This window comes from Variovorax sp. GW821-FHT09D07, from assembly GCF_059416345.1.
The window spans coordinates 332533-387098 of the sequence record NZ_JBWKOY010000003.1 but is presented as its reverse complement, the minus strand read 5'-3'; the positions used below and the strand labels follow the sequence as shown (position 1 = coordinate 387098).

Sequence of the window (54566 nt, the reverse complement as noted above, 5' to 3'; positions counted from 1 at the left end):
TGCCTGCACCTGCGCTCCAAGGCGCTGCTGCTGGACATGCGCGCGGTCGTGGCCACGAACGAAGGCCGACCGTGGCGCGAGATCGTCGACGCGGTGATCGATGCGCAGCTCGACGCGCACCGCACGCAGCCCGTGGCCTGGGGCGCGCACTACCTGCTGGAGCGCCACCTCTCCAGCCCCGAGGCCTACCGCAAGATGTACGACCGCTTCGTGGCCGAATGGGTGGGCGTGCTGGACGCGGCGGGCGACGTGAAGGCCGACGCCCCGCAGAAGAAGGAAGCGGCACGCGTGTGCCAGACCATCATCTACGGCCTGGTCGCGCACACCCACATCGGCACGGGCGGGCGGCCCGACCTGCAGACGCTGTCACGCCAGTTGCGCGATGCGCTGCGGGGCTACCTGGCGACGGTGGCCTGAGGCTCTCGCTCAGCGCGACGACTTGTTCGTCGTGCCGCTGACGCCGGCGTCGATGGTGCCGAACACCGTCACGCCGCTGCCCGATGAAGACGTGGAGGAGGACGAAGACGGCGACGGCGCGGTGCCGGCGCAGCCCGAGACCAGCAGACCGGTCGCAAGGACGGCGAGGGCGGCAAGGATCGACTTCACGGCAGGACTCCAGAAAACTAAGGACGTCCCACTATAGGCCGGGGGCTCCGGCCACCCTGTAACAAAGACACCAGCCGCCGCAGGGGCGGCGGTGTTCAGCCTGCCACGCGCGGGTCGGTCGCCAGCAGCATCTCGACCATCGATCGCAGGTCGGCCTGCAGCCGCGTCGCGCCGGCCTCGTCGAGCGCCAGCGTGGCCTCGTCCATGTAGAGCTTGCGGTTGATCTCGACCTGGATGCTGTGCCGGTTCGCCGCCGGGTTGCCGTGTCGGCGCACCAGCTCCACGCCCTTGTACGGGTGGTTGTAGTCCACGCTGTAGCCGCATGCGCGCAGGTGTTCGCACAACTTGTGCGACAGCGCCGGGTCGGCCGTGCTGCCGTCGCGGTCGCCGATCACGAAGTCCGCGTGCACCAGCCCCGGGAAGTCGGTGGCGTGGCTGCCCGCGATGGCCGGCATCGAGTGGCAGTTGATGTGGATGCTGTAGCCGTGCCGCGCATGCGCGTCGTCGATGGCCTGCGCCACCGCCGCGTGGTACGGGCGCCAGCACTGGTCGATGCGCTGGCGCACCTCGGCCACCGTGAGCGGCCGGTCGTAGATCGGCAGGCCCTCGTCGGTGAGCTTCCAGATCAGGCCCTTGCCCAGGCGCACTTTCGACAGCACGCGCGGGTCGGTCGACACCGGCTCGGTCCACGGGCCGTCGAGCATGGTGGTGTCGACCTCGGTCATGTCGCGGTTGGCGTCGAGGTAGCTGCGCGGAAAGTGCGCCTCGATCCAGGCGGCGCCCATGTCGCTCGCGAAGGCGTAGAGCTTCTCGACGTGGGTGTCCTCGGCCCGGCGCAGCGTGGCGAGCTCGCACACGGGCCGGAAGTCCTCGGGGTAGACGGTGCCGCTGTGCGGAGAGTCCAGCACCAGCGGGGTGTGCCCGGCGACGCTGGTCACCTGGGCGCGGGTTTGAATCAGTTTCAGGACTGGATGCATAGGCGGTGTCGGTCAGTCCAATCGGATGCGCGCGAAGGCGGCCACCTTCTTCATCTTCTCGATCTCGCTCGCGATCTGCTTCGTGAACTCGGCCGGCGTGGTGCCCGAGGCGTACAGCCCCTGCAGCGACAGGCGCTCGCGCACCGCGGGGTCCTTCAGCGCCGTGGCCACGGCCTGCTGCATGCGCAGCACCAGCTCGGGCGGCGTGCCGGCGGGCGCGATCATGCCGAACCACGAGGGGTCGTTGCTGGCCGCGTAGCCCAGCTCGCCATACGTCGGCACCTCGGGCAGCACGTCGAGGCGGCCGCTCCAGGACACGGCCAGCGCCTTCAGCTTGCCGGCCTTCACGTGCGGCAGCGACGAGGCCACCTGGTCGAAGTACACCGGTACCTGGCCTGCGAGCACGTCGTTGATGGCCGGGCCCGCACCGCGGTAGGGGATGTGCACCATCGAGGTTCCGGTGCTGCTCTTGAACAGCTCGCCCCACATGTGGCCGATGGTGCCGTTGCCCGGCGAGGCGTACGACACCTTGCCCGGGTTGGCCTTCAGGTACTTCACGAGTTCCGCGAAGCTGCCGACCGGCAGCACAGCCGGGTTGATGACGATCACGCCCGGAGCCTTCACCAGCTCGGTCACGGCGGCGAAGCCCTTGATCGGGTCGTAGGGCAGCTTCTGGTACACGGCCGGGTTCACGCCGTGCGTGGACAGCGTGGCCACGCCGAAGCTCAGGCCGTCGGGTGCGGCGCGTGCCAGCTCGGCCATGCCGATCGAGCCGCCCGCGCCGGCGCGGTTGTCGATCACCACGGGCTGCTGGAGGATCTTGGCCAGGGGCTCGGAGAGCACGCGGGCCGTGATGTCGGTGGCGCCGCCGGGCGGGAAGGGCACGACCAGGCGGATCGGCTTGCCTTGGGCAAAGGATATTCCTGGGGCGAAAGAAACGGCAGCCAGGGTGGAGAGGAAATGACGACGTTGCATGAGGGTTCTTCCAATGGAACGATGAGTGAATGTGCAAAGCTGCAGCTCACCTGAAGCAAAGGATATACCCGATATCATTCCAATCTGGAATGACTTGATGGGCTCCCCCATGCCGCTGCGACGCCTCAACCCGCCCCTGAACCTGCTGCGCGCCTTCTCCACCGTGGTGCGCTTCGGCGGCGTGTCGCGCGCGGCCGAGGCGCTGCACCTCACGCAAGGCGCGGTGAGCAAGCAGGTGCAGGAGCTCGAGCGCTGGATCGGTGCGCCGCTGTTCGAGCGCAGCCGCAAGCGCCTGGCGCTCACGCCCGCCGGCGAGCGCTACGAAAAGGCCGTGCGCGCCCTGCTGGCGCAGCTGGAGGCGGCCACGCTGGAGCTCATCACCAGTGGCGACGGCGGCGGTGCGTTGCATTTGTCGACCCTGCCCACCTTCGGCGCCAAGTGGCTGATTCCGCGCCTGCCCGACTTCCAGCAGCGTCACCCGCAGATCACGCTGCATTTCGTGCCCTTCGTGCACGGCTACGACTTCGAGCGGCCCGAGCTCGACTGCGCCATCCTGTTCGGCGACGGCCACTGGCCCGGTGCGCGCTCGCACTACCTCGCGGGGCAGGACGTGGCGCTCATCGCCCCGCGCGCCGCGCAGGCCGAGGCCCCCATCCGCACGCCGCAGGACGTGGCGCGCTGCACCCTGCTGCGCCACGTGAGCGTGCCGCAGTCGTGGCTGCACTGGAGCGAGGCGCACGGCGTGCGCGGGCTCGACCCGCTGGCCGGGCTGCAGTTCGACCAGTTCCAGACCATGATCCGCGCCGTCATGGCCGGCATGGGCGTGGCGCTGGTGCCGCGCTGCCTGGTGCAGGACGAAATCACGTCGGGGCTGGTGGAAGAGCCGCTGCCCCATGGCGGCTACCGGGGCAGCGAGGGCTACTGGTTCTGCTACCCCGAGGGGCGCGGCCAGCTGGCCACGCTGGATCATTTCCGCCACTGGCTGCTGGCCGAGGTCGACCGCAGCGGGGAAGCGACGGCGCTGCCGCCGGTCGCGTTGGCCTGAAAAGTTACTCGGGCTTCGCGCCCGAAGCCTTCACCGCCGCACCCCAGAGCCCGATCTCGCTCGCCACGAAGCGGTCGAACTCGGCGCCGCTCGTGGGCGCCGGCTCGGAGCCCCGGTCGCGGATGAAGCGCGCCATCTGCTCGCTCTTGAGGATGTCGGTCACTTCGTGGTTCAGCCGGGCCACGATCTCGGACGGCGTGCCGCGCGGCGCCATCAGGCCGAGCCAGCCCACGGCCTCGAAGTTCTTCGTGCCGGCCACGCCGCTCTCGCGCACGGTGGGCACCTCGGGCAGTTGCGACGAGCGCGTGGCCGACGTCACCGCCAGCGCAACCGCCTTGCCCGACTTGATGTGCGGCAGCGCGGCCGTCACCGAGTCGACCATCAGCGGCACCTGGTTGCCCAGGAAGTCCGCCTGCGCCGGCCCGCTGCCCCGGTACGGAATGTGCGTGATGAACACATGCGCCGCCGATTTGTACATCTCGCCCGACAGGTGCTGCGTGCCGCCGATGCCGGCGCTCGCGTAGCTGAGCTTGCCGGGCTCGGCCTTGGCGCGCGCCGTGAGCTCGGCCAGCGTGCGGATGCCGCTCTCGGGCGTGGCCAGGAACACCAGCGGCACCTTCGCGATCAGCGAGATGCCGACCAGGTCCTTGCGCGGGTCGAAGCCCGGCTTGGCGTAGAGCGTCTGGTTCACCGCCATCGCGCTGCCGGCCACCACGAGCGTGTAGCCGTCGGGCGGCGCGCGCACCACGAACTCGGTGCCGATGTTGCTGCCCGCGCCCGCCTTGTTGTCGACGATCACGGGCTGGCCCAGCCGCTTGCCGAGCTGTTCGGCGAGCGCGCGGGCAAAGATGTCGGTGGCCTGTCCGGGTGGGAAAGGCACGACCAGCTTGACGGGCTTGTCAGGCCACGCGGCGGCCTGGGCCAGGCCCGCGCCGCCCAGCAGCATCGCTGCGGCCAGCGCGGTGGCGAGGTGTCGGCGCTGCATGCGTCGTCAGGCCGCGTCGGGCGCCGAGAGGTGCTTGCCCACGATGCCCGCGAGTTCGAACATCGTCACCTGGTCCTTGCCGAACACCGGCTTGAGCTTGGCGTCGGCGTTGATCGCGCGCTTGTTGGTCGCATCCTGCAGGTTGTTGGCCTTGATGTAGTCCCACAGCTTCTTGATGACCTCGGTGCGCGCCACCGGTTCGGCGCCGATCACCGCGGCCAGCGAGTCGCTGGGCTTGAGGCCCGCGCCCGGCTTGCGCGGCTTGGCTGCCTTCTTCTCGGCCGGTGCCTTCTTGGCGGCGGGCGTCTTCTTCGCCGCCACCTTCTTGGCCGCCGCGGTCTTGGCGGCCGGCTTGCCGAAGGTTTTGCGCGGCGGGAACTTGCTGCCGCCTTCGCGCGGCGCGAACTCGAAGGTCACCTTGCCTTCGTCGGCGTTCCACGTGAGGAAGGCCTTGAAGGCGCGGCGCGTGCGCATCGACACGAACTTGTCGAGCAGGTCGGTCTTGCCGGTGGCGAGCAGCTTTTCCATCTGGTCGCGCTCGACCGGCTGCTGCAGGATGATCTTGCCGGTCTTGAAGGTGCAGCTGGGGGTCGGCTGCTCGTTCGTCGGCACCGACTTCTCGCAGACGTAGTTGCTGCCGTGATCGAACACCGGTGCGCCGCAGACCGGGCACGGGCCCACGGTGTCCTGCTGGCTGAAGTCGACGATCTCGCCGCTGTCTTCGTTCTTGTCGTCGCCGAAGTCGAACTCGAGCTTCCAGTTCTTGGCTTCTTCCCCGTCGTACTTGAGGATGATCTCGGCCGTGAAGGGCCAGCCCGCCTTGGAGCGGAAGCCCTCGAGCGGGCCGATGTGCTTGTTGGCCAGCAGCTGCTCGGCCTCGGCCACCTCGAAGGTGCGCCCGGCCGGCGACTTGCCGAACGAGAAGCCGCAGGCGTCTTCGCCCGTGCCGCTCTTGCCGGTGCAGCCGTAGCGGCGGTAGTTCTCCTTCACCACGCCGCCGCAGTTGGGGCAGGGCGTGGCGAGCGTGGCGTAGTCGCCCGGCACGGTGTCGCGGTCGTACTCCTTGGCCTTCTTGACGATGTGCTCCGTCATCTCGGCGATCTCGCGCATGAAGGCGTCGCGGCTCAGCGCGCCCTTCTCCATCTGCGCGAGCTTGTACTCCCACTCGCCCGTGAGCTCGGCCTTGGACAGTTCTTCCACGCCCAGGCCGCGCAAGAGCGTCATGAGCTGGAAGGCCTTGGCGGTCGGGATGAGCTCGCGGCCTTCGCGCAGCATGTACTTCTCGGCGATCAGCCCTTCGATGGTGGCCGCGCGCGTGGCTGGCGTGCCCAGGCCTTTTTCCTGCATGGCCTCGCGCAGCTCGTCGTCGTCGATGGTCTTGCCGGCGCCTTCCATGGCGCCCAGCAGCGTGGCTTCCGAATAGCGTGCGGGCGGGCGCGTCTTCAGGCCCTTGAGGTCGGCCGACTCGTTCTGCACGATCTCGCCCGGCTTCACCGGCACGAGGCGCTTGCCGTCCTTGTCGTCTTCCTTCTCGTCGTCCTGGGCTTCCTTGCCGTAGATGGCGAGCCAGCCCGGCTTGACCAGCACCTTGCCGTCGGTGCGGAAGGGGTACTTCTTGCCGCCCTGCTCCACCGTGCTGATGCGCGTGGTCACCTGGTGCTCGGCGCTCGGGAAGAACACCGACAGGAAGCGGCGCACCACGAAGTCGTACAGCTTCTGCTCGGCTTCGCTCAGGCCGCTGGGGGCCTGCAGCGTCGGGATGATGGCGAAGTGATCCGACACCTTGGCGTTGTCGAAGATGCGCTTGTTGGGCTTGACGTAGTTGCCGTCGACCGCCTGCTGGGCGAACGGCGCCAGGTGCTTCATGCCGCTGCCGGCGAGCATCTCCATGGTCTGCTTGACCACCGGCAGATAGTCTTCCGGTAGCGCGCGCGAATCGGTACGCGGGTAGGTCAGCGCCTTGTGGCGTTCGTACAGGCTCTGCGCCAGCGCCAGCGTGGTCTTGGCACTGAAGCCGAAGCGGCCGTTGGCCTCGCGCTGCAGCGAGGTCAGGTCGAACAGCGCGGGCGAGGCCTGCGTGGTGGGCTTGCTCTCTTCGGTGACCGTGGCGGGCTTGCCGCGCGAAGCGTCGGCGATGGCGCGGGCTTCCTGCTCGGACCACACGCGGTCGGCGCGCTGCTCGGCATCGGGTTCGCCGTTGGCCAGCAGCGGCGCGTTGGCTTTCTTCCAGTCGGGGTTGAACCACTTGCCGGGGTACTGGCCGGCCTCGGCCGCGAAGCTGCCGTGGATTTCCCAGTACTCGCGCGAGACGAACTTGCGGATCTGCTCCTCGCGCTCCACGACGACGGACAGCGTCGGCGTCTGCACGCGGCCCACGGTCGTGAGGAAGAAGCCGCCGTCACGCGAATTGAATGCCGTCATGGCGCGCGTGCCGTTGATGCCCACCAGCCAGTCGGCTTCGGAGCGCGAGCGCGCGGCGTCGGCCAGGCCCTGCATCTGCTTTTCGGTGCGCAGCGCGTCGAAGCCGTCGCGGATCGCCTGCGGCGTCATCGACTGCAGCCAGAGGCGCTTCACCGGCTTGCCCAGCGGGCTCTTGCCGCCGGCGTACTGCTCGATGAGGCGGAAGATCAGCTCGCCCTCGCGGCCCGCGTCGCAGGCGTTGATGAGCTGCGTCACGTCCTTGCGCTTGGCCTGCTTGACCACGGCGTTCAGGCGCGTCTTGGTCTTGTCGACCGGCTTGAGGTCGAAGTGCGGCGGGATCACCGGCAGGTTGGCGAAGCTCCACTTGCCGCGCTTGACGTCGAATTCCTCCGGGGCCTGGATCTCGACCAGGTGGCCCACGGCGCTGGTCACGACGTAGGTGTCGTTCTCGAAATGCTCGTCATGTTTGTCGAACTTGCCGGCCACCGGCGTGAGGGCCCGGACGATGTCCTGGGCCACCGACGGCTTTTCTGCGATTACCAAAGTCTTTGTCATCTGAGGGCTCTCTATACTCTGCGGCTTCCGCGTGCGCACGCGCGCACACGCATGTGTGCATATTCAACCTAACAGACTTCGGCGATGCCTTCCAAATCCCCACTTTCCGCCGGCCGCGACAAGGAAGCCGCCCCCGTGACCGAGCCGGAGGCGCGTTCCGGCGCCACGCGCTCCGGTGGCCGGCGCATCCAGATGCGCCGATCGGACGTCCATGGCAACGGCGTGTTCGCCCTGCAGGACCTGGCCGAAGGTGAAACGCTGATCGAATACAAGGGCGAGGTCATCAGCTGGAAAGAGGCGCTGCGCCGCCATCCGCACGACCCGACCCAGCCGAACCACACCTTCTACTTCCACATCGACGACGGCCGCGTGATCGACGGCAATGTGAAGGGCAACGACGCGCGCTGGATCAATCACTCGTGCGAGCCGAACTGCGAGGCCGACGAAGTCGATGGGCGCGTTTATATCAAGGCCCTGAGAAACATCGCCGCCGGCGAGGAACTGAACTACGACTACGGCCTGATCATCGACGAGCCGTACACCGAGAAGCTGTTGTCCGAGTTCCCGTGCTGGTGCGGCTCCGAGATGTGCCGCGGCACGCTGCTGACGCCCAAGGACGAGGACGAGGAAAAAGACAAGAAGAAAAAGAAGAAGGCCAAGAAAAAGGCCGAGAAGAAGAAGGCCGAGGCCAAGGAAGCGAAGAAGGCTGAAAAGAAAGCCGAGAAGAAAAAAGCGGACAAGAAGGCCGACAAGAAAAAGGCCGGCGGCAAGAAGAAGTCCAAGGGCGACGCCCCGGCCGCCGCCGGAGACTGACGATGGCCACGACGCCGGCCAGCGCCTGGTTCGAAGACCGGATCGCCGCGACGGTCGCGCCGCTGCTGCCCGGCTTCGCGGTCGAGGCCGTGGCCGAAATCGATTCCACCAACACCGAGCTGATGCGCCGCGCGCGCGCCGGCCGCACCGACCCCGTGCTCCTCGTGGCCGAGCGCCAGACGGCGGGGCGCGGTCGCCTCGGCCGCCCGTGGCAGAGCGCGCAGCAGCCCGAGGCGCCCGCCTCCCTCACCTTTTCGCTCGGCATGCCGCTGGCGCCGGCCGACTGGTCGGGCCTGTCGCTGGCCGTGGGCGTGAGCGTGGCCGAGAGCCTCGACCCGACGGGCGCGCACCAGGTCGGCCTGAAGTGGCCCAACGACATCTGGGTGAACGACCGCAAGCTGGTCGGCATCCTCATCGAGACGGCGATGCCGCAGACGGCCCGGCCCGATGCCGCGCGCTACCTCGTGGTCGGCATCGGCATCAACATCGGCCCGCGCGAGGGCGACGGCATGCGCACGCCGCCGGCCTGGCTGCGCCAGTGGCAGCCCGACGCGTCCGCGCCCGAGGTGCTGCTGTCGCTGGCCGAGCCGCTGGTGCGCAGCGTGCTTGCCTTCGAGGCGCAGGGCTTCGCGCCCTTTGCCGAACGCTTCGCGGCGCGCGACGTGCTGCGCGGGCGCGAGGTGACGCTCAGCGACGGCACCGCCGGCCTGTGCGAAGGCGTGGCCTGGGGCGGCGAGCTGCAGGTGCGCACCGACGCCGGCCTGCAACTGATCTCGAGCGACGAAGTGAGCGTGCGCCCGCGCGGCATGTCTTTCTGAGCGAGGGCATGAAGCTGCGCCTGGTCCTCATCGCCCTGCTCGCCGCCAACGCGGGCTACTGGCTGTGGACGCGCGGCGACCTGGCCGGCTTCGGGCTTGCGCCCGCGGCGCTCGACGAGCGCGAGCCGCAGCGCATGGCGCGGCAGATCCACCCCGAGTGGGTGCAGATCCGCAAGGAAGCCAAGCCTTCGGGCACGCCCGCGCCCTGAGTTGATCAGGCGGCGGCAGCGCGCGCGAACATGCGCCGCGCCTTGGCCAGCGCGGTTTGCAGTTTCTCTTCGGACGGCGGCTCGTGTGAGCTGGAACTCAGGCCGAACTTCTTGCCCGCGATCTCCTGCACCGCGACCAGGATGCCGCCCAGCACGGCCGGATCGGTCTCGGTGTCGAGCGCCTGGCGCAAGGGCTCGAGCGCCTTGGGCGCAGCGCTGCGGCGGTTGAACACGATCTGCATCAGCGCGCTCGCGGCCCATCGGCGGTTCGTGGCGACGACGTCGTGCGCGAGCAGCGGCACCACCTTGGCGATGTCCGTCGTGCCGCCGAGCCAGCCGATCACCCACAACCCCTTGCAGCGCAGGTCGCCGTGCGGTGACGCGAGCGCGGCGCGCGCGAGGGCCGCGGTCTCTTTCAGCCGGCGGCCCTTGCGGTACTTGAAGCCGCCGAGCAGCTGCAGCACCGTGGCCTGCATGGCCGGGTCGGGCTCGCGGTCGAACTGCGCGAGCAGGTGGTCTTCGGCTTCGTCGCCGCGCTCGCCGAACTTGCGGCACAGCCAGTCGTAGAGCTCGCTGTCCATGCCGGTGTCGTGCAGCAGCGTGTAGTGGAAGGCGAGCGCCTCGGCTGAATCCTGTTCCAGCAGATCGGCGCCGAAGTCGAACATGTCCGACACGTCGGTGTCGAGGCGGATTTCCAGGAAGCGTTGGCGCAGCTTGTCGAGCGGATTCATTCCGACGGGGCCTCCTCGAAGCGCACGGTGAAGAGCGCGCCCGGCGGGTGCTTGCCGGGGTGCGCGTCTTCGAGCTTGACCCGCGCGCGGTGCTGGTTGGCGATCTCGCGCACGATCGGCAGGCCCAGCCCGGAGCCGTCGGCCTCGTTGCCGAGCACGCGGTAGAAGGGCTCGAACACCAGCTCGCGGTCGGCCTCGGCGATGCCGGGGCCGTTGTCTTCCACCTGCACCAGCTGCACGTGGCCGAAGGGGTCGGCCAGCACGCGCGCCGTGACCACGCCGGGGCGCTCGGGCGTCGAGGGCGTGTAGTTGAGCGCGTTGTCGACCAGGTTGCGCACCAGCTCTTTCAGCAGCGTCGGGTTGCCGTCGACCATCACGCCGGGCGCGCCGGCCTGGACGCCGTCGTAGCCCAGGTCGATGCGCTTCTCGATCGCGCGCGGCACGGCCTCGCGCACCACCTCGATGGTCAGCCGCGCGAGGTCGCAGGGCTGGCAGTGCGTCATGGCGCTGGTGCCCTCGGCGCGCGCCAGCGACAGCAGCTGGTTCACGGTGTGGGTGGCGCGCACACTGGCGCGGCCGATCTGCTTGAGCGACTGCTTGAGCTCGTCGGCATTGGCGCCCTCGCGCTGCGCCAGGTCGGCCTGCATGCGCAGGCCCGCGAGCGGGGTCTTCAGCTGGTGGGCGGCATCGGCCAGGAAGCGCTTCTGCGTGAAGATGGAGTCGTTGAGCTTGTCGAGCAGCTCGTTCACCGACGACACCAGCGGCACCACCTCGAGCGGCACCGAGGACTCGTCGAGCGGGCTCAGGTCGCCGGGGCGGCGCTCGCGGATGCGCGCCTCGACCACCGACAGCGGCTTGATGCCGCGCACCAGCGCCAGCCAGATCAGCAGCACCGCCAGCGGCAGGATCGCGAACTGCGGCAGCAGCACGCCCTTGATGATTTCGGTGGCGAGCACCGCCTGCTTCTCGCGCGTCTCGGCCAGCTGCAGCAGCGACGGCGGCACTTCTTCGCTGCCGCTGGGAATCCACAGCGAGGCCACGCGCACCGGCTGGCCGTGCACCGTGCTGTTGTGCAGCAGGACCACGTTGGTGCCGGGCGGGTCGTCCACGTTGGGCTGCGGCAGGTCGCGCTCGCCGTGCAGCAGCGTGCCGTGGCCGTCGAGCAATTGGTAGTAGATGTGGCCGGCGTCGTCGGCACGCAGGATCTCGCGCGCCGATTGCGACAGCACGAAGTGCGTCTGCCCCTGCTTCACCGTGACCAGCTCGGCCAGCACCTTCACGTTGTGCTCCAGCGCGCGGTCGAAGGGTGCGTTGGCGATGCCCTGCGCCACCAGCCACGTCACGCCGATGCTCACCGGCACGAGCAGCAGCAGCGGCGTGAGCATCCAGTCGAGGATCTCGCCGAACAGGGAGCGCTGGGCGCGCTGGAAGAGCTTCAAGGGAGTTCCTGGCAAGACGAAAGAACGCGGGCGAGCGTGAACTAGTACTGCGATTCGCAGGTGTGACGTTTCATTGACAAGGTGTGACTGGTTGTAGCCTTGACGTGCAGTTTCTGCAATTCAAAAACATCAGGGAGAAATCATGAAGCAAAAGACCGTGGGCGGCTGCCCCAAGCCGCTCTGGATGGCCGCGACCGTGTTGGCCGCCAGCGTGGGTGTGACTGCATGCGGCGGTGGAGGTGGCGGAGGCGGCGGTGGCATGCCGATGCTGCCGATCGCACCGGTTCCGGCGCCCGCCCCTGCGCCCTCCCCGGCCCCGGCGCCCGCGCCCGCACCGGCCGAGAACCGCGCCGCCGTGCCGGGCTCCGAGCCGTCGCCCTCGCTGAGCGCGCCGCAGTCCGGCTCCACCGCCGCGGTGGGCAATGACAGCGAAGGCATCTACGCGGGCGTGCGAGGCATTGCCTTCGTCGGCACCAACGGTTCGTTGGCGGGCAGCTTCCTCGGGGGCACGATGTGGGGTTCGCTGAAGGTCACGGGGCTCGACTGGTCGTTCAACCCGGACACCGAGTTGTATGTTCCGCCCAACGCATATCCGGTGACGGGCTCGGGCACCTTCGCGCCGAAGAAGTCGGTGGATGGCACCTACGCCTACGACAACCGCAGGCCGTCCGATGTCGGCCCGCTGGCCTACACGATCGAGAACGCGCTGGCGGTGTCGCAGGCGAGCATGACCGGCACGTGGTCCAACACCGACAGCAGCCCGAGCCTGGGCGTGACGGTGCAGGTCGACGGCCAGGGCGTGTTCACCGGTAGCACGAGCGGCGTGCAGATCGGCCAGTGCACGCTCTCGGGTACTGTCGCCCTGGCGCAGCCCGGCTCGGCCAAGAACATGTACAGCCTCACGCTGAAGGCCGTGAATACCGCCACGGCCAGCACCAACGACTGCAAGCTCACCCCCGCCGCCACCGGCAGCTATGCCGGGCCGGCCATCATCGGGCTGGTGCCGGCGGGCGTGTACGACAGCAACGGCTACTTCCGCAGCCTCATGTTCCTGATCCGTTCGAACACCGGCGCCACGCTGCTCGTCAACCTGCGCAAGCAGCCCTGACGGCATTTCGCGCGGGCGGGGCACGCTCAACCGGGAATCTTCTCGAGGCAGTAGCCTAGCCCGCGCACCGTCGCGATGCGCACCGGTCCCTTCTCGATCTTCTTGCGCAGGCGGTGGATGTAGACCTCGATGGCGTTGATGCTCACCTCTTCGCCCCATTCGCACAGCCGGTCCACCAGCTGGTCCTTGCTGACCAGCCGGCCGGCGCGCTGCAGCAGCACCTCGAGCAGGCCCAGTTCGCGCGCCGACAGCTCGATCATCTTGCCGTCGATGGTCGCCACGCGGCCGGCCTGGTCGTAGACCAGCGGGCCGTGGCGGATCGCGTTGCTGGTGGCGCCCATGCCGCGCCGCGTGAGGGCGCGCACGCGCGCCTCGAGCTCCTGCAGGCTGAAGGGCTTGGCCATGTAGTCGTCGGCGCCGTGGTCCAGGCCCTTGACGCGCTCTTCCACGCTGTCGGCCGCCGTGAGCACCAGCACCGGCAGCTGCGAGCCGCGTGCGCGCAGGCGCTTGAGGATCTCGATGCCGTGCAGGCTGGGTAGCCCGAGGTCGAGGATCAGCAGGTCGAACTCGCTGTGGGTCATGAGCGCGGTGTCGGCCTGCGAGCCGTTGGCCACATGATCGACCGCCGCGCCCGAGGTGCGCAGGCTGCGCAGCAGGGCATCGGCCAGCACCTGGTCGTCTTCGGCAATCAGTATTCGCATGAGCCACCTCCGGCGGATTCAGGCGCCATGCCGGCGCAGTTCACATTTGTCTCAACGCGAGTCTAGCCCGCTGTATAGGCTTCGAGTCCGATGGTTACCACGGTGGCGATCTCGTCGCCCACGCTGGCGCGGAACTCGCGCTCGGTCTGCGTCACGGCGCGGCGGAAGGCGTCGAGCCAGGCCAGCCCGTCGGCCGTGAACAGCACGCGCCGCGCGCGCGCGTCGAGCGGATCGGGCCCGCGCGTGACCAGCCCCCAGGCCTCGCACTGGTCGACCAGCGTGCCCATGGCCTGCTTGGTCATGCCGGCGCGCTCGGCCAGCTCGGTCAGGCGCGAACCCTCGCGCGCCAGGTGCCGCGTGATGTGGATGTGCGCCGCGCTCACCTGCGCGCGCGCCGCGAGGTTGGACAGCGCCAGCGGCACGTCGATGTCGTGCGCCATGAGCGCCAGCACACGCTCGTCGAAGCGGCGCATCGCATGGCCCAGCAGGCGGCCCAGGTGGGTCTGGCGCCAGGCGTCGGGATCGGTGGGAAAGGCGGGGTCGGCCATGGCCTCAGATGGTAAGGCAAACTGACTTTAAAGTGGGTTTGCGAAACGCCATGAGCCCCTACACTACTGTTCAAGCATCCAGCCTGTGGTTAAAAGCAGATGGATGAATCCCGACACAAACCGTTGATATTCAAGGAGATTTCCACATGGACGCAGTCGTCAAGGGCGCAAGCATCTCGGTCGCCAACAGTGAAAAGGCCAAGGCCCTGCAGGCCGCGCTGGCCCAGATCGAAAAGCAGTTCGGCAAGGGCACGATCATGCGCCTGGGCGAAGGCGAGGCGCTGGAAGACATCCAGGTGGTCTCCACCGGCTCGCTGGGCCTGGACATCGCGCTGGGCGTCGGCGGCCTGCCCCGTGGCCGCGTCGTTGAAATCTACGGCCCGGAATCCTCGGGCAAGACCACGCTCACGCTGCAGGTGATCGCCTCCATGCAGAAGCAGGCCGGCACCTGCGCCTTCGTCGACGCCGAGCATGCGCTCGACGTGCAGTACGCCCAGAAGCTCGGCGTGAACCTGTCCGACCTGCTGATCAGCCAGCCCGACACCGGCGAGCAGGCACTCGAAATCGTCGACTCGCTGGTGCGCTCGGGCGCCGTCGACCTGATCGTGGTCGACTCGGTCGCCGCGCTCACGCCCAAGGCCGAAATCGAAGGCGAAATGGGCGACTCGCTGCCCGGCCTGCAGGCCCGCCTGATGAGCCAGGCGCTGCGCAAGCTCACGGCCACGATCAAGAAGACCAACTGCATGGTCATCTTCATCAACCAGATCCGCATGAAGATCGGCGTGATGTTCGGCTCGCCCGAAACCACCACCGGCGGCAATGCGCTGAAGTTCTACGCCTCGGTGCGCCTGGACATCCGCCGCATCGGCACCATCAAGAAGGGCGACGAAGCCATCGGCAACGAAACCAAGGTGAAGGTGGTGAAGAACAAGGTCAGCCCGCCGTTCAAGACGGCCGAGTTCGACATCCTGTTCGGCGAAGGCATCAGCCGCGAGGGCGAGATCATCGACATGGGCGTGAACGCCAAGATCATCGACAAGTCGGGTGCCTGGTACGCCTACAACGGCGAGAAGATCGGCCAGGGCCGTGACAACGCCCGCGAGTTCCTGCGCGAGAACCCCGACCTGTCGCGCGAAATCGAGAACAAGGTGCGCGAGTCGCTGGGCATTCCGCTGCTCGCGGCCGACGCCGGCTCCGAACCCGAGAAGGCCGAGAAGCCCGCCAAGGCATCGAAGGCCGACAAGGCTGCGGAGTAAGTGAGACGGAGCGGCCTTCGCGTGTTGCGTGGGCCGCCTGAGCGACCCACCACCCCCGAATGGCCTTCAGTGCCCCCTCCCTCAAAGGCCGCGCCCTGCGCCTCCTGAGCCAGCGCGAGCATTCGCGCGCGGAGCTGGAGCGCAAGCTGGCCAAGCACGAGGAAGAGCCCGGCACGCTGGCGAAGGCGCTCGACGAGCTGGCCGCCAAGGATTTCATCAGCGAGCCGCGCGTCGTCGCCTCGGTGCTGCACCAGCGCGCCGCCCGTTCGGGCGCGCTGCGCGTGAAGCAGGAACTGCAGGCCAAGGGCATCGCGCCCGAAGCCATCGCGCAGGCGGTGGCTGGCTTGCAGGAGACCGAAGTCGAGCGCGCCACGGCCCTGTGGCGCCGCCGCTTCGACGCGCCGCCCGCCGATGCGAAGGAGCGCGCGAAACAGATGCGATTCCTGATGGCGCGCGGTTTCTCGGGCGCCGTCGTGTCCAAGGTGCTCAGGAGCGACTTCGATGACCCAAGCGACGACCCCAACGGCGAATGAAGGCGACGCGGCCTTGTCCCGCGTCATCACGCAGCGCGTGCAGTGCGAATGGCGCGACGCCTATGCGCTCGCGTCCGATCCGAAGCGGCTGCTCGACTGGGCCAGCGGCCTCGCGAAGAGTGCGCTGGTGCCGCACGGCGACCACTGGATCGTGCGCACGCCCGAAAGCGGCGAGGCCCGCATGCGCTTTGCGGCGCCCAACGACCTGGGCGTGCTCGACCACTGGGTGGCGCCCGAAGGCGTGCCCGAGGTCTACCTGCCGTTTCGCGTGATCGGCGTGGCGCCCGGCGTGTGCGAGCTGCAGTTCACGCTGCTGCGCCAGCCGCACATGGACGATGCGGCCTTTGCGCGCGACGCCGGATGGATCGCGCGCGACCTGCAGGCCCTGCGCCGCCTGCTCGAGGCGGGCTGAGCCCGGCCTGGCTTACTCGGTGGCCGTGACGTCGTCGGCCAGCGGGTTCTCGGCCTTGTACGCGGCGATGTCGCGCACGTTCTTCTGCACCGCCACCGCGCCGAACAGGCTCAGCAGGAAGGCCATGGCGTAGAAGCCCTTCTCGCTCGCGGCCAGCGAGGCGTTGAACAGGCCCACGGCCAGCAGGCCCACCGACAGCAGCAGCGAGACCCAGCACAGGCCGAAGTAGATGCCGGTGACCGAGATGCCCTCGAGCCGGTCGCGCACCGTCTTTTGCAGCGACACGGCCGAGAACAGGCCGTACATGAGGATGGTGAAGTAGTAGCCCTTCTCGTTGAGCTGCATCGCGGCATTCCACAGCCCGAGCAGGTACACGATGGCGCCGATGATCAGCGCGGCCCAGGATGCGGCGACGAATGCGCCGGTCGGTTTCTGAAACTTGACGGTTCCCATGACGATCCTCCTCGTTGTTGTGTCGCGCGATTATGGTGCGGGAAGGCGGTGGCATGATCGCCAGCGACCGGCCTCCCAGGAGGCGGCTTTCCAGAAAAACCGGAGGAACCCTTCATGTCGTCGCCACCCGCCCACCCGCAGTCCCTCGTTCGCACCGGCGCCAAGGCCGGCTTCGCCTTCGCCGGCTCGGCCATCAAGGGCGCGCTGATCGGCCTGTTCCTCGGCGGCGGCGTGTTCTTCTACTACCTGAGCCAGCTGCAGGGTCCGGGCATCCCGGCGGCGCGGGCCGGTGGCGCGGGCGCCATCCTGGCGCTGCTCATGTCGCCGCCGCTGCTGGTGGCCGTGCTGCTGTCGCTGTTCGTCGGCGTGTACTTCCTGCTCGGCGTGCAGCGGGGCCGCGCCCGCGCGATGCAGCACCTGGTCGCGGCGCGCGGCGAGGCCGTGTCGCAGCGGCTGGGCGACGCCATCGCGGGCCGCATCGAAGCCATGCCGCGCACCCACGGCGGCTTGCAGCGCGTGGCCGACTGGCTCTCGCCCGACGCCCTGTGCCAGCAGCTCGCGCCGGTGCTCGGCGAAGGCCGGGCCGTGCGCGCGGTGGTCGGCTTCGTGCTGGGCCGCCTGCCCCTGAGCGACATGCTGGCCGAGTGGCAGCAGGAGCGTGCCGCGCACGGTGCGACGACGCCGGCGACGGGCGAAGACCCCGCCTTGCGCGCCCTGCTCACGCGCCGCATCCACGAGGTGCTGCAGGAGATGTCGACGCCCTCGCGCAAGCTCTTCTACATCGCGCTGGTGGCGCAGGCCGTCCTCTTGGGCATAGGGCTGTGGCTCGTGCGCTGAGCCCGACCGTCTTCGTCGGTCTTGGGGCGGCCCGCCGCCCTCGCGCTGACGCCTCGGCGACAATCAGCGCCCGCGCGGGCCTTGCGGTGTGCGCGGCCTCCATGCCTGCCTGTCTCCCCTGCCCCCCGCTTTCATGATCGTCCGGAAACGCCCGTCCGGGCTCAAGCTGTTTCTGTCCTGGCGGGGCTCCGTCCTGCCGCGCATCGCTGCGGCGCTGACGCTCAACGTGATCGTGGCCATCGTCGTCACGGTGCTGCACGGGCGCTTCGGCTCCATCAAGATTCCGCTGGGCACCGTGCCCTTCGCGCTGCTCGGCCTGCCGCTGGCGATCTTCCTGGGCTTTCGCAACACCGCGGCCTACGACCGCTTCTGGGAGGCGCGCAAGCTCTGGGGCGAGGTGATCCTGCGTTCGCGCAACCTGGCGCGCCAGTGCCAGAGCCTCATCGAGGGCGATGCGCCGGTGAACGCCAGCGCCAGCGCCGACACCGTCCGCCGCCTGGACGACCTGCGCGTGCGCATGACCTTGCGCGCCGCGGCCTTCGCCCATGCGCTGCGCCACCAGCTGCGCGGCACCGACGCCGCCAGCGACACCAAGCCCTTCCTGCGCGAGGCGGAGTGGCAGGGCCTGACGCAGGTCGCCAACCGGCCGCATGCGCTGCTGATGCACATGGGCGCCGACCTGCGCGAGGCGCTGCGCGCGCGGCGCATCGACCCGGCCCTGGCGGCGGGTGTCGACGGCACGCTGTCGGCGCTGAGCGCGGCGGCCGCGTCGTGCGAGCGCATCCTCAGCACGCCCATTCCCTTCTCGTACACGCTGCTGCTGCACCGCACGGCGTACCTGTACTGCTACCTGCTGCCCTTCGGGCTGGTGGACTCGGTCGGGTTCATGACGCCGGTGGTGGTGCTGATCGTGGCCTACACCTTCTTCGGCCTGGACGCGCTCGGCGACGAGATCGAGGAGCCCTTCGGCACCGAGTCGAACGACCTGCCGCTCGAGGCCCTGTGCCGCACGCTCGAGATCGACCTGTGCCAGTCGGTGGGCGCCCCGGCGCCGGCGCCGCTGGTGCCGGTCGACTACTTCCTGCGCTGACACCCGCCGCGCGCGCGGTGCCGGCTTCCCCCTTCCCGAAAGAAAGACGCTTTCCCTCCATGTCGCACGAAGACCGCATCCGCCTGCCCGCCCTGCGCAGCAAGATCACCACCGCGGAGGCCGCCGCCGAATGGATTCGCGACGGCATGGTGGTCGGCATGAGCGGGTTCACGCGCGCCGGCGACGCCAAGGCCGTGCCGCTGGCACTCGCAGCCCGCGCACGCCGCGAGCCGATGAAGATCACGCTGATGACCGGCGCCTCGCTCGGCGGCGACGTGGACCGCCAGCTGACCGAGGCCGGCGCCATCAGCCGGCGCATGCCGTTCCAGGTCGACACCGTGCTGCGCCAGGCGATCAACCGCGGCGAGGTGATGTTCATCGACCACCACCTGTCGGAAACGGTCGAGATGCTGCGCACGCGGCAGATTCCGCCGATCGACATCGCGATCATCGAGGCCGTGGCCATCACCGAGACCGGCGCGCTCGTGCCGAGCACCTCGATCGGCAACAGCGCGAGCTTCGCGATCCTGGCCGACAAGGTGATCGTCGAGATCAACACCTCGCAGTCGACCGCGCTCGAAGGGCTGCACGACATCTTCATTCCCAAGCACCGCCCGCAGCGCGAGCCGATGCCGCTGGTGGCGCCGCACGACCGCATCGGCACCAGCGCCATCGAGATCCCGCCCGAGAAGATCCTGGGCATCGTCATCACCGACAAGGCCGACAGCACCTCCACCGTGCTGCCGGCGGACGCCGAGACCGCGGCCATCGCGGCGCACCTGGTGGCCTTCTTCGAGCGCGAGGTGGCGCAGGGCCGGCTCACCGAGCGGCTGCTGCCGCTGCAGGCCGGCATCGGCACGGTCGCCAACGCGGTGATGTCGGGGCTGGGCGCCGGGCCGTTCGAGCACCTCACGATGTACTCGGAGGTGCTGCAGGACTCGACCTTCGACCTGTTCGACGCCGGCAAGCTGGACTTCGCCTCGGGCTCGTCGATCACGCTGTCGCCCGCGAAGGCGCGGCAGGTGTTCGGCGACCTGGAGCGCTACAAGGACCGGCTGGTGCTGCGGCCGCAGGAGGTGAGCAACCACCCGGAGATCATCCGGCGCCTGGGCATCATTGCGCTGAACACGGCGCTGGAGGCCGACATCTACGGCAACGTCAATTCGACCCACGTGCTGGGCACGCACATGATGAACGGCATCGGCGGCTCGGGCGACTTCGCGCGCAACGCCTACCTGTCGATCTTCGCGACCAAGTCGGTCGCCAAGCAGGGCGCGGTGTCGAGCATCGTGCCGATGGTGTCGCACGTGGACCATGCGCCGCAGGACGTCGACATCCTGGTCACCGAGGTGGGCCTGGCCGACCTGCGCGGGCTGGCGCCGCGCGAACGGGCGGCGGCGATCATCGCGAACTGCGCGGCCGAGCCGTACCGCGCGATGCTGCAGGACTACCACGCGCGCGCCGTCGCGACCTGCGGCGGCCACACGCCGCACCGGCTGGAAGAGGCTTTCTCGTGGCACGTGCGCTACCGCGACACGGGCACGATGCGGGCCGACTGAAAGCAAAAAAGGCCGGTCCTTGCGGGCCGGCCTTTCTCTTATCAGTGCTTGACGTGGCTCAGAGCGCCAGCATCAGCTTGAGGTTCTGCACCGCGGCGCCGCTGGCGCCCTTGCCCAGGTTGTCCAGGCGCGCGATCACCACGGCGTGGCGGTGGTCCTCGTTCGGGAACACGCGGATTTCCAGCTGGTTGGTGTCGTTGAGCGCCAGCGCGTCGAGCTTGCCGTTCTCGGTCGGCGGCAGCACCTTCACGAACTGCTCGGGCGTGTTGCTCCGGGCGTAGTGCGCGGCCAGGGCGTCCTGCAGGTCGCCGGCCTTGGGCTTGCCGGGCAGCAGGTCGAGGTGCAGCGGCAGCTGGACCAGCATGCCCTGCTTGAAGTTGCCCACCGACGGAATGAAGACCGGGCGGCGCGTGAGGCCGGTGTAGGTCATGATTTCGGGGATGTGCTTGTGCTTCAGGCCCAGCGCGTAGGTCTCGAACAGCGGCGCCTTGCCGGCCTCGTAGTCCTCGATCATCGTGCGGCCGCCGCCGGAGTAGCCGCTCACCGAAGGCAGCGACACGGGGAAGTCGGCCGGCAGCAGGCCCGCGTCGACCAGCGGGCGCACCATGGCGATGGCGCCGGTGGCGTAGCAGCCGGGGTTGCCGACGCGGTCGGCCTGGGCCACGGCCTGCCAGTGGCCTTCGACGAGCTCGGGGAAGCCGAAGACCCAGCCCGGCGCGATGCGGTGGGCGGTCGAGGCGTCGATGATCTTGGGCTTCTTGCCCGGGAGCTGGTCGATCAGCGCGACCGACTCGCGTGCCGCGTCGTCGTGCAGGCACAGCACCACGAGGTCGACGCCGGCCATGAGCTCGCGCTTGGCGGCCACGTCCTTGCGCAACTCGGGCGCGATGCTCACGAGCTCGATCTGCGGCATCGTTTGCAGCCGCTCGCGAATTTGCAGGCCGGTGGTGCCGGCTTCGCCGTCGATGAAAACCTTGGCCATATCGGAGTATGCGTAGGGTGGCTAGAAGAAAGTACGTATTGACCGCAACCGCGCATCAAGTATTGGTGCGGCGCACCATGATACAGTCCGCGGTTGTTCGCCGCCCCCAGCCGTCAGGCTGCCGTCGCCCGCGAACAACAGAGCAGAAACAACAGTCTCACTCCCGATCTCCCGTTCTCAACCTCCTCCTTCCGAGAGACATCCCTCATGAAGATTCACGAGTACCAAGGCAAGGAAATCCTTGCCAAGTTCGGCGTGCCGGTGCCGCGCGGCATCCCGGCCTATACGGTTCAGGAGGCGGTCGAGGCCGCCCAGAAGCTTGGAGGCCCGGTCTGGGTCGTCAAGGCCCAGATCCACGCGGGTGGCCGCGGCAAGGGCGGCGGCGTCAAGGTCGCCAAGTCGATCGAAGACGTCAAGAAGCTGGCTGGCGAGATCCTCGGCATGCAGCTCAAGACCCACCAGACCGGCCCTGAAGGCCAGAAGGTGCGTCGCCTCTACATCGAAGACGGCGCCGACATCAACAAGGAATACTACATTTCGGCCGTGACCGACCGCGCCACCCAGAAGGTGGCGTTCATCGCTTCGAGCGAAGGCGGCATGGACATCGAGGAAGTGGCCCATTCCACCCCCGAGAAGATCATCACGGTCTACGCCGACCCCAAGGACGGCCTGACCGACGCACAAGCCAAGGAAATCGCCGACGGCATCGGCATGCCGGCCGATTCGACCGCCCAGACGGTCGACATCCTGAAGAAGCTCTACACCTGCTACATGGAGACGGACGCCTCGCTGGTCGAGATCAACCCGCTCAACCGTGACAGCAAGGGCAACGTCGTCGCCCTGGACGCCAAGTTCAACTTCGACAGCAACGCGCTGTTCCGCCACCCCGAAATCGTGGCCCTGCGCGACCTGGACGAAGAAGACGCGGCCGAAGTCGAAGCCTCGAAGTTCGACCTCGCCTACATCTCGCTGGACGGCAACATCGGCTGCCTGGTGAACGGCGCCGGCCTGGCCATGGCCACCATGGACACCATCAAGCTGTTCGGCGGCGAGCCGGCCAACTTCCTGGACGTGGGCGGCGGTGCCACCCCCGAGAAGGTCACGGAAGCCTTCAAGATCATGCTGAAGAACAAGAACGTGGAAGCCATCCTCGTGAACATCTTCGGCGGCATCATGAAGTGCGACACCATCGCCACCGGCGTGATCGCAGCCTGCAAGGCCGTGAACCTGCAAGTGCCGCTGGTCGTGCGCATGAAGGGCACCAACGAAGTCGAAGGCAAGAAGCTGCTGGCCGAGTCGGGCCTGCCGATCATCAGCGCCGACACCATGGCGGACGCGGCCCAGAAGGTCGTGGCAGCAGTCAAGAAGGCCTAAGGAACAAGTCATGTCGATCTACATCAACAAAGACACCAAAGTCATCACGCAAGGCATCACCGGCAAGACCGGTCAGTTCCACACCGAGAAGTGCCAGGAATACGCGAACGGCAAGAACGCCTTCGTGGCCGGCGTGAACCCGAAGAAGGCCGGCGAGTCGATCTTCAACATCCCGATCTTCGGTTCGGTGAAGGAAGCCGCCACGCAGACCGGCGCCACCGTGTCGGTGATCTACGTGCCGCCGGCAGGCGCCGCGGCCGCCATCTGGGAAGCTGTCGAAGCCGACCTGGACATGGCGATCTGCATCACCGAAGGCATTCCGGTTCGCGACATGCTCGAAGTGCGCAACAAGATGAAGGCCAAGGAAGCGGCCGGCGGCAAGAAGACCTTGCTGCTGGGCCCGAACTGCCCCGGCCTGATCACGCCCGACGAAATCAAGATCGGCATCATGCCCGGCCACATCCACCGCAAGGGCCGCATCGGCGTGGTCTCGCGCTCGGGCACGCTGACGTACGAAGCCGTGGCTCAACTGACGGAAATCGGCCTGGGCCAATCGTCGGCAGTCGGCATTGGCGGCGACCCGATCAACGGCCTGAAGCACATCGACGTGATGAAGGCCTTCAATGACGATCCGGACACCGACGCCGTCATCATGATCGGCGAAATCGGCGGCCCCGACGAGGCTGACGCAGCCCGCTGGTGCAAGGACAACATGAAGAAGCCGGTCGTCGGCTTCATCGCCGGTGTCACCGCCCCTCCCGGCAAGCGCATGGGCCACGCCGGCGCGCTGATCTCGGGCGGTGCCGACACGGCCGAAGCCAAGCTCGCCATCATGGAAGAGTGCGGCTTCACCGTGACGCGCAACTTCTCGGAGCTGGCCAAGCTGCTCAAGGGCAAGCTGTAAAAAGCACACCCACCGCTGGCGGCATTCCCGCCGCTCGCATTACCACGCAGAAATGAAAAAGCGCCCGCATTGAGTTGCGGGCGCTTTTTTAACTACAACACAGTGGAATCAGAGACATGGAACTTCTTCAAAGCACGGACTTCTGGATCGGTCTGATCAAGATCGTCTGGATCAACATCATCCTCTCGGGCGACAACGCCGTCGTCATCGCCATGGCGGCGCGATCGCTGCCGCCCGCGCAACAGAAAAAAGCCGTGCTGTTCGGCTCGGGCGCGGCCGTCGTGCTGCGCATCGTGCTGACGGTGGTGGCGGCCAAGCTGTTGGCGCTGCCCTACCTGCAGATCATCGGCGGCGCCCTGCTGTTGTGGATCGGCCTGCAGCTGCTCAGCGAGGAAGACGAAGGCGACGGCGATTCCAAGGAATACGGCAGCATGTTCGCGGCCGTGCGGACCATCCTGCTGGCCGACCTGGTGATGAGCCTGGACAACGTGATCGCCGTGGCGGCCGCCGCGCAAGGCAGCATGGTGCTGCTGGTGTTGGGCCTGGCCATCAGCATCCCCTTGGTGATTTTCGGCAGCACGCTCATGATCAAGCTCATGGAACGCTTCCCGATCATCGTCATGCTGGGCGCCGCGCTGATCGGCTGGGTCGGCGGCGAGACCATCGTGAGCGACGTGTCGCTGCACGAGGCGCTGGCGGCCAACCCCTGGATGCACTACGTGGGCGCGATCGCCGGCGCGGTGCTTGTCGTGGCCCTGGGCCGCTTCCTGCAACGGCGCGCACGCGCTGCTGCGCACTGATCCCTTAAAAAGCGAGCGCTGACAAACGATGGCAGGTGTTGGCGTTTCCCTTTTCTCCAGTCGACCGGCGCTGAGCTGGGAGTTTGCGGCGCTGACCGATGTCGGGCGCCTGCGCGCCCACAACGAAGACGCGGTGCATGTCGACCCGGCCCTCGGCCTGGCGCTGTTGGCCGACGGCATGGGCGGCTACAAGGGCGGCGAGGTGGCCAGTGCCATGGCCATTTCGCTGATGCATGCGAGCTTCGGCCGCTGGTTCGCCCAGGCCGGCATGCAGGCGCCCGCCCGCGTGGTCCGGCGTGCGCTGCAGGCGGCCACCGACGAGGCCAACGGCGCCATCCTCCAGGCGGGCATCACCCACGAAGAACTGCGGGGCATGGGCACGACCCTCGTGTTGGCGGCGTTCCGCCCCCAGCGCGTGGTGGTCGGCCACATCGGCGATTCGCGCTGCTACCGCCTGCGCAACAACAAGCTGGAGCAGCTCACGCGCGACCATTCGCTGCGCCAGCAGCAGCTCGACGCGGGCGCCATCACGCCCGAAGAGGCCCTGAACTCCCCCACCCGCAACCTCGTGACGCGGGCCGTGGGCGTGGAAGCCCAGGTGTTGCTGGAGATGCACGAGCACAGCGCCAGGCCGGGCGACCTGTACATGCTGTGCTCCGACGGGCTCAGCGAGATGGTGCCGGATGCGCAGCTTTTCACGCTTTTGAGCCGTGATCTGGGGCTGAAGGAGATGGCCTCACTTTTGGTTGCAATTTCAAACGACAATGGCGGACGGGATAACATTTCAGTTGTTCTGGCCAAGGCGGGCGTCAGCGAAGCGACCCGCGGGGCCATGTAGCAGCCAACCCAGGCGGCGGACCGTTTGCGCCGCCTGACGGTGCTGGATCTTTGCAAACGGGGAGTAATCGGCCATGCCGAAGATGATCATTTCGGTCGATGGCGTCGTCATCGGCCAAGTGGCGCTCGCCAAGAACCGCACGACGTTGGGCCGGCGCGCCTACAACGACATCGTGATCGACAATCTCGCCGTCAGCGGCGAGCATGCCGTGCTGCACATGAGCGGCGGCGAAGTCGAAATTGAAGATCTCAACAGCACCAACGGCACCTACGTCAATGCGCTGGCCGTCCAGAAGCAGGCGCTCCAGGACAACGATGTCATCGAGGTCGGCGGCTGCCGCATCCATTTCCGCTCGCACAGCAACCTCATGGCCGGCCCCGGCTCCGTGCGGGCCTCGCTCTCCGAGTATTCGGCGCCGATGCCGCTCTCGTCGGCACCCACCGAATCGGGCGCGCTGGTCGAGCTGGGCGTGCCCGTGCTGCGCGTGCTCTCGGGCGCCAACGAAGGCCAGGACGTCCCGCTGCAGAAGGTGGTCACCACCATCGGCAAGCCCGGCGTCGCCGTGGCCGTCGTCACCCGCCGCCGCCAGGGCTACGTGGCGGCCACCGTCGTCGGCTGCGTCACGCTCAACGGCGCCCCGCTGGGCGCCGAAGCCGTCGCGCTGCAGGAAGGCGATGTGCTCGAACTCGGCGGCGCCTCGCGCATGCAGTTCGTCCGGATCTGAGCCGGCCCGGACGCCCTGCTCCGCTCCCCGTTTTCTCGCCGGCAGGCATTTGTTGTCCAAGGCTGACCAGCCATGAGCGCATTGCGGCGGCACTGGCCGCGCATCGCCATCACGCTGCTGCCGGTGCTGCTGGCGCTGCTCCATGCCACCGGCGCCTGGCGGCTGGGCGTGATCGAGCACCTGGACCACCTGATCTACGACGCCCGCCTGCGCGCCACCATGCCGGGCACGCCCGACACGCGGGTCGTGATCGTCGATGTCGACGACGCCAGCCTGGCGCGCGAAGGCCAGTGGCCCTGGCCGCGCGACAAGATCGCCAGCCTCACGACAGAACTGCTGGCCCGCCAGCACGTGGCCGTGCTCGGTTTCGACGTGATGTTTCTCGAGCCCGATCGCAGCTCCGGCCTCGGGCGCTTGAAGGAGATCGCAGCCGGGCCATTGAGCGGCGTGCCGGGCCTCGCTGCCGAAATCGACCAGCTTGCGCCGACCCTCGACCACGACGCCACACTGGCCCAGGCCCTGCGCGGCCAGCCCGTGGCGCTCGGCTACTACTTCACCCGCACCGAACAGCCCAGCGCCAAGGGGCTGCTGCCGGCGACGCCCGTGCTGCCGTCCGACGCCTTTCCGCCCCACGCCTCCTTCGTCACGCTCTGGAACGGCTTCGGCGCCAGTCTGCCGGTGCTGGGGCGCGCGGCGCCGGTCGCGGGGTTCCTGAACACGCTTGTCGGTGACGGCAGCGACGACGGCGTGATCCGCAGCGTGCCGCTCATCGCCCGCTACGAAGGCGAGCATGCGTCGCCCGGGCACTACGAGTCGCTGGCGCTGGCGGTGTACCGGCTGGCGAACGGCTCGCCGCCTGTGCGGCCGGCGCTCGTGGCCGGCGACGGCAACTTTCCGCGCCTGCAGGCGCTGGTGCTGGGGTCGCTGCGCATCCCGGTCGACCAGAGTGCCAGCTTGCAGGTGCCGTTTCGCGGCCCCGGCGGGCCGCGCGCAGGATCGTTCCGCTACGTGGCCGCTGCCGACGTCCTCGAGGGCCGACTGGCGCCGGGCGAACTCAAGGACAAGATCGTGCTGCTCGGCGCCACCGCGCCCGGCCTGCAGGACCTGCGCGCCACCCCGGTCGGCGCCGCGTTCCCGGGCGTCGAAGTGCACGCCAACATCGTCTCGGGCTTGCTCGACCGGCGCCTGCTGGCCGTGCCCGACTACGCGCCGGGTTATGAAGTGCTGACCGTGCTGGCGGCGGGGTTGCTGCTCGCGTTCGGGCTGTCGCTGCTGTCCGCATCGCGCGCCGTGCTGCTCGGCGCGGGCGTGGTCGCCGCGCTGGTCGGCCTCAACACCTGGCTCTACGTCGGCCACAGCCTCGTGCTTCCGCTGGCGTCGGCGCTCGTCATGGTGGCGCTGGCCTTCGCGCTCAACATGAGCTGGGGCTACTTCGTCGAATCGCGCGCGCGGCGCGGGCTGGTGCGGCTCTTCGGCACCTACGTGCCGCCGCAGCTGGTCGACGAAATGCTCGTGCGCCCCGGCCGCTACAGCATGCGCGCCGAGAGCAAGGAAATGACCGTGATGTTCTGCGACATGCGCGACTTCACCCGGCTGTCCGAGCAGATGGCGCCGGCCGAGCTGCAGGCCTTCCTGAACACCGTCTTCAGCCGGCTCACCGAGGTGATCAGCGCACACCGCGGCACCGTCGACAAATACATGGGCGACTGCGTCATGGCCTTCTGGGGCGCACCCATCGACACGCCCGGCCATGCCGCGCTCGCCGTTCAGGCGGCGATCGACATGGCGGCCGCCGTGCATGACATCAACCGCCAGCACCGCGCCAACGGCCGCCCCGAAATCAGCGCGGGCATCGGCCTGAACAGCGGCCTCATGAGCGTCGGCGACATGGGCTCGACCGCGCGCCGCAGCTATACCGTGGTCGGCGACGCGGTCAATCTCGCGTCCCGGCTGGAGGGCCTGAGCGGACACTACGGGGTCGAGATCGTGGCCAGCGGCACCACCCGCGAGGCGGCGCCCGGCTTCGTCTGGCAGGAACTCGACAGCGTGCGCGTCAAGGGCAAGGCCCAGGCCGTCGCCATCTACACCCCGCTCGTGCCGGAAGCTGCGGCCGAGGCGCAGGACACACGGCAGCAACTCGACCGCTGGAGCCAGGTGCTCGCCGCCTACCGCCGCCAGGATTGGGCGCTGGGCCGGAACTTGCTGGCTCCCCTGCTCGCCGCGGATGCGAAAAAAGTCCTTTACCAGCTCTACGCCCAGCGTTTAGCCTCGATGGCGCTTCGCCCGCAGGACCCGGACTGGGACGGCGCCACCCGGTTCGACACCAAATGACGACAGACGCATACAAGGGGTCTTCCACAATGCAGGTTCGCGTGCTGGGTTGCTCGGGCGCCATCGCCAAGGACTGCCGCACCACCTCGTTCCTGGTCGATGCGGACCTGCTCGTGGACGCCGGCACGGGCGTCGGCGACCTCACCCTCGACGAGATGGCCGCCATCGACGACGTGGTGCTCACCCACTCGCACCTCGACCACATCGCCGCCCTGCCCCTGATGCTCGACGCCGTCGGCAGCCGCCGCACCCGGCCCTTGCGCGTGCATGCCCTGGCGGCCACCATCGACGCACTGCGGGCGCATGTGTTCAACAACGTCATCTGGCCGAATTTCGAACGCATTCCCAGCCCCGAATCGCCCTTCGTGAGCTTCCACGAGATCACGGTCGGGCAACGCCTCGAACTGGGCAGCGACGCTCCCAAGCTGATCGAGGTGCTGCCGGCGGTCCACACCGTGCCGGCCTGCGGCTTCGCCATCCGCCGGGCGGAAGGCGGCGCCCACTGGGTCTTCAGCGGCGACACCGAACGCAACCCGCCGTTCTGGGAGCGCATCAACGCGATCGACGTGGCGATGCTGGTCATCGAAACGGCCTTCAGCTCCCGCGAGGAGGCTTTGGCCGAACGCAGCCTGCACCTGTCGCCGGTGGCCCTGGCGCACGAGCTGGCGCAGATCGATCCGGGCAAGCAGTACCCGATCTACATCACCCACACCAAGCCGGCGGAGACCGAAGAAATCATGAGCCAGATCGAGATGCTGGCGGGGCGGGAGGTGGCGGGCTTGGCGCAGCGGGACATCCGCTGGCTCAAGGCGGATGGGGTGCTGACCTTCTGACCGGAAACGGTCGGGCATGACAAATTTGTCGACACAATTGGCATCTGAGTGCGAGTTGTGTCACATCATGTAACCATCTTGTGACCAAAGACGGCCCGATCGAGGGTTGCAGAGTGGGGAAACCGGGTGGCACGGATGCTGCGGAAGGTTCCTCGCTCCGGGCTGGTTCCCGGGCTCTACAAACCAACCTGGAGTTAATGAATGAACCGTCGTTCTATCGCACGCAATGTGCAAAAGGGTTTCACCCTGATCGAACTGATGATCGTTGTGGCGATCATTGGTATCTTGGCTGCCATTGCCATTCCGCAGTACCAGACGTACGTTGCCAAATCGCAAGTTGCGCGCGTCATGTCTGAAGTCGCCTCGCTGCGCACTGCGGCAGAGGCTTGCATTCTTGATGGCAAGCTCACGCCTGTTCTCTCGACCGCAACACCTACCAATGTCCAGTGCAATCTAGGCTCGACCGCGAGCAATCTGCTGGGCGCCGCAGTCACGATTAGCACGGGCCTTACCGCCGACCTTGGCACTGCCACGAACAACGGTGCACTCGTGGCCACTTTTGGCGGCAATGCAGCTGCGGCAATCACCGGGAAGACGCTGACCTGGACGCGCCTCTCTGCTTCGGGCACGTGGTCTTGCTCGACCACCGTTGAGTCGAAGTACCGCCCCGCTGGCTGCTCGTCCAGCACGGCTGCTACCAGCGGCGGCGGCACCGGTGGCGGCAGCGGCACTACTCCGTAACACTACCTCGCTTTCGATCTAGCAAATGAAAGAGCGCCCTTTAGGGCGCTCTTTTCACGTCATGCGTAAAAAGACTCGCATCTGTCTTTACGTCGTGCTCATCAGTGCGATCTTTCTCCCCTGGTTCGCATGGGAGACAGATCGCAACATGGTCAGACGCTGGGCTTATCCAATCACAGGGCATTTGTCCGCACTTTCGACTCGATGCGATGCCCATACTCCCAGTTGGCTTCAAGAGTTGGCCCGCCAGTTGCCCACCCGGCTTGACTCTCCGGCAAATCAACTCGTGTTCGTGGACAAGGCTGGTAGTCGATCAGGATGTGTCAACGGTTGGGAGCGCTATCCCCTTATCAGCCAACGCGTGGCAACTGGCTCCAGCTTTCGCTTGGCCAGCTTGTCAAAGATCGTCACCTTCTTTGGCGTGGTCCATGGTCAAGCAGATTGGCTGAACCAGCCGCTGGCAGCCGTGCTGGACCTGGGTCCTCCTTTTCGAGACCCGCACATTGCGCAGATACAGGTCCGCCATCTCCTGAATCATTCCGCCGGCTTCGACCGCATGCGCGCCGAGGACCCGATGGTCATCAACGACAAGAAGCCTTGGTGTCCCGGCCAGGTGCAAGAGCTGGCACAGGCGCAGCTTCAATTCACGCCGGGCTCTCGCCATGCCTATTCGAACTTGGGCTACTGTTTGGCTGCAGTCGCTTATGAACGGCACGCGGGCCGCAGCTTATGGAGCGCGCTCGAGCAGGACATGCGCTTGTCGCAATACGGCATCGGCTACATGGACCAAGCGGACTCGCCGCTCGCATACAACTTCATGCACAACGAGTTGCACGGGCCAGAGTTTGTCGAGCATTTCGACTGGCAAGCGCTTCGTGCTCCGATGGGCATGACAGGCAGTGCAGAAGGACTGGCGCGCTTCATTGCTGACAATCGCCCACTGCTGGACCGTTCGCGCGGCATGCATGACTCCAGCATCCCCTGCAACGAAACCGTGCCCGAGAGTTGCCAAGATGGATTTCTTGAGCGGCGCCGTGTCGGTGACCATCAGGTCTGGCTACAGCGAGGCTATCTGTACGGCATGTCGGCTCTTTTCTTGTCCGATGACGCCGGGAACTTCATTGTGTGGCTGGGCGCTGGTGACGTCGGGCAGCCATTGCGTGCTTCCGAATTTATCGAACGGGCTTTTCTCAAAGGCTTCCATTGAGGATGCAACGACGCCCATTTTTCATCGTGAAGGCAGTCGGCTTGATGCAACTGCTTGCACTGCTCCTGCCTATGCTGCCAGGCGTGGTGGCTGCGCAATGGCTCCAGCTCTACAGGCCGTGGTTCTGGGCGGAATTTCTGGTGCTGGTCGCGTTGACTCGTGGCCGGCCTTGGCTTTTCGCACTTGGATTAGCGCTGCTTTGGTCGGCAGATTTCCTGTTCATATTCGCCCAAATCAATCTATCGTCCAGCTATGCCGATGTGTTGGATTTGCTGAGCTACATCCCGCACACGAACGTGACCTGGATCATGGCCGGCATTGCGGGACTGTTTGTCCTGTTGCTATGGGGGGGACTGTGCGTGCAGGTCCACCAGCGAGCGTCCCCGGGCCATGGGATGCTGCTTTGGGTGATCGCGTTGCTCGGCCTTGCACTGCTATGGCCGACGCGCAATGGCTTTGAGCACAGCGAAGGCAAGATCTATGGGGTCCGCACGACCAAGCTGGCAGGTTCGTGGGTGCTGGACAGCCAATTCCTCCGTGACACCTTTTCTTTCTACGAGGAAGGATATGCGGACGACCTGGGCAAGTTCGTCAAGCTGGGCGCTGACAGGTCGGCCGTCAAGAAGGTGCTGGGCAATGACGTACCTCCAGACAAGCTGCTTGTGATTGTTGTGGAGTCCTGGGGGCTTGCCCACGACAAGGCAGAAAACCAGTTCTGGCAGGACCTATGGAACTCCCCCGCGTGGGCACACGAAGGTGGAAGGCTGGAGTTCATGGGGGCAACCCTGCAAGGCGAGTTCCGGGAATTGTGTGGGCTGTTCCCGCATACGCTTCGGATTGACGTGGTTCCTCAAGCCAACGACTGCCTTCCTCGTCAACTACAAAGCCAAGGCTGGCAAACGCAAGCGTTTCATGGCGCTTCATCGAAGATGTATCGCCGCGATCAGTGGTATCCAGAAATTGGCTTTGAGCACAGCTACTTCATGCAGCAGTTGATGCTCGGGAGTTCGATGTGCGCCAACATTCCTGGGGTTTGTGATTACAGCATCGCTCCGCGCGTAGTAGACAGCCTGCGACGCAACGGCAAGCAGTTCACCTACTGGATGACCCTCAATTCCCATACACCCTATCGCGAGTCGGATCTTAGCAATCCGAAAGTGAAAGATCAGGTGTGCCCTTTCCTCAAGCTCGATGGAGCGCGTTGTGCCCATGCTGCACTGCTGTACGACTTCATGCACGTGCTCAAAGCCCAATTGGAGCATGCCCCCATCCCTGGTCTTCAGGTAGTTCTTGTCGGTGATCACTCGCCCAAGTTCTTCGACGCTCAATCGCGAGAGCAGTTCGACGAGACAGCCGTGCCGTACGTCAGCATCAGGGTGCCGCGCCAATTGGCAACAGAACCCAGCGCTGACTAAAGGACTCATTCACCGCTGAGCATGCATGGCTGGAGGCATGACTCCCGGGACCACCCAGCACCAGCGTCACACGTCGAGTCGCGGTTGAGGAGCGCATGGCGCTCAGCGAGATCAACTCCTGGCCGCCGTGTCTTGCTGCAGCCAGCTGGGATTTATCGAGGCCATGCGCGCGACCTCTTGCACCACTCCATCAATCCACGGTCGGCACCTCCCGCCAATTGAGTAGCCGCAACCCCAAAGCTCCAGGCAATTTGATGGGGTTGTTCTGCATGTTCCCCTTCACATCCCCGCTGACAAGCCGCGTGGAACCATCGACGCCAAGGAACCGCACGTCGTTCACCGCCGCACCCGCTGCCGCATATGCAATGAGGTTGCCGTTGGCGTCCACCAACGCCGATCTGCCCGTACCGAAGTCGATTGCATAGACGCGGCTGGTACCCGAGGGGGCGCAGGCATCGCCTGCGGTCTGCAGCGTGGAGAACGCCACCACGCCGCTGTACGAGGTCGACGCATTGACTGCGCGCCAGCCCACTCTGTTGGTCACACCCAGGTCGGTGTACCAGCCGCGGCTGGTCGCCGTCAGCGCAATGCCTTGCGTCAAGTCGGTCACCGCCTGCAGGTTGCTGCGTGCGATGGGGAAGTTGCCAGTGCTGACCGGCGTGAACGCGTTGGCTGTGCCGTCGATGAGGGCGTAGTAGCTCTGCTCTTGAGCGGACTGAATGTCGCTGGCATCGAGCAAGCGGCCGGTGCCCAGCAGCACGTAGCGCTTTTTCGTCAATGGCTGGATCTCGATCAACGGCTGCGTGGTGATCGGCTGCGCTTGTGGTGTCGTCGCGCCATCGGTGAGGTTGGCAATGAGGGTGGGGGCGGGGTAGGAGGTTGTGGCGGTTTTGGCAGCGGTGAGATCAAAGCGCCAGAGCTGTCCGTTGAGATCTCCCGCATACACGGCATCGGCGGTGCCATCCGAAAAGTCCTGCACATAAGCCGACGCCTGTGCCATGCCTTCAGAAGCCGTCGGGGTACTGATCTTCTGGATGAGCTGGCCGTTGGTCGGGTTCACGATGTAGAGGTGGCTGCTCGTTCCGCCGCCGTTGTAGCCGCTGGTGAAGATCACCACCCAGCCGTGCTTTCGCGTCTTGACGACCACGGGTGCGCCGAAGCTGTAGCCCATGTCGGCATCGGTGAATTCCCAGAGCACCTTGGACGCGACGTTGGTCTCGGTGTTCATGCCTGCCGGGTTGGTCACGTCGAGAGCGTAGAAGCCCTTGCCCCCTTTGCCCAGTCCACCGATCAGGATGGTGCGCCAATCAGAAGTGGCCGCGCTCGTCGTGGTGAAAGTGCCGCCGGCGCTATTGAAATCGATGTCGAAAGTGGAAGGCGTGGCATCGACGAAGAAGCGGTGCTGGTAGTACGGGTTGCCCAGTTGCGACAGCAATCCGTCCGCATCGCTGGAGGCGGCCTTCGCAAAGAGGAAGCTCGGCACATAAGCGAATTGTTCCTTGCCGGCATCTGTGCCGGTCAGCGCACCGTTGAAGGCATGGACCATGCCGTCGTTTGCGCCGGCATACACCATCACCGGTCGATTCCTCCAGGTCGTCTTGAAGGCGGCGTAGCCAGGATTGACCGAATCGGAATAGGGAAGCGCCGGAGGGCCCGCCGGTGTTACCTTGGCGTTCACGATATCTCCCAGCAGCAGGTCGCGCTGCCGGTAAGCCTTGCTGGCGTCGGTGGAGGTGCGCTCGTTGGCACGGTCCCCGCGCAGCCAGTTGACGTAGTTCTCCGCGTCGTTGCCGGTGACGTAGCTGGTGTTCAGCAGCGCCTGTTGGTCGGCCGACAGGCTGGCATAGCGGAAGGGCACGCCGGCGGTGGCGCCGCGCGTCACGATGTTGCGGCTGTCGTTCCATCCGGTGCCAGCGAGCTGCGCTTCGAGCTTGGTCTTGCTTTCCCAGACCAAGGTTGCAGAGGGGTTGCCGCTGCTATCGAAAGTGAGCCGGCTGGCGCTGAGAAGACCGGTCCAGTTCTTCGAGTCGTATTGGGCCGCATAGGAGGCTGCGCCAGTGGACGACACCTGCGCGCTCGAGAGCGAGAACGAGGTGGTATAGGCCGAGATCTCGTTCGAGATCCGCTCAAACGCCTGCTTCAGGCCCGCCACCATGGTGTCGGGTTGTCCTGCGGCGAAGTAGTTGTCGGGACGAGGCACTGTCACCGGGGTGTTTCGAGCGTCCGTCAGGGTGTCGCCACTTGTCGACCACCAGTCCAGCGGGATGGTCCCGGCGAAGGTGTAAGGATCGAAATCGGCTGGCAATTTCTTCTGGTTCAGACCACCGAACTTCGCGGCCAGGTAGAACTTGTTATTCCGGGAGAAGGGCTGTTCCAGAACGTCGACCCAATAGGTCTGTACGGTCTGCTTGCCGATCAGATCAGGGCGAATGTCCTTGGTATTGGCCTCGAAGGCCAAGCCGGCCATGTAGTCGGTCGAGTAGCTCGAACCCGTAGCGGCGGTCGCCTTGCCGGTTCCCATACCCTGCAGAAATTTGGCATTGTTCGTCGATTTGACTGCGTCGAACATGGTGTCCGCGCTTACCTCTGTGGGCATGGTTGGCTCATGGTCTGTCAGCGAGTTGCCCGGGACGTTCTTGTCCCGATGGGTGTAGATATCGCCGATGCCCAGAACGAAATTGCGTTGGCAGCTGTACTGGACGGGGTCTGCAGCCCTCCAGTCGGTGATCGCCGGAAAACCATCCAGGTAGGTCGTCTTCGTGGCCTTGCTGGCGCCAGCCATGGAGGTCCACGACGGCACACTCTCCAAGCCACGGAAATACCGCAAGGCGGCGTAATACAGTTCGTTGACGGGGTCGATGCCCTTGTAGTCGCCCGGTATGAGCTGGCCGAACTTGTTGAGGTAGTTCATCACCCCACTGTCGGCAATGGTCACGCGTTCGGTCACTTCAGTCGCGCTGGCAGCGGTTGTGGCCGTGGCGTCCGCAGCATCCGGGTTGCGTACCATTTGGCCTGTGTCGGCCGCCCATTCCTTGTTGGTGTTGTCTCTCGGAGCTTGGCCCGGCTCAGGGTGGGTCGGCCCCACGAATTTCTGGCGCGCGCGCAGCACACCGCCATCGCGGTATTCATTGCTGTCGTTCAGGTAGCCCAGGGCGCTGAAGCGCATCTTGTCTGCGTACTGCTGGATCAAACCCTCCGGCTTCCATCCGTCGCGGTACTGCTTGCAGTTGGCTTCGAGGCCCACGGTAGCATCGCAGACCTTCGCGCGCATGGTGTAGTTCTGCGTCGAGGCTGCGCCCACCGCGGAAGAAAACAGCGAGTAGTTGTTCTGCCCAGGCGGCTGCCAATTGAGGCGAATCACGGCCGAGCCAGTCTGATCAAAATACTTGAGCTCCAGATCGTAGCTCTGGCCGGCGACAAGACTGATAGTCCCTTCGCGATTTTCGGCGCCGTGTGAAGTCCAGTCATCGATCAACAAGGTGCCGTTGACCTTTAGCACTACGCCGTCGTCGGCGTACGTCTGGAACTTATAGGTCCCCGTGGCGGGGGCAATACCCGAGTAGGTGTAGATCGCGGTGAAATTGTCATTCGGTACGCTGTTTCCGGGGCCGGTCTTGCTACCCCAGCTGTTGTCGATCGTGTCGTTGCTGTTTGTCCACCGGAGCGTGTCGGGTGTCGGGGTCTGGCTCACGCCCGCGTAGTACTGCCCGCGCACACCATTGGTCGTGACCAACTGCATGGCGAAGCCCCGGCCGTTGACGATGACCCGCATCGTCTTGGCATTCGCGAAGGGTGTCGCGCCGGCAGCCTCGGTCAACGGCAGCCGACCCTCGGTACGGGCGTCCTGATTGCGCTCCGGGAAATAGCTGCCTTGGCCGGAATGCCAACCCTTTTCGACGATGGTCTCGGTCGGCGTGTCCACGACGCGGCGTCCACCCGTCATCGCCCAGCGGAAGGGATCGATGGCCGTGAGGGTCGCCCAGTTGAGAAAGTTGCCGCTCCACTTTCCATTGCAGATCCGGTTCGTGGTGACGCTCACGGGCTGGAAATAGCTGGAGTCACCCTTGTCGAGGGGAATCACAGTGCCGCCATCGGTCGTCACCTGGGTGGTGTTCTTCTTGTACTCGTAGCACTTCAAAGGATCGAAGTAGCCCAGGAAGTTCCGCGTGCTGGTGTAGTCGGCGACATGCGCAACGCGCGTTGCGGTGGGGTACTCCACCGACAGGCTGAGTGCCAGGTTGCCGGGCACTTCCGACGTGGAAAAGATCGGCTGGTTTGCCAGTGCCGTCGCCGAGATGGCTGGCAGATGGGTGGTGACAAGCGCCAGTGCCAGTACGCTGCACGAGAGGGCGCGCAGCCGGGGGTATCGAGTCAAGGCAATCATGAAGGGGTCCCGGGGCTGGTTATTGTTCAGGCCTGGCGAAAGAGGCTTGCAGGAACACTTGCGTGTCGCGGGGGCCGGTCACGCGCATGCTCAAGCGATAGGTCGTCGAAGGAGGTGGCGGGAGGCGCGTTCCCATTTCCTGGCTGCTGCCGCCGCGAACGTCATTCGCCGCGGGCGGAAAAACGCAACCCCCTGGGCCTTGCGTGCCGGGTGACGAGGCTGCATTGCACAGGCGGTCGATCACGTAGCGGATCTTGACCTTCGCGTCGGTGTTCTCGATGTCGTTGGAGGCCACGCCGACGGTATCGAACACTGAGTCGCTCAGCAGTGCAGTGGGCACACCCCGGTCATTGGTTGCGAGCGTCGTCGCGCTGTAATTCGCCGATTTCAGATTGCTGTTGCGGGTGGCTGCCGCAGTCAATGCGCCACTGCCGCTGAATGTGTTCAACACCGTGGCGATGGCCTGTTCGCCTTGATTGACCAAGTCACGCTTGAAGGCAAGATTGCCCGCGCTGGCGAGCGAGGTGTTCATGGAGCGAATCACAGCCACGCCGCCTGCGAGCAGGATGACCAGCACGACCAGCGCGAAGAGCAAAACCACACCGCGTTGGCGTGAGCGGCGCGGGAACGATCGATTTCTCATCATCATGATGTAGGCAGCAGGAGCATGTTGCGAAGCGGCACGGTGAACTCCACCACGCGGTGGCGGAAATGCAGGCCGTCTCCGGAGATCGCGTACGACTCGTTGAGCGTGTCGGGCAGGTCGTCGAACAGCGTCAAGCTGCTTTTCGACACGACGTCCTTTTCGTAGTTGGTGCTTCTCAGCACCATGGCCACACGGACCGCCAGAATGCGGCGGACCTTGGCGGGCGTACTCATCATCTGTGTGATGTTGTAGGCCGCATCGTCGGGCGCCACCCAGGCATCGTTCGTTAGGTCGAAGTTGCCGTCTTCGTTCTTGTCGATGGCGTAGACGGCACGCAGTGCGACAACGCCATCGGCAATGCCCTGCTGTGCCTGTTCATCGCGTTTGGCTGCGGTGTCGCCTCCCGCGGTTTGCATGAGGTCGTAGCTCACCAGCGTTCGATCGGCGTTAACGCCGAACATCCGCAATTGCAGGTTGTCCGCGGGCAGGTTGCCGATGGGCGTGAAGAAGGCCGTGCCACCTGCGATGAGGGTGGCCAGACTGGTGTCCGCACCGCTCGTGGTGTAGTAAGTGCCGCCCAGCGGCAGGTTGTCGTTGCCGGATGAATCGGCGAACGCCGGATTGGCGTGCACTTGCTGAACAAGGCAGTCGTCGGTGCCGCTGCGGCTGAGCAGGCCGATGTCGCCTTCTCGCAGTCCGATGGTGTTGTCCAGTCGCAGCTTGTTGGACGCACTACCCGCAGAAAGCACCGGGCGTGCAATGTCGCCGGCCGACGAGTTGCCGCTCATGACCATCAGCACGTCGGAGCCCGAAGCGGGGCGGTAGATCAGCACGGGGGCGACGCGCACTGTCTGGGGAAAGCCCGCAAACGGCGCAGGAAATGCCGTGGTACGGGGTAAGACGGCAGTGCTGTCGTCGCGCTTGATATTCAGCCGACAGCCAAAGACGCCCAGGTCCCATGCCTGCGTGAAGCCCGAGCCCGCGCTGCGCAGCGCGCGGTCCAGCACATAGGCGGCGTAGTTGCCTGATTGGTTGGCGTCGTTGACAGAAGTGGTGCTGCGCTTCTGGCTTTCGCCCACGATGACCATGCTGGTTACCGCCAGCGTGACCACCAAACCGATGGCCATGGCGACCAGAAGCTCAATCAGCGTGACGCCGCCGTTGCGCCGGCGACCATCCAAGTTCGCGCCCTTCATGGCAGCACCACCCGTGTCGTGAGTTGGCTCTTGGCACTGGCGCCGGGGGATTGCCACTTGATGGTCACGTCTGCTTGGCGTCCGGTCACCGAATACTCCCCCTCGCCGCCGGGAAGTCCGCTCTGGGTGGTCGCGGCTACCTTGGCCTTCCACGCGGTCACGACGTCTGCAGGCACCGTGGGCGCGCGGCGCAACCACATCTCGTTGACGAGCTCATTGGCCAGCAAGGCCGCGCGGTTGCGGTCTTCGGTGTCCATCGACAGCTGGATGGCACGGGACTGCAAGCCGACGAGGCCCAAGATGCCGACCGAAAAAATGAGAACGGCCATCAACACTTCGATCAGGGCCACGCCCCGTTGATGTTTCGAGTAGCGAGGCATGGTCATGCGGGACACCCGTCAGGATTGGCATCGGACATCGTCTTCTTGGGGTCGCACATGCGCACCTGCCCGCCGAGTGTCACGAGAACGCGCAAGGGGCGGTCGGCGCCTTCGAGCGCGATGTCGTAGGCGGGCGGTGTTGCGATGTCGACGCTGCAGCTCTCCCCGCCCGTCAGGGTCGTGAGCGCGGTGCTGGCGTTGGCCACCATTCGACCGACGGAGTTGAAGCACACGGCCGCAGGGCCGGTGATCGTCACGCCAGCACCAACGTCGGTCAGGACGCCCGAGGAAACGAACGCGCTGCTTTCGCCGGCAATCGAGGGCAGGGCGCGAACCGTCCAATGGTTGCCGTCAGCCTTTGCCGTGAATGCAGGGCTGGCGGAGGTGGATTTGCTGTCGGTCAACGCGAAGACGACTTGGCGGCTGCGTCGAAGCGACTCGCTCTGTGCCTCGCGCAGGCCATTCTGAAGCGCCTCACCGACGGCCCGCACTTTGCTGTTGCGTACCCACTCCATCATCGACGGCGCGGCCAGCATCATGAGAATGGCCAGCAAGGTCACGGTGACTAGGAGTTCGATCAACGTGAAGCCTAAGTTCCCATGCTGATCGGCGCTCCGTCCGCTTGTGTGCATCAGCATTGCCCCTTCCTCAACACCCAGGCGGAGGCACAGGTATTCCAGCCTGAAACGCCCGTGATGGTCGTCGAGCGGCTGTCCGCTTGGTCGATTCTGTAGACGAAGCCGCTGGTGCTGCCGCTGCCAGTGGCCTCGAGCACATAGGTGGTAGCGGTGGGCGTGCCGGTCTTGCAGGCCAGCGTGAAGGTGCCGGCTTTTCGCTTGGATGCATCCACCGCGCAGGGCGCGGTGACAGCGGTGGCGCCGGTGCCGACGGTTTCGTAGGTCCGGTTGTCCTGAAAGTGGCGCTCCATATTGGCGCGCATGGTCGCTAGGCCATTGGTGGCGTCCACGATCTGGCCGCGCAATACGTATTCGCGATAGCTTGGAATGGCAATGGCCGCCAGGATGCCGATGATGGCTATGGTGATCATCACTTCGATGAGAGTGAAACCGGAGGCGCGACGCAGGTGGGAGGATGTCGATTGCAAAGTCGTACCTTTCGGAAAGAGGGCCCCGTTCCGGCGCCTTGCTCGGATGCACGAGCGAATAGATTTGGAAACAATTGGTGAATAATTGTCTTTATTTGTTGGCGATTGAGAATTCCGCCCGTCTTCGACGGCCTGCCGCCTGTCGGGTCCAGCGGTCAGCTATGCGGCGAGCCGAGGTGCGTTTGGCGGTCAAGGACGGGCGCTTCCAATGACCTTCGTCGCGACCTCTGTCCCATCTCCTTCACGCGACCACGCGAGCCGGGTCCTTGGTGCGTGTCTCGTGGCGTTCCCGTTCTTGTGCCCATTCGTCGCAGGTCCCTCTGCCGGCGCTTGGCAACTGTTCGCCTCCGGCCTGTGTGCTGCGCTGTTCTTGTTCTTGTCTCCGGCTTGCGGCTCGATGTCCCGGGGGTTGATGGCTTGGCTGGGCTTGTGCGTCGCCGCCGTCGCGTTGTCGGGCCAAGGCGCCGTGGATGCCAGGCTGCTGGCGTGCGCCGTGCTGGCGGCCATCGGGGTGTCAGCCTTGACGGGCGCTGCTCTGGTTCGAATGCCCCTCGCCCGGGAGGCGCTGGCCTGGGGCGTGCTGGCTGCTGCGGTCATCAACGCCGTTCTCGGCCTGCTTCAGTACTTCGACCTTGCCGAGACGCTCCTGCCGTGGGTTACCTCCCCGACGGTGGGCCGAGCCTGGGGTACCTTGCGCCAGCGCAACCAATTTGCCACGCTGATCAGCCTCGGGCTCGTGGCTGCGCTGTGGCTCCATGCGGCCCGCAAATCGCGGCGCGAGCCAGTGCTGGTCGGCGGCGTCGGCGTGCTCCTTCTGGTGGCGACGGCTGCTTCGGGCTCGCGCACCGGTCTGCTGCAAATCGTGCTGATTGCTGGCGGGGCAAGCCTTGTGGCGTGGCGGCAGCGCCGTACGGAGCGCCAGATTGGACCGTTCAGCTTGCCGCACCCTCTCGCGCTGTTGTCCATGCTCCCGCTCTACTTCGTCGCGAACTGGTTGCTGCCCCGGTTGGCAGCCAGCGGGAGCGCGAACGTCCTTGCTTCAGCTGGCGCCCTGGTCCAGCGCCTGGAACCCGCTGCCCTCGGCGGAGACAGCCGCGTGACGCTGTGGCGTAACGTGCTTTCGCTCATCAGCGAGCGCCCCCTCACCGGCTGGGGCTGGGGCGAACTCAGCTTCGCGCACTTCGCCACGCTGTACAACAGCCCGCGTTTCCCCGTGATCCTCGACAACGCCCACAACCTGCCGCTGCACCTCGCGGTCGAGCTGGGCATTCCGGCGGCGCTGCTCATCTGCGGCGGCTTTCTGTGGATAGTGGGTGCGGCGAAGCCGTGGCGCGAGCGCGACCCCTTGCGGCTGATGGCGTGGGGCCTGCTCGGCGTCATCCTCGTGCACAGCCTGCTCGAGTACCCGCTCTGGTACGGCCCGTTCCAGCTGGTGTTCGGCCTGTGCCTCGGCATCCTGTGGCCGGCATCGCCCAAGCGCCCGAACGCGAACAGCAGAAAGCTCGCCGCGTTCGCAGCCGCCGCGGCCTGGGTCGTCGTCATTGGCTACGCCGCCTGGGACTACACCCGCATCAGCCAGATCTACCTGCCGCGCGACGCCCGCATGCCGGCCTACCGCGACGACACGCTCGCCAAGCTCCAGGGCTCGTGGCTGTTTTCACGCCAGGTGGATTTTGCCGAGGTGACGCTGACAGCCGTCACGCCGGTGAATGCCGCGCACATGCACGACCTGGCCGGGCGCGTGCTGCATTTTTCGCCCGAGCCGCGCGTCATCATGAAGTTGATCGAAAGCGCCGAGCTGCTGGGGCGCGATGCCGAAGCGCAAGCGCTGGCCGAGCGCTTCCGTGTAGCGTTTCCAGCCGCGTTCGCCCGCTGGCTGGACAACCGCCCGGACGACGCGCCCGAGCTGTAGCCGCTGGATTTCAGCCCGCCGTCGCGACGTAGCTGCCCGACTTCCCGCCGTGCTTCTCCAGCACATGCACGTCGGTGATCCGCATCCCCCGGTCCACGGCCTTGCACATGTCGTAGATGGTGAGCAGCGCGACCTGCACGGCGGTCAGGGCTTCCATTTCCACGCCGGTCGGGCCGACGGTCTCGACGGTCGCGGTGCAGGCCACCTGCGGCGCCTGGCCGCCCTCGGCGAGCGCGAAGGCCACGGCCACGCGGGTCAGCGCCAGCGGGTGGCACAGCGGGATCAGGTCGCTGGTCTTCTTGGCGGCCTGGATGCCGGCGATGCGCGCGATGCCCAGCACGTCGCCCTTCTTGGCGGTGCCCGATTCGATCAGCGCCAGCGTCGCGGGCTGCATCTCGATGCGGCCGGTGGCCACGGCCACGCGGTGGGTGGCGGGCTTGGCCGCCACGTCGACCATGTGGGCCTGGCCCTGGGCGTCAAAATGGGTGAGGGTGCTCATCGGTGAACGTTCGTTTTGAAGATGCATCATACGAGCCCGAGCCACAGACGAGGAATGCCGCGCTTGACTCCCTCTCCCCACAAGAAAACCCGCCCGACGCCCCTCCGGCATGCGGTGTGCGCTACCTTTTTGATAGCTTCCCAGGTGCTGCTGCCGGCCCCCGCGCTGGCGCAGGTGCAGCAGATCCTGCCGGGCCTCGGTGACGGCGGCGAGATGACGGCCAGCGCCGAGCGCCGGCTGGGCGACCAGATCGTGCGCGAGCTGTACCGCGACACCGACTACATCGACGACCCGGTGATCGCCGCCTACGTGCAGGACATCTGGCAGCGGCTGCTGGCCGCTGCGCGCGCGCGCGGCGAGCTCACGCCCGAGCTCGACGAGCGCTTCGCCTGGACCATCCTGCTGGGACGCGACCGCAACATCAACGCCTTCGCGCTGCCGGGCGGCTACCTCGGGCTGAACCTGGGGCTGCTGGCCGCGGTCGGCAGCCGCGACGAGCTGGCGACGGTGCTCGGGCACGAGCTGTCGCACGTCACGCAGCGCCACATCTCGCGCATCATGAGCAAGCAGGGCAAGCAGATGCCCCTGATGATCGCCGGCCTGATCTTGGGGATGATCGCGGCCAGCAAGAGCCGCAATTCCGACGCCGGCCAGGCGGTGATCATGGGCAGCCAGGCGCTGTTCATGCAGAACCAGCTGAGCTTCTCGCGCGACATGGAGCGCGAGGCCGACCGCATCGGCTTCGGCGTGATGACGCAGGCGGGCTTTGCGCCGCAGGGCGCCGCGGCGATGTTCGAGAAGCTGCAGTACGCCTCGCGCCTGAATGACAACGGCTCGTACCCCTACCTGCGCAGCCACCCGCTGACGACCGAGCGCATCTCGGACATGCAGGGCCGGTTCCAGTTCCGTGCCGAAGCGGCACCGCCGACGGTGCCGCTGGTGATGGACCACGCCATGGTCGCCTCGCGCGCTCGCGTGCTGACGCGCCCGGGCGTCGACGTGCTGCGGCTGTGGGTCAATGCCGCCTCGAGCGGCGAGTTCGCGGGCAGTTCACCAGCCCAGCAGGCGGGCACGCTCTACGCGGCGGCGATGGCGGCCAAGGAACTGCGCGACTTCAAGGCGGCGCGCGCGCTGGCCGAGCGGCTCGTGGCCCGCACGGCCGACGATGCGGCCGCGAGCAAGCAGGCGCGCTGGCTGCAGGCCGAGATCGAACTCGCGGCCGGTGGCGCTTCTCGCGCGGCGGCATTGCTCGACGTCAAGTCGAAGGAGCGGCCCGAGATGATCCTCGCAGCCGAAGCCGCGATCGCCCAGCGCCAGCCCGCGCCGATGGTGCCCGTGCTGCGCGACTGGGTGGCCGTTCATCCGCGGGACGCCACGGCCTGGCGCACGCTGGCCAATCTGTACGGCGCGCAGAACGACACGCTGCGCGCCATTCGTGCCGACGCCGAGGCCAACGTGGCGATCCTCGACTACCCGGCGGCGCGCGACCGCTTCAAGGCGGCACAGGAGCTGGTCCGCAAGTCGGGCGCGCCCATCGACCACTACGAGGCATCGATCATCGACACGCGCGCGCGCGCCGTCGACGTGCTGGTCAAGCAGCAGGCCGAGGAGCCGCCGCTGAAGTAGTGAAGCGACGAGGGCCGGCGCTCAGCGCCGGGAGGACAGCAGCCCGCCCAGCGCGCTCTCGATGAGCAGCCCGAGCAGCGAGTAGATCAGCGAGCCCAGCAGCGCGGCGAGGAAGCCGTTCACATGGAAGCCGCCGAGCAGGCCCGATGCGGCCCAGAACAGCAGGGCGTTGATCACGAACAGGAACAGCCCGAGCGTGACGATGGTGACCGGCAGCGTCAGGATCACCAGCACGGGCCGCACGACCATGTTGAGCAGGCCGATCACGGCGGCCGCGAGCAGCGCCGAACCGAAACTCTGGACCTGGACGCCGCTGTAGAGGTAGGCGACCGCGAGCAGCGCCACGGCGCTGAGCAGCCATTTGAGGAGGATGCGCATGCGCCGCAGGATACCCCACGGGCCCGCACAAAAGAACAAGCCCCGCTGCGTTGCCGCAGCGGGGCTTGTGTCGGCTCGGGAGGGCGTGCGGCCCTGATCAGGCTTACTCGGCCAGCTCGTTGGCCAGCACCAGCAGCGCGCCCATGCCCATCACGGCGCCGGGAAAGGCCCAGCCCGATTGCTTGGGCGGGGTCTGGTCGGGCGTGACCGGTTCCAGGTCGACGCCGATCTTCGGGCGGCGCGCATCGACCACGTGGGTGGCCGCGTGCTCGCGCTTGAGTTGCTGCGTCAGGTCGGTCAGCGGGCCCTTGGCCAGCACCGCCGTCACCTGGCCGCCGTTGCGTTCGAGCAGCGGCAGCATCTGCGCCTGCACCTTGCTGAACCACTTGGCGCGCCAGTTCTCGCGCGCGCTGTGGCTCACCCACTTGCTGATCCGGTGTGTCATGCGCGGCGCGCAGGCCACGAGCACCCAATGGCGCGCCACGACGTTGTCGGCATCCGGCGCCAGTTCGGCGAACTGCTCGCTGGCATAGACGGCGTCGTCGACGTAAAGAATGATCTTTTCCATGAGTGCTCTCCTTTGATAGTTAGAGTGACAGAGACCGGATTGATGCAAGAAGTTTCAGTGCGGGGCGTTTATCGTTCAACGAACGCTCAGTGGGCCGGGGTGGCGGGGGCCGGCTTGCGCGAAGCCACCCACTTGCCGATCGCCAGCACCAGCAGCGCACCGATGATGCCGGCGGCGTACTTGATGGTGTCGGTCTGCGGCACCTTCGGCACCCAGGTCCAGTTGGCGGGGTTCGCCAGGGCCGGGTCGGACACGGCCATCGTGCCGGCGATCCAGCCCAGCAGCATGCCGCCCAGCGTGATGATCATCGGGAAGCGGTCCATCAGCTTGATGACCAGCTGGCTGCCCCAGACGATGATCGGGATGCTCACGAGCAGGCCGAAGATCACCAGCGGCATCTGGTGGCCGTCGCCCGCGCCTTGTGCGGCACCGGCGATGGCGATCACGTTGTCCACGCTCATGACCAGGTCGGCCACGATCACGGTCTTCACGGCGCCCCAGAGGCGGTCGCTGCCGGCGATGTTGCCGTGCGCGTCGTCATGGTCGGGGGCCAGCAGTTTCACGCCGATCCACAGCAGCAGGATCGCGCCCACCAGCTTCAGGAACGGAATCGCGAGCAGCGTGAGCGCGAAGAAGATCAGGATCACGCGCAGCACGATGGCGCCGGCGGTACCCCACAGGATGCCCTGGGTGCGTTGCGCGGGCGGCAGCTTGCGGCAGGCCAGCGCGATGACGACGGCGTTGTCGCCGCCCAAAAGAATGTCGATCATGATGATCTGACCGACCGCGACCCAGAATTCCGGGGCCATGAACTGTTCCATAGATTCCTCTTTGTCTTGGCGCCACGCCCGCAGCTCCCTGATGGGGACCACGACGGGCAGCGGCATGCCGATGCGTTTCGATTCACCCTGTGCGGGTGCGGTCGAAAGCGGGGGAGCGAAGGCCGGGTGACACCGGGGACTTGCGAACGCTTCGACCAAACCTGCGCAGGTTCAAATCGAAGGTCTCGCTCGACAACAGCAAGCGCGCCGACCTGCGTCCGCGCGTGTGTCGCCCGACAGGCCGGAAGTGTTGTGCTTCGTATTGACGACCTGACGATTCACGCTGCCCGGGGACAGCGATCGGGAGCTACTCCCCTTCGTGGGCGGGATTAGAGCATTGAAGACCGCGCCGAGGCAACCAAAAGTTTTCTTTACATTTGAAGGCAAAGGTCCGGAAGGGCGCATGCAGTGGGCATTTGATGCTCCATTTTTGGGAGCGCCTATGGCCCTAAGAAGGGGCGGGACATTGCGGGACTATGATCGCCGCTCGCTGTTTTTTCACTCTCCATGGCCGCCATCCACATCACCGACATCGAGGCCGCCATCAACCACTGGCGCGAGAAGTCTCCCTCGCCCGACGGCATCACGCTGGCACCCGAATTGCGCGCGCTGGCCGAGGTCTACGCGCTCATGGTCTTCCACCACGAAGACGAGGTCGACGAGGTCGGCTTTCCCGCCAAGGCCTGGGCCGCCTGGCTCGACTGGTACCACAGCACGCCCGACACGCCCTGCATCGCGATCTGCTCGACCAGCCAGGGCGACGACGAGTGCAAGGGCTGCGGACGCACCTTCGACGAGGTGCAGTACTGGCCGGCCATGACGCCGGTCGAGAAGCGCGTCACCTGGCGCCGCATCACCATGGAAGACTCGGCTTGGCGCTTCAACCGCTATGCCGAACGCGCGCGCGAAGCCGAGCCCACCACTGCAGAGCCCGAGTTCGACCCGGACGACGAGAAGAACTGGGCCCCCTGACCATGCGCCGCCTCGCGCAAGCCCCCAACCTCGCGATCGCGACCGTGTGGGCGCACGCCTTGCGCGAGGAGGGCGTGGCCGCGACGGTGCAGCGCGAATTCCTCGGCGCGGTCATGGGCCAGCTGCCGCCCGACCAGTGCCTGCCCGAGATCTGGATCGACGACGAATCGCAGTACGAGCTCGCGAAGCGCCTGCTGCACGAACTGCAGAACCGCCCGCAGCGCAGCTGGCTGTGCGTGTGCGGCGAGCAGGTCGAAGGCGGCTTCGAGCAGTGCTGGCAGTGCGGCGAGATGATGCCGGCGGCCTAGCCGCGCGGACCCCTTACTTCCACTTGAGCAGTTCGACGTCGATGCTGTTCACGCCGTCGCCCAGCGTGAGCGTGCTTTCCTGGATCGTCGCCTGCAGCTGCATGCTGCGCTGCGCCAGCCTGGCGAGCGCCTGCGAGGCCTCGGTCGGCACGCGGTAGACCTTCAGGTTCTGCGGCCGCGTGAGCTTGCTCTCGATGCCGCGCCACCAGATCTCGGCCGCGTGGTTGAAACAGTAGACGATCACCTCGTCGGCCTTGCCGCAGGCCTTGATGATGGGCTTGTCTTCCGGCTGGCCGACCTCGATCCAGATCTTGGTCTGGCCTGTGAAGTCGCGCAGCCACACGTCGGGCTCCTCGACGTTCGACAGGCCCGCGCCGAAGGCCAGCGTGCCGTCGCCGTTGCAGATGTCCTGCAGCTGGTGCGCGTTGAGCGCGAGCGCGACCAGCCGGATCATCATCCGCTCGTCGGTCTCGCTGGGGTGGCGCGCCAGGGTCAGCGCATGGTCGGCGTAGTAGCCGTGGTCGATGTCGGCCACCGCGAGGGTGGCCTTGAAGATGGTGGATTTGAGAGCCATGGGTGCGCGAGTGTATGCGCGCGCCCCTCCGGCCTCAGAACGCCACCGACGCCTGCAGGTACACCGTGCGCGGCTGGCCCACGTACTTGCCGCCGTTGTTGTCGACCGAGCGGTTGTAGTAGCGGCGGTCGAACAGGTTCTTCACGCCCACGGCCAGCTTCAGGTGGCTCAGCGAGGGGCCGAAGTCGTAGGCGGCGCGCAGGTTCACCGTGCCGTAGCCCGGGATGTCGCCCAGCCGCCCGCTCGGGTCTTCCACGGTGATGTACTTCGCGCCGTCGTCCGGCGAGCCCGGCGAACGCTGCTTCGATTGCGCGTAGAGGTCGGCGTTGAGCGTCCACGGCCCGCGCTCGTAGCGCGCGCCGAGCGTCGCGACATGGCGCGAGTAGAAGGGCAGGTCGCGCCCCGCGAACACGCCGGCCTTCGAAGTGGCCTGCGTGTACGTGTAGGTGCCCGACACCGACACCCCCTTGAGCGCGTCGCTCAGGCTGCCCAGGTCGTAGCGCAGCGCCGACTCCAGCCCGCGGTGGCGCGTGGCGCCCAGGTCGGTCCACTGGCCGACGTCGCCGGTGATGGAGCGTGCCAGCTGCAGCTCCTTGTCGAAGTTGATGTTGAACAGCGTCAGCTCGCCGCTCCAGGATTCGCCCTTGTACTTGGTGCCGATCTCGTAGGTCTTGGCTTTTTCGGGGTGCAGGCTGGTGGTCGACTGCGCGAGCTGGGCGTACTGCTGCGGCCCGAACGACACGCCGGCATTGGCGAACAGCGTCCAGCGCTCGCTCATGCGGTAGAGCACCGACAGCGTGGGCAGCACCTCGTTGGAGTCGATCTTCGGGTAGATCGCGTTGGTGATGCGGTTGTTGGCCACCGTGAACACGTCGTTGTGCGAACGGAAGGATTCGTAGCGCACGCCGGGCGTGACCGTCCAGTTGCCGAAGTCGATGCGGTCGTCGATGTAGAACGCGTGCGCGGTCGTGCCGCCCTTGCTGGTCTGGTACGCGGGCTGCGCGAGCGCGTAGGCGTCGAAGCCCGGCGCCGGCCGGTAGTAGCTGCTGCGCGTGGCCGTTTCGGAGGCCTCTTCCTTCAGGTAGCGCGCGCCGATGCTGATTTCCTGCACCACGCTGCCCGAGTCGATCAGGCGCGAGTAGCGGGGCTCGAAGGCGTAGGTCTTGTAGTTGCGCGGCGCGGTGGTCAGGCGGCGGCGGTTGGCGTTGGCGCCCGTGCCTTCCTGCTCGAGGTAGCTGCTGCGGTACGAGTCCGTGTAGTAGGTCAGCATCTCGAACTTGTTCACGCCGTCGTTGTGCGTGTACTTGAGCGAGCCGTCGGTGCGGCGGCCCGTGAACTCGTCGTAGGGGCGGTCCGACTGGAACGGGTTGGCCGCGAACTGCGCCGTCGTCAGGCCACCGGGCATGCGCCCCTTGCCTTCGAAGTGGTGCAGCGAGATCGCGATGTCGTCGGTCTTCGAGAGGCGGTAGGCGCCCTTGAGCATCAGGTCGTCGATGCGGGTCTTGTCGTTGCTCTGGCGAAAGCCGTCCCCGTGCGTACCCGAATAAAGCAGTGCCAGCCCCAGGCCGTTCTCGTTGGTGCCGCCGATGAACAGGCTGGGCGTGGTCTTGGTGCCGCCGCCGTGGCTGGCGCTCTCGACGCCCACGCCGATTTCGCCTGCGAACTGCTTGGGGATCGAGCGCGTCACGAAGTTGATGATGCCGCCCACGTTCTGGGGGCCGTAGCGCACCGAGCCCGCGCCGCGCACCACGTCGACCGCCTCGAGGCTGCCCAGCGACACCGGTGCCAGCGACAGCTGCGGCTGGCCGTAGGGCGCGTAGGCCAGCGGCACGCCGTCCAGCAACACGGTCGAGCGCGGCGACAGCCGCGAGGTCAGGCCGCGCACGCCCACGTTGAGCGAGATGTCGCTGCCGCCGGTGCCGTTGCTTTCCTGGACCTGCACGCCGGGCACCTGGCGCAGCACGTCGCGCACGCTGGCCGAGCCGCTTTCCTGGATCTGCTGGCGCTCGACGATGCTGCGCGCGCCGGCGTGCTCGAGCACCTTGGTCTCGGTGGGCGTGCCGAGCCAGTCGCCGGTGACGGTGATGGCCTCGAGCGACTTCGACGGCTCGGCGTCGGCCGCGAAGCTGTGCAGGCTCAGGGGCAGCAGGGCCAGGGCGATGGCGGTCTTTTTGTGCGGGAACAAGGGGAGTCCTCCTCGATGTATTTGTGATGGATGAAGGGATGGGATGTGTGTCGTTCAGGGCGCCGCGCCGCGCGACAGTGCCTGGCTGCGCGCGGCCGCAGCCACCGCACGCCGGCGCCACCAGAGCCACACGCCGCTCAGGCCGAGGCCGGCCAGCGCCAGGCCCAGCAGCGCGGTGACCGCCTGGTGCACCACGCCGCCGAGCACGCCGGTGTGCAGCGGATAGATCACGACCACCGCGCCGTTGCCGGTGTCCATGTCCTGCCAGCGGCGCACGCCGAGCAACTCGCCCGTGACCGGGTGCACCCACACCGAGCCGATGCCGTTCGGGTGCGGGTCGTCGGCGAGCCGGAAGCGTACGCGCAGCGGCCGGTCCGCGCGGCCGGGCACCTGCACGTAGCCGATGGGCTGGCCGGGGAACACGGCCTGCGCGCGGGCGACGAGGTCGTCGAGCGGCAGGCGAGGGCCGGTGGCGGTGCCCTTGGGCACCCCGGGTGCCTTGGCAGGTGTTTGCCCGAGCGCGGTCGAGATGAAGCTGCCCAGCGGTCGCCAGGCCATGTAGGCGCCGGTGAAGACCGACACCGCGATCAGCAGCCCGAGCACGGCGCCGCCGGTGCGGTGCAGGTCGAACAGCCCGCGCAGCAGGCCGCGGTCCAGCACGATGCGCAGCGAGGGCGGCCAGCGCGCCGGCCACCACAGCACCACGCCGGTGACCAGCAGGAACAGGTAGGCCAGCGCGGCGATGGCGAGGATGCCCTTGCCCGTGTCTTCCAGCAGCAGGCTGCTGTGCAGCTCGAACAGCAGGTTGTAGGCGCCTTCGTGTGTGCCGCGGCGGCCCTGCTCGGCGCCGGTGGCGGGGTCGAGGTAGAGCGTGCCGTCCCACGGGCCGCGCACCAGCACCCAGAGCGTGTCGCCGGGCTGGCGCGGCGGGCGCAGCGTGAGGTTGGTGTCGGGGCCGAACTCGGCGAGCAGGCGCTGGCGCAACGGCTCCAGCGGCGCCGGGGCCGTGCTGCTGTTGCTGCGCGCGACGAAGAGCTCAGGATGCGCCGCGCGGTCGAGCGGCAGCGCCACCACCAGCACGGCGCCCAGGAGCGCCGTGAGGGCGAGCACCGGCCCGAGCGTGAGGCCGATCCATCGGTGGAGCGTGAGCCAGAAGCGTCTCAGTGGGGCGCGCCGCATGAACAACGGGGACGTCGAGGCGTCCCGTCAGGGTTGTCGGCTGGCGTGCCCTGCACAGGGCACGTTGGCTGGGAGGTATCGATGGGCGAACGAGGCGCACCGGCCGTGGGCGGCACGGGCCGGCGGATCGTCGCGGGGGAAGCCTAAATTCTACGGGCCAGCTCGGCCGCCTTGCCGGTGTAGCTGGCGGGCGTCATGGCCAGGAGGCGGGTCTTCTCTTCCTCGGGAATGGCCAGCGAGCGGATCAGCCCGTGCAGCGCCTCGGCCGTCACGGTCTTGCCGCGCGTGACTTCCTTGAGCTGCTCGTAGGCGCCCTGCACGCCGAAGCGGCGCATCACGGTCTGGATCGGCTCGGCCAGCACTTCCCACGAGGCCTCGAGGTCGTCGGCCAGCGCTTCCTGGTTGATTTCGAGCTTGCCCAGGCCGGTGGCCAGGCTCGCGTAAGCCAGCGTGGCGTAGCCGAAGGCCACGCCGATGTTGCGCAGCACCGTGCTGTCGGTCAGGTCGCGCTGCCAGCGGCTGATGGGCAGCTTCTCGCTCAGGTGGCGCAGCACCGCGTTGGCCAGACCCAGGTTGCCCTCGGCGTTCTCGAAGTCGATCGGGTTGACCTTGTGCGGCATGGTCGACGAGCCGATCTCGCCCTTCTTCAGGCGCTGCTTGAAGTAGCCCAGGCTCACGTAGCCCCAGATGTCGCGCGAGAAGTCGACCAGGATCGTGTTGACGCGCGCCACGGCGTCGAACAGCTCGGCCATGTAGTCGTGCGGCTCGATCTGGATGCTGTACGGCTGGAAGCTCAGGCCCAGGCCCAGCGGCGCGGGCGTCTCGACGACCTTGCGGCTGAAGGCTTCCCAGTCGAACTCGGGCCAGGCGGCCAGGTGGGCGTTGTAGTTGCCGACCGCGCCGTTCATCTTGCCCAGCAGCTGCACGGCGGCGATCTGCGCGCGGGCCTTGGTCAGGCGCACCGCCACGTTGGCGATTTCCTTGCCGACGGTGGTCGGGCTGGCGGTCTGGCCGTGCGTGCGCGAGAGCATCGACACGTCGGCGAACTGGTGTGCCATTTCGCGCAGCTTGGCGATCAGGCCGTCGATGGCCGGCAGCACCACGGTGTCGCGCGCGGCCTGGATCTGCAGGGCGTGGCTGGTGTTGTTGATGTCTTCGCTGGTGCAGGCGAAGTGCACGAATTCGGCGGCGGCCAGCAGCTCCGGCCGGGCTTCGAACTTCGACTTGATCCAGTACTCGACGGCCTTCACGTCGTGGTTGGTGGTCTTCTCGATGTCCTTGATGGCCAGCGCGTCGGCCTCGGAAAAGTGCGACACCAGCCCCATCAGGTACTTGCGGGCGCCGCCCGTGAGGGGCTTGAACTCGGCAAAGCCGCAGTCGGACAGCGCAATGAACCAGGCCACCTCCACCTGCACGCGACGGTGCATATAGCCCTGTTCGCTCATCAGCGGGCGCAAGGCCGCGAGTTTGGCCGCATAGCGGCCGTCAAGGGGGGAGAGGGCGGAGACGGTGGAAAAGCTCATGCCCGAATTTTAGGCGGCCGCCGGGTGGCCGCGCCGCGGGGGAATTCGGGCGCTGTCTTTTTCCCTTCACCTAAAATGCCTGCGAACAAACGTTAACAAGCGATGGGGAGAGAGCCTTCATGAAACTGATCGGATCCGCCGCCAGCCCGTATGTGCGCAAGGTGCGCGTGGTGCTGGCCGAAAAGCGGCTCGACTACCAGTTCGTGATCGAAGACGTCTGGTCCGCAGACACCACGATCGCCCATTCGAACCCGCTGGGCAAGGTGCCGTGCCTGATCATGGAAGGCGGCGAGGCGATGTTCGATTCGCGCGTCATCGTCGAATACATCGACACCCTGTCGCCCGTGGGCAAGCTCATTCCGCAGCAAAGCCGCGAGCGCGCCGAGGTCAAGACCTGGGAAGCGCTGGCCGACGGCGTCATGGACGCCGGCGTGCTCTGGCGCCTCGAAGCCACCTGGACCGGCCGCGCCGACGCCGAGCGCAGCGCCGCCTGGATCGAGCGCCAGCGCGCCAAGGTCCAGGCCGGCGTGGCCGCCATGGCCAAGGGCCTGGGCGACAAGCCCTTCTGCAGCGGCATCCACCTGAGCCTGTCCGACATCGCGGTCGGCTGCGCGCTGGGCTGGCTGGGGCTGCGGTTTCCCGAAATCGACTGGCGCGGCGACCACGCCAACCTGGCCAAGTTGTACGACAAGCTCATGCTGCGGCCGAGCTTCATCGACACCCAGCCCTGAAACGACAAAGCGCCCCGCGGGGCGCTTTTTTCTTGGGGCCGTTCGGGCCACCGCGTACAGGAAGGCCGAGAGGGGCGCTGCGTCATCGCGGGCCCCGCTGTCGGCGGGAAGACAAAAATGCTGCGAGGCGCCCCGACACGAAGGAGGGAGGGAGGGAGGAGGAGAAGAATCGCCTCGGGATTTCAACCGGACGGCAGGCGCCCGGAAGACCTCGCAACATGAAAACCTGTGGGCCTTGGCCGCCCACGCTCAAGTATGAGCGCGGTGCCGCCGCACGGTTCCCGTTCGAGTGGTAAACGTTTGTGACTCAAAGTTCACATTGCAGGGCCGGTCAGTCGCCGCTGGGGCCGAGCTGTTTCTCGATGACCTGGATGAAGCCGTTCTCGTCGGGCGCCGTCATGCTCGACCACGCCTGAACCACCTTGCCGTCGCGCCCGATCAGGTACTTGTAGAAGTTCCACTTCGGCGTCGTGCCCGAAGCCTGCGCGAGCTGCTTGAACAGCGGGTTGGCGTCGGTGCCGCGCACCGACGACTTGGCGAACATCGGGAATTTCACGCCGAAGGTGCTTTCGCAGAAATCGGCGATTTCCTTGTTGGAGCCCGATTCCTGGGAGAAATCGTTCGACGGGAAGCCCAGCACCACCAGGCCGCGGGCGCGGTACTTCATGTCCAGCGCCTCCAGCCCCTTGTATTGCGGCGTGAAGCCGCAAAAACTGGCCGTGTTGACCACCAGGACCACTTTTCCGGAGTACTGGCACAGGTTCTGGGGCTTTTCATCCTGCAGCCGCGGGAAGCTGTGCTGCAGGATCGCCGGGCATCCGGCGGCGCCGCCCACCGCGGGCGCGGCAGGGGCGGCGGGGGCCGTCTGGGCACCCGCCGACAGGGCGGCGGACAGGCCCGCCACGAGGGAAAAGGCCGTGGCGCAACGTCGCAGCATCGACAATCGGGCGGGGGTTCGCATGACGGGCTCCTGGATCGAAAAGGGGGGTGTGCATCTATGGCGCGGGCGCGCGCGCAAGCACATCATCGCGCGTCTGTCACGGGCGCGCCAAACGGCCCGACTAAAATCGGCGGCCATTGAAAGACTTTGATGCTCTACCCGGAACTCTTCAGACAACTCGAATCCGTCCGCTGGGACATGGACAAGGACATCCCCTGGCAGTCGTTCGACGCTTCCTTGCTGACTGAAGAGCAGGCGCAGACCATCAAGATGAATGCCATCACCGAGTGGTCGGCGCTGCCGGCCACCGAGATGTTCCTGCGCGACAACCGCCACGATAGCGACTTTTCGGCGTTCATGTCGATCTGGTTCTTCGAAGAGCAGAAGCACTCGCTGGTGCTCATGGAGTACCTGAAGCG

54 protein-coding genes (2 of these 54 only partly in view) are annotated in these 54566 nt (G+C 66.7%); 28 read left to right on the top strand and 26 right to left on the bottom strand.

The genetic code is table 11. From position 1 onward, the window contains the following. Positions 1-417, top strand: the 3' portion of a protein-coding gene (locus AC07OX_RS13245; RefSeq protein WP_095948351.1) for a TetR/AcrR family transcriptional regulator. It extends 216 nt beyond the left edge of the window; 417 of the gene's 633 nt are visible here — the last part of the coding sequence; its start codon lies beyond the left edge, outside the window; its stop codon occupies positions 415-417. A 9-nt stretch (positions 418-426) separates the two neighbouring features. Here the strand turns inward: AC07OX_RS13245 and AC07OX_RS13240 are convergent, their stop codons facing one another. From AC07OX_RS13240 to AC07OX_RS13230, 3 genes are all read right to left on the bottom strand, one after another. After that, a complete protein-coding gene (locus AC07OX_RS13240) occupies positions 427-606 on the bottom strand; it encodes a hypothetical protein (RefSeq protein WP_062480395.1) in 180 nt (59 codons plus the stop codon). A gap of 95 nt (positions 607-701) precedes the next feature. After that, positions 702-1583, bottom strand: coding sequence for an N-formylglutamate amidohydrolase (locus AC07OX_RS13235; protein ID WP_495261326.1), 882 nt, complete (start codon positions 1581-1583; stop codon positions 702-704). Positions 1584-1595: 12 nt separating this feature from the next. Further along, on the bottom strand, positions 1596-2558 hold the full coding sequence (locus AC07OX_RS13230; RefSeq protein WP_495261327.1) for a tripartite tricarboxylate transporter substrate binding protein BugE: 963 nt from the start codon (positions 2556-2558) through the stop codon (positions 1596-1598). A gap of 109 nt (positions 2559-2667) precedes the next feature. On the opposite strand from AC07OX_RS13230, the gene AC07OX_RS13225 reads away from it, so the two are divergent. Further along, positions 2668-3603, top strand: a complete 936-nt coding sequence (locus tag AC07OX_RS13225) for a LysR substrate-binding domain-containing protein (protein WP_495261328.1) — start codon at positions 2668-2670, stop codon at positions 3601-3603. 4 nt (positions 3604-3607) lie between these two features. Here AC07OX_RS13225 and AC07OX_RS13220 read toward each other — a convergent pair whose 3' ends face one another. Further along, positions 3608-4588: a tripartite tricarboxylate transporter substrate binding protein gene (locus AC07OX_RS13220; RefSeq protein WP_495261329.1), complete on the bottom strand. Its 981-nt coding sequence runs from the start codon at positions 4586-4588 to the stop codon at positions 3608-3610. Between the two features lie 6 nt (positions 4589-4594). Beyond that, positions 4595-7564 carry a DNA topoisomerase III gene (locus AC07OX_RS13215; protein ID WP_495261330.1) on the bottom strand — a complete coding sequence of 990 codons (2970 nt, stop codon included), beginning with the start codon at positions 7562-7564 and terminating at the stop codon, positions 4595-4597. Between the two features lie 84 nt (positions 7565-7648). Here AC07OX_RS13215 and AC07OX_RS13210 point away from each other — a divergent pair, with 84 nt between their 5' ends. The 3 genes from AC07OX_RS13210 to AC07OX_RS13200 are packed head-to-tail and all read left to right on the top strand — an operon-like array spanning position 7649 to position 9404. Beyond that, positions 7649-8377, top strand: a complete 729-nt coding sequence (locus AC07OX_RS13210) for an SET domain-containing protein (protein WP_495261331.1) — start codon at positions 7649-7651, stop codon at positions 8375-8377. A 2-nt stretch (positions 8378-8379) separates the two neighbouring features. Further along, positions 8380-9195, top strand: a complete 816-nt coding sequence (locus tag AC07OX_RS13205) for a biotin--[acetyl-CoA-carboxylase] ligase (protein ID WP_139705115.1) — start codon at positions 8380-8382, stop codon at positions 9193-9195. An 8-nt stretch (positions 9196-9203) separates the two neighbouring features. Continuing rightward, on the top strand, positions 9204-9404 hold the full coding sequence (locus AC07OX_RS13200; protein ID WP_159274165.1) for a sporulation protein: 201 nt from the start codon (positions 9204-9206) through the stop codon (positions 9402-9404). 5 nt (positions 9405-9409) lie between these two features. Here AC07OX_RS13200 and AC07OX_RS13195 read toward each other — a convergent pair whose 3' ends face one another. Beyond that, on the bottom strand, positions 9410-10135 hold the full coding sequence (locus AC07OX_RS13195; protein ID WP_495261332.1) for a HEAT repeat domain-containing protein: 726 nt from the start codon (positions 10133-10135) through the stop codon (positions 9410-9412). Continuing rightward, complete coding sequence (locus AC07OX_RS13190; protein ID WP_062480377.1) at positions 10132-11574, bottom strand: sensor histidine kinase; 1443 nt, start codon at positions 11572-11574, stop codon at positions 10132-10134. Before AC07OX_RS13190 ends, AC07OX_RS13195 begins: the two co-directional genes overlap by 4 nt. 142 nt (positions 11575-11716) lie before the next feature. Here AC07OX_RS13190 and AC07OX_RS13185 point away from each other — a divergent pair, with 142 nt between their 5' ends. After that, complete coding sequence (locus tag AC07OX_RS13185; protein ID WP_495261333.1) at positions 11717-12682, top strand: hypothetical protein; 966 nt, start codon at positions 11717-11719, stop codon at positions 12680-12682. A gap of 26 nt (positions 12683-12708) precedes the next feature. On the opposite strand, the gene AC07OX_RS13180 is transcribed toward AC07OX_RS13185, so the two are convergent. Both AC07OX_RS13180 and AC07OX_RS13175 read right to left on the bottom strand, forming a co-directional pair. Beyond that, positions 12709-13383, bottom strand: a complete 675-nt coding sequence (locus tag AC07OX_RS13180) for a response regulator transcription factor (RefSeq protein WP_056575150.1) — start codon at positions 13381-13383, stop codon at positions 12709-12711. Between the two features lie 62 nt (positions 13384-13445). Then, complete coding sequence (locus AC07OX_RS13175; RefSeq protein ID WP_062482795.1) at positions 13446-13931, bottom strand: MarR family winged helix-turn-helix transcriptional regulator; 486 nt, start codon at positions 13929-13931, stop codon at positions 13446-13448. 146 nt (positions 13932-14077) lie between these two features. On the opposite strand from AC07OX_RS13175, the gene recA reads away from it, so the two are divergent. From recA to AC07OX_RS13160, 3 genes are read left to right on the top strand one after another with little or no spacing between them, the layout of a single operon-like run. Continuing rightward, on the top strand, positions 14078-15187 hold the full coding sequence (gene recA / locus AC07OX_RS13170; protein ID WP_062482792.1) for a recombinase RecA: 1110 nt from the start codon (positions 14078-14080) through the stop codon (positions 15185-15187). 59 nt (positions 15188-15246) lie between these two features. Next, positions 15247-15720, top strand: a complete 474-nt coding sequence (recX, locus tag AC07OX_RS13165; RefSeq protein ID WP_095747317.1) for a recombination regulator RecX — start codon at positions 15247-15249, stop codon at positions 15718-15720. 13 nt (positions 15721-15733) lie between these two features. Further along, positions 15734-16132 (top strand): SRPBCC family protein, encoded by a 399-nt coding sequence (locus AC07OX_RS13160; RefSeq protein ID WP_495261334.1) that lies wholly within the window; start codon positions 15734-15736, stop codon positions 16130-16132. 12 nt (positions 16133-16144) lie between these two features. On the opposite strand, the gene yiaA is transcribed toward AC07OX_RS13160, so the two are convergent. Next, positions 16145-16585 (bottom strand): inner membrane protein YiaA, encoded by a 441-nt coding sequence (yiaA, locus tag AC07OX_RS13155; RefSeq protein WP_062482786.1) that lies wholly within the window; start codon positions 16583-16585, stop codon positions 16145-16147. A gap of 114 nt (positions 16586-16699) precedes the next feature. On the opposite strand from yiaA, the gene AC07OX_RS13150 reads away from it, so the two are divergent. The 3 genes from AC07OX_RS13150 to scpC all read left to right on the top strand — a co-directional run bounded on the left by AC07OX_RS13150 (position 16700) and on the right by scpC (position 20071). After that, positions 16700-17422, top strand: a complete 723-nt coding sequence (locus AC07OX_RS13150) for a hypothetical protein (protein ID WP_495261335.1) — start codon at positions 16700-16702, stop codon at positions 17420-17422. 133 nt (positions 17423-17555) lie between these two features. Next, complete coding sequence (locus AC07OX_RS13145) at positions 17556-18512, top strand: bestrophin family protein (RefSeq protein ID WP_495261336.1); 957 nt, start codon at positions 17556-17558, stop codon at positions 18510-18512. A 59-nt stretch (positions 18513-18571) separates the two neighbouring features. Continuing rightward, entirely contained in the window at positions 18572-20071 is a 1500-nt protein-coding gene (scpC, locus tag AC07OX_RS13140) for a succinyl-CoA:acetate CoA-transferase ScpC (protein ID WP_495261337.1), read from the top strand. 58 nt (positions 20072-20129) lie between these two features. Here the strand turns inward: scpC and argC are convergent, their stop codons facing one another. Then, complete coding sequence (argC, locus tag AC07OX_RS13135; protein ID WP_495261338.1) at positions 20130-21053, bottom strand: N-acetyl-gamma-glutamyl-phosphate reductase; 924 nt, start codon at positions 21051-21053, stop codon at positions 20130-20132. 207 nt (positions 21054-21260) lie between these two features. Between argC and sucC the strand changes: the two genes are divergently transcribed. The 10 genes from sucC to AC07OX_RS13085 all read left to right on the top strand — a co-directional run bounded on the left by sucC (position 21261) and on the right by AC07OX_RS13085 (position 32220). Beyond that, positions 21261-22427 (top strand): ADP-forming succinate--CoA ligase subunit beta, encoded by a 1167-nt coding sequence (gene sucC, locus AC07OX_RS13130; protein ID WP_062475330.1) that lies wholly within the window; start codon positions 21261-21263, stop codon positions 22425-22427. Positions 22428-22437: 10 nt separating this feature from the next. Then, positions 22438-23331 carry a succinate--CoA ligase subunit alpha gene (sucD, locus tag AC07OX_RS13125; RefSeq protein WP_056575184.1) on the top strand — a complete coding sequence of 298 codons (894 nt, stop codon included), beginning with the start codon at positions 22438-22440 and terminating at the stop codon, positions 23329-23331. Between the two features lie 116 nt (positions 23332-23447). Continuing rightward, positions 23448-24131, top strand: a complete 684-nt coding sequence (locus AC07OX_RS13120) for a TerC family protein (protein ID WP_487847654.1) — start codon at positions 23448-23450, stop codon at positions 24129-24131. A gap of 28 nt (positions 24132-24159) precedes the next feature. After that, positions 24160-24969, top strand: coding sequence for a Stp1/IreP family PP2C-type Ser/Thr phosphatase (locus tag AC07OX_RS13115; RefSeq protein ID WP_070063289.1), 810 nt, complete (start codon positions 24160-24162; stop codon positions 24967-24969). Positions 24970-25042: 73 nt separating this feature from the next. Beyond that, positions 25043-25693 (top strand): FHA domain-containing protein, encoded by a 651-nt coding sequence (locus AC07OX_RS13110; RefSeq protein WP_495261339.1) that lies wholly within the window; start codon positions 25043-25045, stop codon positions 25691-25693. A gap of 72 nt (positions 25694-25765) precedes the next feature. Next, positions 25766-28024, top strand: coding sequence for a CHASE2 domain-containing protein (locus AC07OX_RS13105; protein ID WP_495261340.1), 2259 nt, complete (start codon positions 25766-25768; stop codon positions 28022-28024). 29 nt (positions 28025-28053) lie between these two features. Next, positions 28054-28857, top strand: a complete 804-nt coding sequence (locus AC07OX_RS13100) for a 3',5'-cyclic-nucleotide phosphodiesterase (RefSeq protein WP_495261341.1) — start codon at positions 28054-28056, stop codon at positions 28855-28857. A 201-nt stretch (positions 28858-29058) separates the two neighbouring features. Beyond that, positions 29059-29598: a pilin gene (locus AC07OX_RS13095; protein WP_492687063.1), complete on the top strand. Its 540-nt coding sequence runs from the start codon at positions 29059-29061 to the stop codon at positions 29596-29598. Positions 29599-29623: 25 nt separating this feature from the next. Next, entirely contained in the window at positions 29624-30805 is a 1182-nt protein-coding gene (locus AC07OX_RS13090; RefSeq protein WP_492687062.1) for a serine hydrolase domain-containing protein, read from the top strand. A gap of 2 nt (positions 30806-30807) precedes the next feature. Continuing rightward, a complete protein-coding gene (locus AC07OX_RS13085) occupies positions 30808-32220 on the top strand; it encodes a sulfatase-like hydrolase/transferase (protein ID WP_495261342.1) in 1413 nt (470 codons plus the stop codon). A gap of 190 nt (positions 32221-32410) precedes the next feature. On the opposite strand, the gene AC07OX_RS13080 is transcribed toward AC07OX_RS13085, so the two are convergent. From AC07OX_RS13080 to AC07OX_RS13055, 6 genes are read right to left on the bottom strand one after another with little or no spacing between them, the layout of a single operon-like run. Beyond that, positions 32411-36604: a PilC/PilY family type IV pilus protein gene (locus AC07OX_RS13080; RefSeq protein WP_495261343.1), complete on the bottom strand. Its 4194-nt coding sequence runs from the start codon at positions 36602-36604 to the stop codon at positions 32411-32413. Between the two features lie 19 nt (positions 36605-36623). Next, complete coding sequence (locus AC07OX_RS13075) at positions 36624-37247, bottom strand: pilus assembly PilX family protein (RefSeq protein WP_495273857.1); 624 nt, start codon at positions 37245-37247, stop codon at positions 36624-36626. 2 nt (positions 37248-37249) lie between these two features. Then, positions 37250-38446 carry a PilW family protein gene (locus AC07OX_RS13070; RefSeq protein WP_495261345.1) on the bottom strand — a complete coding sequence of 399 codons (1197 nt, stop codon included), beginning with the start codon at positions 38444-38446 and terminating at the stop codon, positions 37250-37252. After that, positions 38443-38832 carry a type IV pilus modification protein PilV gene (pilV, locus tag AC07OX_RS13065; RefSeq protein ID WP_139705083.1) on the bottom strand — a complete coding sequence of 130 codons (390 nt, stop codon included), beginning with the start codon at positions 38830-38832 and terminating at the stop codon, positions 38443-38445. Before pilV ends, AC07OX_RS13070 begins: the two co-directional genes overlap by 4 nt. Then, complete coding sequence (locus AC07OX_RS13060; RefSeq protein WP_492687057.1) at positions 38829-39464, bottom strand: prepilin-type N-terminal cleavage/methylation domain-containing protein; 636 nt, start codon at positions 39462-39464, stop codon at positions 38829-38831. Before AC07OX_RS13060 ends, pilV begins: the two co-directional genes overlap by 4 nt. Beyond that, positions 39458-39931, bottom strand: coding sequence for a type IV pilin protein (locus AC07OX_RS13055; protein WP_492687056.1), 474 nt, complete (start codon positions 39929-39931; stop codon positions 39458-39460). Before AC07OX_RS13055 ends, AC07OX_RS13060 begins: the two co-directional genes overlap by 7 nt. Positions 39932-40139: 208 nt before the next feature. On the opposite strand from AC07OX_RS13055, the gene AC07OX_RS13050 reads away from it, so the two are divergent. Continuing rightward, complete coding sequence (locus tag AC07OX_RS13050; protein ID WP_495261346.1) at positions 40140-41843, top strand: PglL family O-oligosaccharyltransferase; 1704 nt, start codon at positions 40140-40142, stop codon at positions 41841-41843. A 10-nt stretch (positions 41844-41853) separates the two neighbouring features. Here the strand turns inward: AC07OX_RS13050 and moaC are convergent, their stop codons facing one another. Next, complete coding sequence (gene moaC / locus AC07OX_RS13045; RefSeq protein ID WP_062475294.1) at positions 41854-42342, bottom strand: cyclic pyranopterin monophosphate synthase MoaC; 489 nt, start codon at positions 42340-42342, stop codon at positions 41854-41856. A gap of 54 nt (positions 42343-42396) precedes the next feature. Here moaC and AC07OX_RS13040 point away from each other — a divergent pair, with 54 nt between their 5' ends. Beyond that, entirely contained in the window at positions 42397-43968 is a 1572-nt protein-coding gene (locus AC07OX_RS13040; protein ID WP_495261347.1) for a M48 family metalloprotease, read from the top strand. Positions 43969-43989: 21 nt separating this feature from the next. Here AC07OX_RS13040 and AC07OX_RS13035 read toward each other — a convergent pair whose 3' ends face one another. From AC07OX_RS13035 to AC07OX_RS13025, 3 genes are all read right to left on the bottom strand, one after another. Then, positions 43990-44346 (bottom strand): phage holin family protein, encoded by a 357-nt coding sequence (locus tag AC07OX_RS13035; protein WP_095747298.1) that lies wholly within the window; start codon positions 44344-44346, stop codon positions 43990-43992. Between the two features lie 103 nt (positions 44347-44449). Continuing rightward, on the bottom strand, positions 44450-44914 hold the full coding sequence (locus tag AC07OX_RS13030; protein WP_062475284.1) for a hypothetical protein: 465 nt from the start codon (positions 44912-44914) through the stop codon (positions 44450-44452). An 86-nt stretch (positions 44915-45000) separates the two neighbouring features. Beyond that, positions 45001-45735, bottom strand: a complete 735-nt coding sequence (locus AC07OX_RS13025; protein WP_062475282.1) for a TerC family protein — start codon at positions 45733-45735, stop codon at positions 45001-45003. Positions 45736-46242: 507 nt separating this feature from the next. On the opposite strand from AC07OX_RS13025, the gene AC07OX_RS13020 reads away from it, so the two are divergent. Both AC07OX_RS13020 and AC07OX_RS13015 read left to right on the top strand, forming a co-directional pair. Continuing rightward, positions 46243-46707, top strand: coding sequence for a DUF3717 domain-containing protein (locus AC07OX_RS13020; protein ID WP_495261348.1), 465 nt, complete (start codon positions 46243-46245; stop codon positions 46705-46707). Positions 46708-46709: 2 nt separating this feature from the next. After that, positions 46710-47015: a putative signal transducing protein gene (locus tag AC07OX_RS13015; protein ID WP_062475276.1), complete on the top strand. Its 306-nt coding sequence runs from the start codon at positions 46710-46712 to the stop codon at positions 47013-47015. A 13-nt stretch (positions 47016-47028) separates the two neighbouring features. Here the strand turns inward: AC07OX_RS13015 and AC07OX_RS13010 are convergent, their stop codons facing one another. The 4 genes from AC07OX_RS13010 to purB form a co-directional block, all read right to left on the bottom strand. Next, entirely contained in the window at positions 47029-47589 is a 561-nt protein-coding gene (locus tag AC07OX_RS13010; RefSeq protein ID WP_159279170.1) for a YaeQ family protein, read from the bottom strand. Between the two features lie 34 nt (positions 47590-47623). Next, complete coding sequence (locus AC07OX_RS13005) at positions 47624-49774, bottom strand: TonB-dependent receptor family protein (RefSeq protein ID WP_495261349.1); 2151 nt, start codon at positions 49772-49774, stop codon at positions 47624-47626. Between the two features lie 54 nt (positions 49775-49828). After that, complete coding sequence (locus AC07OX_RS13000; RefSeq protein ID WP_495261350.1) at positions 49829-50953, bottom strand: PepSY-associated TM helix domain-containing protein; 1125 nt, start codon at positions 50951-50953, stop codon at positions 49829-49831. 143 nt (positions 50954-51096) lie between these two features. Beyond that, a complete protein-coding gene (gene purB / locus AC07OX_RS12995) occupies positions 51097-52476 on the bottom strand; it encodes an adenylosuccinate lyase (protein WP_095950454.1) in 1380 nt (459 codons plus the stop codon). Between the two features lie 119 nt (positions 52477-52595). On the opposite strand from purB, the gene AC07OX_RS12990 reads away from it, so the two are divergent. Beyond that, positions 52596-53207, top strand: coding sequence for a glutathione S-transferase N-terminal domain-containing protein (locus AC07OX_RS12990; RefSeq protein ID WP_062475264.1), 612 nt, complete (start codon positions 52596-52598; stop codon positions 53205-53207). Positions 53208-53538: 331 nt separating this feature from the next. Here AC07OX_RS12990 and AC07OX_RS12985 read toward each other — a convergent pair whose 3' ends face one another. Continuing rightward, the gene (locus tag AC07OX_RS12985) at positions 53539-54168 is read right to left on the bottom strand and encodes a glutathione peroxidase (RefSeq protein WP_070063272.1); all 630 of its coding nucleotides are present in this window, start codon (positions 54166-54168) and stop codon (positions 53539-53541) included. A 129-nt stretch (positions 54169-54297) separates the two neighbouring features. Between AC07OX_RS12985 and AC07OX_RS12980 the strand changes: the two genes are divergently transcribed. Beyond that, positions 54298-54566, top strand: partial view of a ferritin family protein gene (locus AC07OX_RS12980; RefSeq protein ID WP_062475258.1) — the beginning only. Its footprint extends 589 nt past the window's final position; the window shows 269 of its 858 coding nt (coding positions 1-269); its start codon is at positions 54298-54300; its stop codon lies off the right edge, out of view.

What these genes read in the sequence shown, in the direction of transcription:
- AC07OX_RS13175 (WP_062482795.1), bottom strand. Translation starts at nt 13,931, where the DNA reads ATGGCCGACCCCGCCTTTCCCACCGATCCCGACGCCTGGCGCCAGACC.
- AC07OX_RS13145 (WP_495261336.1), top strand. Translation starts at nt 17,556, where the DNA reads ATGATCGTCCGGAAACGCCCGTCCGGGCTCAAGCTGTTTCTGTCCTGG.
- AC07OX_RS13015 (WP_062475276.1), top strand. Translation starts at nt 46,710, where the DNA reads ATGCGCCGCCTCGCGCAAGCCCCCAACCTCGCGATCGCGACCGTGTGG.
- AC07OX_RS13115 (WP_070063289.1), top strand. Translation starts at nt 24,160, where the DNA reads ATGGCAGGTGTTGGCGTTTCCCTTTTCTCCAGTCGACCGGCGCTGAGC.
- recX (WP_095747317.1), top strand. Translation starts at nt 15,247, where the DNA reads ATGGCCTTCAGTGCCCCCTCCCTCAAAGGCCGCGCCCTGCGCCTCCTG.
- argC (WP_495261338.1), bottom strand. Translation starts at nt 21,053, where the DNA reads ATGGCCAAGGTTTTCATCGACGGCGAAGCCGGCACCACCGGCCTGCAA.
- AC07OX_RS13090 (WP_492687062.1), top strand. Translation starts at nt 29,624, where the DNA reads ATGAAAGAGCGCCCTTTAGGGCGCTCTTTTCACGTCATGCGTAAAAAG.
- sucC (WP_062475330.1), top strand. Translation starts at nt 21,261, where the DNA reads ATGAAGATTCACGAGTACCAAGGCAAGGAAATCCTTGCCAAGTTCGGC.
- AC07OX_RS13195 (WP_495261332.1), bottom strand. Translation starts at nt 10,135, where the DNA reads ATGAATCCGCTCGACAAGCTGCGCCAACGCTTCCTGGAAATCCGCCTC.
- pilV (WP_139705083.1), bottom strand. Translation starts at nt 38,832, where the DNA reads ATGACCATGCCTCGCTACTCGAAACATCAACGGGGCGTGGCCCTGATC.
- sucD (WP_056575184.1), top strand. Translation starts at nt 22,438, where the DNA reads ATGTCGATCTACATCAACAAAGACACCAAAGTCATCACGCAAGGCATC.
- AC07OX_RS13210 (WP_495261331.1), top strand. Translation starts at nt 7,649, where the DNA reads ATGCCTTCCAAATCCCCACTTTCCGCCGGCCGCGACAAGGAAGCCGCC.
- AC07OX_RS13060 (WP_492687057.1), bottom strand. Translation starts at nt 39,464, where the DNA reads ATGCTGATGCACACAAGCGGACGGAGCGCCGATCAGCATGGGAACTTA.
- AC07OX_RS12985 (WP_070063272.1), bottom strand. Translation starts at nt 54,168, where the DNA reads ATGCGAACCCCCGCCCGATTGTCGATGCTGCGACGTTGCGCCACGGCC.
- yiaA (WP_062482786.1), bottom strand. Translation starts at nt 16,585, where the DNA reads ATGGGAACCGTCAAGTTTCAGAAACCGACCGGCGCATTCGTCGCCGCA.
- AC07OX_RS13085 (WP_495261342.1), top strand. Translation starts at nt 30,808, where the DNA reads ATGCAACGACGCCCATTTTTCATCGTGAAGGCAGTCGGCTTGATGCAA.
- AC07OX_RS13095 (WP_492687063.1), top strand. Translation starts at nt 29,059, where the DNA reads ATGAACCGTCGTTCTATCGCACGCAATGTGCAAAAGGGTTTCACCCTG.
- AC07OX_RS13220 (WP_495261329.1), bottom strand. Translation starts at nt 4,588, where the DNA reads ATGCAGCGCCGACACCTCGCCACCGCGCTGGCCGCAGCGATGCTGCTG.
- scpC (WP_495261337.1), top strand. Translation starts at nt 18,572, where the DNA reads ATGTCGCACGAAGACCGCATCCGCCTGCCCGCCCTGCGCAGCAAGATC.
- AC07OX_RS13225 (WP_495261328.1), top strand. Translation starts at nt 2,668, where the DNA reads ATGCCGCTGCGACGCCTCAACCCGCCCCTGAACCTGCTGCGCGCCTTC.
- purB (WP_095950454.1), bottom strand. Translation starts at nt 52,476, where the DNA reads ATGAGCTTTTCCACCGTCTCCGCCCTCTCCCCCCTTGACGGCCGCTAT.
- moaC (WP_062475294.1), bottom strand. Translation starts at nt 42,342, where the DNA reads ATGAGCACCCTCACCCATTTTGACGCCCAGGGCCAGGCCCACATGGTC.
- AC07OX_RS13030 (WP_062475284.1), bottom strand. Translation starts at nt 44,914, where the DNA reads ATGGAAAAGATCATTCTTTACGTCGACGACGCCGTCTATGCCAGCGAG.
- AC07OX_RS13120 (WP_487847654.1), top strand. Translation starts at nt 23,448, where the DNA reads ATGGAACTTCTTCAAAGCACGGACTTCTGGATCGGTCTGATCAAGATC.
- AC07OX_RS13185 (WP_495261333.1), top strand. Translation starts at nt 11,717, where the DNA reads ATGAAGCAAAAGACCGTGGGCGGCTGCCCCAAGCCGCTCTGGATGGCC.
- AC07OX_RS13200 (WP_159274165.1), top strand. Translation starts at nt 9,204, where the DNA reads ATGAAGCTGCGCCTGGTCCTCATCGCCCTGCTCGCCGCCAACGCGGGC.
- AC07OX_RS13050 (WP_495261346.1), top strand. Translation starts at nt 40,140, where the DNA reads ATGACCTTCGTCGCGACCTCTGTCCCATCTCCTTCACGCGACCACGCG.
- AC07OX_RS13105 (WP_495261340.1), top strand. Translation starts at nt 25,766, where the DNA reads ATGAGCGCATTGCGGCGGCACTGGCCGCGCATCGCCATCACGCTGCTG.
- AC07OX_RS13215 (WP_495261330.1), bottom strand. Translation starts at nt 7,564, where the DNA reads ATGACAAAGACTTTGGTAATCGCAGAAAAGCCGTCGGTGGCCCAGGAC.
- recA (WP_062482792.1), top strand. Translation starts at nt 14,078, where the DNA reads ATGGACGCAGTCGTCAAGGGCGCAAGCATCTCGGTCGCCAACAGTGAA.
- AC07OX_RS13010 (WP_159279170.1), bottom strand. Translation starts at nt 47,589, where the DNA reads ATGGCTCTCAAATCCACCATCTTCAAGGCCACCCTCGCGGTGGCCGAC.
- AC07OX_RS13100 (WP_495261341.1), top strand. Translation starts at nt 28,054, where the DNA reads ATGCAGGTTCGCGTGCTGGGTTGCTCGGGCGCCATCGCCAAGGACTGC.
- AC07OX_RS12990 (WP_062475264.1), top strand. Translation starts at nt 52,596, where the DNA reads ATGAAACTGATCGGATCCGCCGCCAGCCCGTATGTGCGCAAGGTGCGC.
- AC07OX_RS13180 (WP_056575150.1), bottom strand. Translation starts at nt 13,383, where the DNA reads ATGCGAATACTGATTGCCGAAGACGACCAGGTGCTGGCCGATGCCCTG.
- AC07OX_RS13150 (WP_495261335.1), top strand. Translation starts at nt 16,700, where the DNA reads ATGTCGTCGCCACCCGCCCACCCGCAGTCCCTCGTTCGCACCGGCGCC.
- AC07OX_RS13040 (WP_495261347.1), top strand. Translation starts at nt 42,397, where the DNA reads ATGCCGCGCTTGACTCCCTCTCCCCACAAGAAAACCCGCCCGACGCCC.
- AC07OX_RS13080 (WP_495261343.1), bottom strand. Translation starts at nt 36,604, where the DNA reads ATGATTGCCTTGACTCGATACCCCCGGCTGCGCGCCCTCTCGTGCAGC.
- AC07OX_RS13025 (WP_062475282.1), bottom strand. Translation starts at nt 45,735, where the DNA reads ATGGAACAGTTCATGGCCCCGGAATTCTGGGTCGCGGTCGGTCAGATC.
- AC07OX_RS13035 (WP_095747298.1), bottom strand. Translation starts at nt 44,346, where the DNA reads ATGCGCATCCTCCTCAAATGGCTGCTCAGCGCCGTGGCGCTGCTCGCG.
- AC07OX_RS13000 (WP_495261350.1), bottom strand. Translation starts at nt 50,953, where the DNA reads ATGCGGCGCGCCCCACTGAGACGCTTCTGGCTCACGCTCCACCGATGG.
- AC07OX_RS13230 (WP_495261327.1), bottom strand. Translation starts at nt 2,558, where the DNA reads ATGCAACGTCGTCATTTCCTCTCCACCCTGGCTGCCGTTTCTTTCGCC.
- AC07OX_RS13070 (WP_495261345.1), bottom strand. Translation starts at nt 38,446, where the DNA reads ATGAAGGGCGCGAACTTGGATGGTCGCCGGCGCAACGGCGGCGTCACG.
- AC07OX_RS13020 (WP_495261348.1), top strand. Translation starts at nt 46,243, where the DNA reads ATGGCCGCCATCCACATCACCGACATCGAGGCCGCCATCAACCACTGG.
- AC07OX_RS13205 (WP_139705115.1), top strand. Translation starts at nt 8,380, where the DNA reads ATGGCCACGACGCCGGCCAGCGCCTGGTTCGAAGACCGGATCGCCGCG.
- AC07OX_RS13235 (WP_495261326.1), bottom strand. Translation starts at nt 1,583, where the DNA reads ATGCATCCAGTCCTGAAACTGATTCAAACCCGCGCCCAGGTGACCAGC.
- AC07OX_RS13075 (WP_495273857.1), bottom strand. Translation starts at nt 37,247, where the DNA reads ATGAGAAATCGATCGTTCCCGCGCCGCTCACGCCAACGCGGTGTGGTT.
- AC07OX_RS13110 (WP_495261339.1), top strand. Translation starts at nt 25,043, where the DNA reads ATGCCGAAGATGATCATTTCGGTCGATGGCGTCGTCATCGGCCAAGTG.